The sequence below is a fragment of the Alcanivorax sp. 24 genome (assembly GCF_004360225.1).
GTDB classification, from domain to species: Bacteria; Pseudomonadota; Gammaproteobacteria; order Pseudomonadales; family Alcanivoracaceae; genus Alloalcanivorax; species Alloalcanivorax xiamenensis.
The window spans coordinates 57,672-115,342 of sequence record NZ_SNUA01000001.1 but is presented as its reverse complement, the minus strand read 5'-3'; the positions used below and the strand labels follow the sequence as shown (position 1 = coordinate 115,342).

The 57,671-nt window shown below is 61.4% G+C and carries 52 protein-coding genes (2 of these 52 cut by a window edge); 10 read left to right on the top strand and 42 right to left on the bottom strand.

What is annotated here, in order from left to right:
* From E0L37_RS00495 to E0L37_RS00450, 10 genes are all read right to left on the bottom strand, one after another.
* Positions 1-1,183 carry the 5' portion of an acyl-CoA dehydrogenase family protein gene (locus E0L37_RS00495; RefSeq protein ID WP_133489873.1) on the bottom strand. 23 nt of this gene lie to the left of the window's left edge, so only the first 1,183 of its 1,206 coding nucleotides appear in the window; its start codon is at positions 1,181-1,183; the stop codon falls past the left edge of the window.
* 47 nt (positions 1,184-1,230) lie between these two features.
* Entirely contained in the window at positions 1,231-2,385 is a 1,155-nt protein-coding gene (locus E0L37_RS00490) for a C4-dicarboxylate TRAP transporter substrate-binding protein (protein WP_133489872.1), read from the bottom strand.
* 105 nt (positions 2,386-2,490) lie between these two features.
* A complete protein-coding gene (locus E0L37_RS00485; RefSeq protein ID WP_133489871.1) occupies positions 2,491-3,648 on the bottom strand; it encodes a C4-dicarboxylate TRAP transporter substrate-binding protein in 1,158 nt (385 codons plus the stop codon).
* A 108-nt stretch (positions 3,649-3,756) separates the two neighbouring features.
* Positions 3,757-5,310 (bottom strand): long-chain-fatty-acid--CoA ligase, encoded by a 1,554-nt coding sequence (locus tag E0L37_RS00480; protein WP_133489870.1) that lies wholly within the window; start codon positions 5,308-5,310, stop codon positions 3,757-3,759.
* A gap of 100 nt (positions 5,311-5,410) precedes the next feature.
* Entirely contained in the window at positions 5,411-6,982 is a 1,572-nt protein-coding gene (locus E0L37_RS00475; protein WP_133489869.1) for a fatty acyl-CoA synthetase, read from the bottom strand.
* A 72-nt stretch (positions 6,983-7,054) separates the two neighbouring features.
* Positions 7,055-8,362, bottom strand: a complete 1,308-nt coding sequence (locus tag E0L37_RS00470; protein WP_133489868.1) for a TRAP transporter large permease — start codon at positions 8,360-8,362, stop codon at positions 7,055-7,057.
* Positions 8,363-8,372: 10 nt separating this feature from the next.
* Entirely contained in the window at positions 8,373-8,936 is a 564-nt protein-coding gene (locus E0L37_RS00465; protein WP_133489867.1) for a TRAP transporter small permease, read from the bottom strand.
* A gap of 520 nt (positions 8,937-9,456) precedes the next feature.
* Complete coding sequence (locus tag E0L37_RS00460; protein ID WP_133489866.1) at positions 9,457-11,109, bottom strand: long-chain-fatty-acid--CoA ligase; 1,653 nt, start codon at positions 11,107-11,109, stop codon at positions 9,457-9,459.
* 97 nt (positions 11,110-11,206) lie between these two features.
* A complete protein-coding gene (locus E0L37_RS00455; RefSeq protein ID WP_133489865.1) occupies positions 11,207-12,388 on the bottom strand; it encodes an acetyl-CoA C-acetyltransferase in 1,182 nt (393 codons plus the stop codon).
* A gap of 117 nt (positions 12,389-12,505) precedes the next feature.
* Positions 12,506-13,288, bottom strand: coding sequence for an SDR family NAD(P)-dependent oxidoreductase (locus tag E0L37_RS00450; RefSeq protein WP_133489864.1), 783 nt, complete (start codon positions 13,286-13,288; stop codon positions 12,506-12,508).
* A gap of 618 nt (positions 13,289-13,906) precedes the next feature.
* On the opposite strand from E0L37_RS00450, the gene E0L37_RS00445 reads away from it, so the two are divergent.
* The gene (locus E0L37_RS00445; RefSeq protein ID WP_133489863.1) at positions 13,907-16,639 is read left to right on the top strand and encodes a LuxR C-terminal-related transcriptional regulator; all 2,733 of its coding nucleotides are present in this window, start codon (positions 13,907-13,909) and stop codon (positions 16,637-16,639) included.
* A 199-nt stretch (positions 16,640-16,838) separates the two neighbouring features.
* Here E0L37_RS00445 and E0L37_RS00440 read toward each other — a convergent pair whose 3' ends face one another.
* From E0L37_RS00440 to E0L37_RS00390, 11 genes are all read right to left on the bottom strand, one after another.
* Positions 16,839-18,143 (bottom strand): glycerate kinase, encoded by a 1,305-nt coding sequence (locus tag E0L37_RS00440; protein ID WP_236564101.1) that lies wholly within the window; start codon positions 18,141-18,143, stop codon positions 16,839-16,841.
* Between the two features lie 238 nt (positions 18,144-18,381).
* The gene (locus tag E0L37_RS00435; protein WP_133489862.1) at positions 18,382-19,206 is read right to left on the bottom strand and encodes a crotonase/enoyl-CoA hydratase family protein; all 825 of its coding nucleotides are present in this window, start codon (positions 19,204-19,206) and stop codon (positions 18,382-18,384) included.
* Positions 19,207-19,247: 41 nt separating this feature from the next.
* Positions 19,248-20,132: an SDR family oxidoreductase gene (locus E0L37_RS00430; protein WP_133489861.1), complete on the bottom strand. Its 885-nt coding sequence runs from the start codon at positions 20,130-20,132 to the stop codon at positions 19,248-19,250.
* A 16-nt stretch (positions 20,133-20,148) separates the two neighbouring features.
* Positions 20,149-20,937, bottom strand: a complete 789-nt coding sequence (locus tag E0L37_RS00425; RefSeq protein WP_133489860.1) for an enoyl-CoA hydratase/isomerase family protein — start codon at positions 20,935-20,937, stop codon at positions 20,149-20,151.
* Between the two features lie 29 nt (positions 20,938-20,966).
* Positions 20,967-22,100, bottom strand: a complete 1,134-nt coding sequence (locus E0L37_RS00420; protein WP_133489859.1) for a CaiB/BaiF CoA-transferase family protein — start codon at positions 22,098-22,100, stop codon at positions 20,967-20,969.
* A gap of 208 nt (positions 22,101-22,308) precedes the next feature.
* Positions 22,309-23,184 (bottom strand): hypothetical protein, encoded by an 876-nt coding sequence (locus E0L37_RS00415; RefSeq protein ID WP_133489858.1) that lies wholly within the window; start codon positions 23,182-23,184, stop codon positions 22,309-22,311.
* 73 nt (positions 23,185-23,257) lie between these two features.
* The gene (locus E0L37_RS00410) at positions 23,258-24,049 is read right to left on the bottom strand and encodes an enoyl-CoA hydratase-related protein (protein ID WP_133489857.1); all 792 of its coding nucleotides are present in this window, start codon (positions 24,047-24,049) and stop codon (positions 23,258-23,260) included.
* A 10-nt stretch (positions 24,050-24,059) separates the two neighbouring features.
* Positions 24,060-25,346 carry an acyl-CoA dehydrogenase family protein gene (locus tag E0L37_RS00405; RefSeq protein WP_133489856.1) on the bottom strand — a complete coding sequence of 429 codons (1,287 nt, stop codon included), beginning with the start codon at positions 25,344-25,346 and terminating at the stop codon, positions 24,060-24,062.
* 75 nt (positions 25,347-25,421) lie between these two features.
* Complete coding sequence (locus tag E0L37_RS00400; protein WP_133489855.1) at positions 25,422-25,793, bottom strand: DUF6285 domain-containing protein; 372 nt, start codon at positions 25,791-25,793, stop codon at positions 25,422-25,424.
* 22 nt (positions 25,794-25,815) lie between these two features.
* Positions 25,816-26,808, bottom strand: a complete 993-nt coding sequence (locus E0L37_RS00395; RefSeq protein WP_133489854.1) for a phosphotransferase family protein — start codon at positions 26,806-26,808, stop codon at positions 25,816-25,818.
* A 178-nt stretch (positions 26,809-26,986) separates the two neighbouring features.
* Positions 26,987-27,754, bottom strand: a complete 768-nt coding sequence (locus tag E0L37_RS00390) for an enoyl-CoA hydratase/isomerase family protein (RefSeq protein ID WP_133489853.1) — start codon at positions 27,752-27,754, stop codon at positions 26,987-26,989.
* Between the two features lie 164 nt (positions 27,755-27,918).
* Here E0L37_RS00390 and E0L37_RS00385 point away from each other — a divergent pair, with 164 nt between their 5' ends.
* The 3 genes from E0L37_RS00385 to E0L37_RS00375 are packed head-to-tail and all read left to right on the top strand — an operon-like array spanning position 27,919 to position 30,326.
* Complete coding sequence (locus tag E0L37_RS00385) at positions 27,919-28,722, top strand: SDR family oxidoreductase (protein ID WP_133489852.1); 804 nt, start codon at positions 27,919-27,921, stop codon at positions 28,720-28,722.
* Positions 28,723-28,757: 35 nt separating this feature from the next.
* Positions 28,758-29,636, top strand: a complete 879-nt coding sequence (locus E0L37_RS00380) for a crotonase/enoyl-CoA hydratase family protein (RefSeq protein WP_133489851.1) — start codon at positions 28,758-28,760, stop codon at positions 29,634-29,636.
* Positions 29,637-29,642: 6 nt separating this feature from the next.
* Complete coding sequence (locus tag E0L37_RS00375; protein ID WP_133489850.1) at positions 29,643-30,326, top strand: nitroreductase; 684 nt, start codon at positions 29,643-29,645, stop codon at positions 30,324-30,326.
* A 29-nt stretch (positions 30,327-30,355) separates the two neighbouring features.
* Here the strand turns inward: E0L37_RS00375 and E0L37_RS00370 are convergent, their stop codons facing one another.
* Complete coding sequence (locus tag E0L37_RS00370) at positions 30,356-30,847, bottom strand: Lrp/AsnC family transcriptional regulator (protein ID WP_133489849.1); 492 nt, start codon at positions 30,845-30,847, stop codon at positions 30,356-30,358.
* Positions 30,848-30,982: 135 nt separating this feature from the next.
* On the opposite strand from E0L37_RS00370, the gene E0L37_RS00365 reads away from it, so the two are divergent.
* Positions 30,983-31,615: a LysE family translocator gene (locus E0L37_RS00365; protein WP_133489848.1), complete on the top strand. Its 633-nt coding sequence runs from the start codon at positions 30,983-30,985 to the stop codon at positions 31,613-31,615.
* Positions 31,616-31,660: 45 nt separating this feature from the next.
* On the opposite strand, the gene E0L37_RS00360 is transcribed toward E0L37_RS00365, so the two are convergent.
* The 4 genes from E0L37_RS00360 to E0L37_RS00345 form a co-directional block, all read right to left on the bottom strand.
* A complete protein-coding gene (locus E0L37_RS00360; protein WP_133489847.1) occupies positions 31,661-32,185 on the bottom strand; it encodes a TRAP transporter small permease in 525 nt (174 codons plus the stop codon).
* Between the two features lie 20 nt (positions 32,186-32,205).
* Positions 32,206-33,516 carry a TRAP transporter large permease gene (locus E0L37_RS00355; protein WP_133489846.1) on the bottom strand — a complete coding sequence of 437 codons (1,311 nt, stop codon included), beginning with the start codon at positions 33,514-33,516 and terminating at the stop codon, positions 32,206-32,208.
* A gap of 9 nt (positions 33,517-33,525) precedes the next feature.
* Entirely contained in the window at positions 33,526-34,605 is a 1,080-nt protein-coding gene (gene dctP, locus E0L37_RS00350) for a TRAP transporter substrate-binding protein DctP (RefSeq protein WP_133489845.1), read from the bottom strand.
* A 94-nt stretch (positions 34,606-34,699) separates the two neighbouring features.
* On the bottom strand, positions 34,700-36,313 hold the full coding sequence (locus E0L37_RS00345; RefSeq protein WP_133489844.1) for a class I adenylate-forming enzyme family protein: 1,614 nt from the start codon (positions 36,311-36,313) through the stop codon (positions 34,700-34,702).
* Between the two features lie 834 nt (positions 36,314-37,147).
* On the opposite strand from E0L37_RS00345, the gene E0L37_RS00340 reads away from it, so the two are divergent.
* The 3 genes from E0L37_RS00340 to E0L37_RS00330 all read left to right on the top strand — a co-directional run bounded on the left by E0L37_RS00340 (position 37,148) and on the right by E0L37_RS00330 (position 41,783).
* Positions 37,148-38,515 (top strand): hypothetical protein, encoded by a 1,368-nt coding sequence (locus tag E0L37_RS00340; protein ID WP_133489843.1) that lies wholly within the window; start codon positions 37,148-37,150, stop codon positions 38,513-38,515.
* A 737-nt stretch (positions 38,516-39,252) separates the two neighbouring features.
* Positions 39,253-40,635 (top strand): hypothetical protein, encoded by a 1,383-nt coding sequence (locus E0L37_RS00335; protein ID WP_055100379.1) that lies wholly within the window; start codon positions 39,253-39,255, stop codon positions 40,633-40,635.
* Positions 40,636-40,922: 287 nt separating this feature from the next.
* A complete protein-coding gene (locus E0L37_RS00330) occupies positions 40,923-41,783 on the top strand; it encodes a hypothetical protein (RefSeq protein WP_133489842.1) in 861 nt (286 codons plus the stop codon).
* 251 nt (positions 41,784-42,034) lie between these two features.
* Here the strand turns inward: E0L37_RS00330 and E0L37_RS00325 are convergent, their stop codons facing one another.
* The 10 genes from E0L37_RS00325 to E0L37_RS00280 all read right to left on the bottom strand — a co-directional run bounded on the left by E0L37_RS00325 (position 42,035) and on the right by E0L37_RS00280 (position 50,619).
* Positions 42,035-43,666 (bottom strand): SMP-30/gluconolactonase/LRE family protein, encoded by a 1,632-nt coding sequence (locus E0L37_RS00325; protein ID WP_166642972.1) that lies wholly within the window; start codon positions 43,664-43,666, stop codon positions 42,035-42,037.
* Between the two features lie 70 nt (positions 43,667-43,736).
* A complete protein-coding gene (gene nfi / locus E0L37_RS00320; protein ID WP_133489840.1) occupies positions 43,737-44,420 on the bottom strand; it encodes a deoxyribonuclease V in 684 nt (227 codons plus the stop codon).
* A 76-nt stretch (positions 44,421-44,496) separates the two neighbouring features.
* Entirely contained in the window at positions 44,497-46,053 is a 1,557-nt protein-coding gene (locus tag E0L37_RS00315) for a PepSY domain-containing protein (RefSeq protein WP_133489839.1), read from the bottom strand.
* A complete protein-coding gene (locus E0L37_RS00310; protein ID WP_133489838.1) occupies positions 46,050-46,307 on the bottom strand; it encodes a hypothetical protein in 258 nt (85 codons plus the stop codon). The genes E0L37_RS00315 and E0L37_RS00310 overlap by 4 nt, the downstream gene beginning before the upstream one ends.
* Positions 46,304-46,582: a hypothetical protein gene (locus E0L37_RS00305; protein WP_133489837.1), complete on the bottom strand. Its 279-nt coding sequence runs from the start codon at positions 46,580-46,582 to the stop codon at positions 46,304-46,306. Before E0L37_RS00305 ends, E0L37_RS00310 begins: the two co-directional genes overlap by 4 nt.
* Before the next feature lie 94 nt (positions 46,583-46,676).
* Complete coding sequence (locus tag E0L37_RS00300) at positions 46,677-47,225, bottom strand: hypothetical protein (protein WP_133489836.1); 549 nt, start codon at positions 47,223-47,225, stop codon at positions 46,677-46,679.
* On the bottom strand, positions 47,222-47,818 hold the full coding sequence (locus E0L37_RS00295) for a hypothetical protein (protein WP_133489835.1): 597 nt from the start codon (positions 47,816-47,818) through the stop codon (positions 47,222-47,224). The genes E0L37_RS00300 and E0L37_RS00295 overlap by 4 nt, the downstream gene beginning before the upstream one ends.
* 262 nt (positions 47,819-48,080) lie before the next feature.
* Positions 48,081-48,389, bottom strand: coding sequence for a hypothetical protein (locus tag E0L37_RS00290; RefSeq protein WP_133489834.1), 309 nt, complete (start codon positions 48,387-48,389; stop codon positions 48,081-48,083).
* Between the two features lie 113 nt (positions 48,390-48,502).
* A complete protein-coding gene (locus E0L37_RS00285) occupies positions 48,503-49,534 on the bottom strand; it encodes a DUF2955 domain-containing protein (protein ID WP_133489833.1) in 1,032 nt (343 codons plus the stop codon).
* An 11-nt stretch (positions 49,535-49,545) separates the two neighbouring features.
* Positions 49,546-50,619, bottom strand: a complete 1,074-nt coding sequence (locus E0L37_RS00280) for an HlyD family secretion protein (protein WP_133489832.1) — start codon at positions 50,617-50,619, stop codon at positions 49,546-49,548.
* 130 nt (positions 50,620-50,749) lie between these two features.
* On the opposite strand from E0L37_RS00280, the gene E0L37_RS00275 reads away from it, so the two are divergent.
* Together E0L37_RS00275 and E0L37_RS00270 are read left to right on the top strand one after the other, a co-directional pair.
* Positions 50,750-51,841, top strand: coding sequence for an alpha/beta fold hydrolase (locus E0L37_RS00275; protein ID WP_133489831.1), 1,092 nt, complete (start codon positions 50,750-50,752; stop codon positions 51,839-51,841).
* Positions 51,838-52,476 (top strand): class I SAM-dependent methyltransferase, encoded by a 639-nt coding sequence (locus tag E0L37_RS00270; RefSeq protein ID WP_166642971.1) that lies wholly within the window; start codon positions 51,838-51,840, stop codon positions 52,474-52,476. The genes E0L37_RS00275 and E0L37_RS00270 overlap by 4 nt, the downstream gene beginning before the upstream one ends.
* A gap of 575 nt (positions 52,477-53,051) precedes the next feature.
* Here the strand turns inward: E0L37_RS00270 and E0L37_RS00265 are convergent.
* The 6 genes from E0L37_RS00265 to E0L37_RS00240 all read right to left on the bottom strand — a co-directional run.
* Positions 53,052-53,648, bottom strand: a complete 597-nt coding sequence (locus E0L37_RS00265; protein ID WP_201303858.1) for a YceI family protein — start codon at positions 53,646-53,648, stop codon at positions 53,052-53,054.
* Positions 53,649-53,677: 29 nt separating this feature from the next.
* The gene (locus E0L37_RS00260) at positions 53,678-54,238 is read right to left on the bottom strand and encodes a cytochrome b (protein ID WP_133489830.1); all 561 of its coding nucleotides are present in this window, start codon (positions 54,236-54,238) and stop codon (positions 53,678-53,680) included.
* 389 nt (positions 54,239-54,627) lie between these two features.
* A complete protein-coding gene (locus E0L37_RS00255) occupies positions 54,628-55,281 on the bottom strand; it encodes a GNAT family N-acetyltransferase (protein WP_370450493.1) in 654 nt (217 codons plus the stop codon).
* Positions 55,282-55,391: 110 nt separating this feature from the next.
* Entirely contained in the window at positions 55,392-56,198 is an 807-nt protein-coding gene (locus E0L37_RS00250) for an SDR family oxidoreductase (RefSeq protein ID WP_133489829.1), read from the bottom strand.
* Positions 56,195-57,130 (bottom strand): SDR family oxidoreductase, encoded by a 936-nt coding sequence (locus E0L37_RS00245; protein ID WP_133489828.1) that lies wholly within the window; start codon positions 57,128-57,130, stop codon positions 56,195-56,197. The genes E0L37_RS00250 and E0L37_RS00245 overlap by 4 nt, the downstream gene beginning before the upstream one ends.
* A protein-coding gene (locus E0L37_RS00240; RefSeq protein WP_133489827.1) for a bile acid:sodium symporter family protein crosses the window boundary here: on the bottom strand, positions 57,127-57,671 show its 3' portion. Its footprint extends 373 nt past the window's final position; only the last 545 of its 918 coding nucleotides appear in the window; its start codon lies beyond the right edge, outside the window; it ends in the stop codon at positions 57,127-57,129. The genes E0L37_RS00245 and E0L37_RS00240 overlap by 4 nt, the downstream gene beginning before the upstream one ends.

Here is a 57,671-nt window from a genome sequence, read left to right as displayed (position 1 = left end):
TGATGTTGCGTTGAATTTCGTTACTACCGCCAAAAATGGTGGCGGCCCGGTTGTTGAGATACTTGGGCATCACGGTGAGCGCCTGTTCCGGCCCTTCCGGCGCCACCCCGGCACCGACGGTCAGTGCCGCCAGTTGCAAAGTCAGCGTCGGGCTCCCCTCCATCTCCACCGCCAGCTCGGTGATGCGTTGCAGCGTTTCCATTGCGGTGATCTTGATCATCGAACTCATCGGCCCCGACTCCGGCGACCCTTTTTCCATGGCGGCGAAGCGGCTCTCGGTGGCATCCAGAGCGGCGACCTCCAGATAAAGACGGGTGAAACGCTGCCGAAACACCGGATCGTCACTCAGCACGCCACCGAAGCCGTCACCGAGTTCAGCGGCCCGTTCGCGGATCCGGTTCAGTTCCATGTCAAACTGGGCGGCAAAAGACGCACTGCCACCGCGCTCGTGTTCCAGCAGATACTTGGCCACCGTCCAGCCCTGGTTCTCCTCTCCGAGACAGCAATCCAGTGGCACCTCGACGTTATCGAAGAACACGTCGCACTGTTCGGGGAAGCCGTCCAAACCAATGATCGGCCGGATTTCCAAGCCCGGGCGATCGAGACGATCAATCAGAAAGAAGCTGATGCCTTGTTGCGGCTTTCCTTCGTTGCTGGTGCGCACCAACAGAAACATGCGATTGGCATGGTGGGCATAGGTGGTCCAGGTCTTGCTGCCGTTGATGACGTAGTGATCGCCGTGGCGCTCCGCACGACAGGCCAACGAGGCCAGATCCGAGCCCGCATTGGGTTCGGAGTAGCCCTGGGCCCAGAAGTCCTCCCCCGAGGCGATACCCGGCAAAAAACGGCTCTTCTGTTCGTCGGTGCCGAACTTCATGATCGCCGGGCCGACCATACCCAGCCCCTGAGGCAGCAGTCTCGGCACACCGGCGACCCGGCACTCCTCCTCGAAAATTCGTTTCTGTTCGCGGCTCCATCCGGGACCGCCGTACTGCTCCGGCCAGGACGCCGCCGACCAACCACGCGCGTGCAGCTTGCGATGCCAGCGCATGCACTGGTCGAACGGCGGAAAGAAACTGGTCATCTTGCGTCCGGCTTCCCGAATCGATTCATCCGCCTCCTGTTCCATGAAGGCACGGACCTCCTGGCGAAAGACCTGAAGATCCACTGAATTGGTTTCCATGGTTTGCTCCGGCAAGGGGCGCCACCCGCGAGCGCGCCCCGGCTTGATCAAAGACCGTAGGTGCTGACGTCCACCTTGGAGAAGGTCTCCCGCCAGTACAAATCGGCCAGCGCCTCCGCGTTATCCACGCCTTCCACCAGCTTGACCCACTTGGTCAGCAGCGGCCGGAATTCATCGACCATTTTCCCGGCGTCGTCGATACCGTGACGTTCCACGTAGTTCTTGACGATGGTATCGACGTCCTTACGCACGAAGGCACGGGTGGCCGCCACCAGCGCCTCGTTCGGCTGGTGTACGGTTATGCCGTTGCCGCTCGCGTCCCGCACCTCCTTCGCCGCGCCGAGCTGGTAGTCCCAGCTGCCCTTGGCGGAAATAACCGTGGACGCTTTCAGAACCTGTGCTCGCTGTTCTTCACTGAGCGATTTCCAAACGGCTTTGTTGACGTTGTTCACCCCCACCGCCGCGTACATGCCGCCGGGCACGCCCACGGTCACATCTTTCACCACCTCGCGCAGATTGAAGATGTCCATTTCCACGGTGGAGCTCATGGTGCAGTCGATCACGCCCTGACTGAGCCCCTCATAGGCGTCGCTGATGGACAACGTCACGGGGGTGGCATTCATGGCCTCCGCCCAACGGGCCCACAGGGCACCCGCGCTGCGCAGGCGCGCGCCCTTCAGCTGCTCCTCGGTGGCGATCGGCTTGGTGCACAGCAGAGCATAGGGCGGCGTCGACATGCTGCCATTGAAGACCTGGTTCTGCTCCGCCATTTCCTTCTGGCAACCCTCACAATGATGGAAGACATACTCGGACATGGCGCCCACGTAGGCCGGCCCCACGTGGCTGTCGGGAACGCCCTGCAGCTCGTCCAGCATGGTCAGCTCGGTAATCAGATTGGTATAGGGAAACTCAGAAGGGAAATAGGAAATCAGAAGGAACCCCGAGTCCGCCATGCCATCACGGACCCCGGCGGACGTTTCCTTGAAACTGAGCAATGACATGGGAAACACTCGCGCCTTGAGATCACCGCCGGACAGTTCTTCAAGCCGCTTGGCGTAGGCTTCACCGGCGTTGGCACCGATCGACTTGGGAGGATACCCCATGGCGTAGGTCAAGGTTCGGGCTTCGGCGACGCCGAAGGTGATAGCTCCCGCGCACAGGGTCAGCGCGGCCATGGCCGCACGTCGTGGCTGTATCATCATTATTATTCTCCTAGCATTTTCAAATCCGAAGCAGGCCAGCTCCGGTCATGGTGGCCTGGCCAACAGACCAGACCGATGCGGCTTGGAACCTGATTAAACAGGTTCTTACAAGCCGTATTCACTCACGTCCACTTTGGAATAAGTCTCCCGCCAGTAGATTTCCGCCAGCTCTTCCGGGCTGCTGACGTCTTTTACCAGCTTGACCCATTTCGACAGGATCGTCTGGAACGCCTTGATGCTTTGCTCGGCGTTATTCACCCCTGAACGGGACTGATAATTGCGGGCAATGGTCTTCATGTCCTCGACAATGAAACGCTGCGATGCCTGTTGCAGGCCCTCGGCAGGCTCATGCACTTTGATCCCTTGCTCCGGCGCGGCCTCGAGTTCCTTGGTGGCGCCCACCTGATAGTCCCAACTGATAATGGAGCCGAAGGTGGCGGAAGCACGCAGCACCTGTTCACGCTCCCTTTCAGTCAGTTCCCGCCAGACTTCGCGGTTGAAGTTGTTGACACCAGTGCCACCAAAAACACCACCCGGCACACCTGCGGTGACGTCACTGACCACTTCGGAAAGGCGGAAGATATCCAGATCCACGCTGGAGCTTATCGAACAATCCAGAACACCCTGATTGAGCGCTTCATAGGCATCGCTGACGGATATGGTCACTGGCGTTCCACCCACCGCCTGTGCCCAGCGTGCCCATTGTGGGCCGGCACTGCGTAACCGCTTGCCTTTGATATCGGCCAGACTGGTCACCTTCTCGTTGCACAGCATCATGTAGGGCGCGCTGGCGGAAGCACCGGTGAACACCTGATTCTGCGCGGCGAATTCCGTGACACACTCAGGGCAATGATGGAACAGATACTCTGACATGGCGCCGACATAGGCGAGCCCCGCATGACTCGGCGCCACGTCATCCAGTTCCAGCAACATGGTGAGTTCCGAGATCAGATTGGTGTTGGGAAACTCAGAGGGAAAGTAGGAAAACAAGACAAACCCCGAGTCCGCCATACCGTCACGGATCCCCGGCGCGGCCTCACTGAAACTCAACAAGGACATTGGAAATACTTTAACGCTGAGGTCACCGTTGGAAAGCGCTTTGAGTGCCTCGGCATAAGCCAACGCCGAATTGGAGCCGATGGAGTTCGGCGGATAGCCGGTGGCGTAGCTGATGGTACGAGCGAATGTCGGCGTCGCAGCGGTCGCGCCGATCACAAAAAGCGTGGCGATAAAGAAACGTTGTGCATAAGCGCGTATTGGCATGATGTCACTCTCCCTAATCGCGGCCAGCCAGAAGCCAATCCGCCGCCGATGTTCTTGTTGGTTTGGCCAGCCGCTACAAAATCACTCATCTCTGACGGGCTCACCGGATCAACCGATACGGCGCCCACGGTCACCCCAGTGGGCCTCCTTGAGCTTGTATTTGAGAATCTTGCCGGCACCGGAAAGTGGCATCTGATCAACAAATTCAAAGCTTCGGGGGCACTTATAATTGGCGATCAGTGTTTTGCAGTGAGCCACGATATCCGCCTCGGAAATCTCCGCCCCTCCGGCTGGAACGATGACCGCGTGCACCCGCTCGCCCCACTTTTCATCCGGCACGCCGATCACCGCGCATTGCGCGATGGCTGGCATGCGCAGCAAGGCGTCTTCCACCTCCACCGAGTAAACGTTTTCGCCGCCGGTCACCACCATGTCCTTGATCCGGTCCACCAGGAAAACGTATCCGGCGTCATCCATGTAGCCGGCATCGCCGGTATGCATCCATCCTCGGCGTAATGCCTCCTCGGTCTGCTCCGGCTTATTCCAGTAGCCCCGCATCACCATCGGGCCACGGGCGACGATCTCGCCCACCTGGCCGCGTGGGACCTCGTTATCTTCACCGTCGACCACGCGCACCTCCGCCATATGCGCCGGCAACCCGGCCGCCATTAACTTATCGGCGTAAGCGGCGTCGCTATGGCAATAATCCGGGAGAATGCAGACCACCGGTGAGAGTTCGGTCATACCGTAGAGCTGTAGGAAGGACGCCTCCGGCCAGGCGGTCATGGCCTTCTTCAACAGCGTGCTGTCGATGGGTGACGCGCCATACATCATGCAGCGCAGCGAAGAGAGATCGAATTCCGGAAAGCGCGGGTGCGCTAGCACCGCGCGCATCATGGTCGGCACCAGGAAGGTTTCCACCACTCGTTCCCGCTGAATGGCGCTCATGACCGCCACCTCTTCGAACCGGGGCACGATCACGTGGGTGCCCAGCCGCAGCGTCAACTGCAGGATCAGCCCCACTCCGGCCACATGGAAGAAGGGGGCCGAATGTAATCCCACCACACCGTCCCCACGGCATGCGGGCATCACCGCTCCGATCGAGCAGGTGTAAAGATTGGCGTGGCTGAGCATCACGCCCTTCGGTGCTCCGGTGGTGCCGCCGGTGTACAGAATGCAGGCCAACTGATCGCCGCTGCGTCCGGCGTCGTCCACGGGATCGGTCCCGGCCATCAGCCCGGCAAGACTCAACATGCCCTCGGGACAGGTTTTTTCTCCGACGTACACCACCGTCTCAAGCGATTTTGACCGAGCCCGCACTTCGTCGATCAACGGCACGAACTCGTCGTCGACAAACAGAATCCGGGTGTCGCAGTCGTCCAGTGAGTAGGCGATCTCAACCGGACTCCATCGAATATTGACGGTATTGAAGACACCGCCTGCCCAGAGCACGCCAAACACAAACGTCACATAATGATCCGAATTCAGGGCCAGAATGCCGGCACGATCGCCGTCCTCCAGACCCAGGTCTTTCAATACCGACGCCAGCGTCGCTACCTGGCGTACCAGATCCCGATAGGTTGAGCGGCGATCGGCGAATACCAGGGCTTCCCGCTCGGGACACTCGCGCAAAGCCTTGTGTAGCGGCTGTGTCAAATACATGGAAATCTCCACCCAGAAAGGGAACAGCAGGCGCGCATTATTGAGGTAGCGGAGCAAAGATTGCTTCGTCCGAACCGACTATTCCAACGCACTGCCTTTCTCAGCGTGCGTACTGCTCACGGAGCGTGCGTTTGAGCAGTTTTCCCGCGGTATTCTTCGGCAGAGCCTCAACAAAATGCACCGCCTTGGGCACTTTGAACGGAGCCAGATGCTGCCGCGCGTGATCGATCAGAGCGGCGGCATCGGCGGCTTTGCCTTCTTTTACCACAACGACGGCGACAATCGATTCAATCCACTTCTCGTGGGGCACCCCGATCACCGCCACCTCCGCCACCGATTCATGGCCATACAGGGCTTCCTCGACGTCGCGGCTGGCCACCAGCACGCCGCCGGTATTCACCACATCCTTGATGCGATCGACGATGTACAGGTAGCCCTGCTCGTCCTGGTAGGCGAGATCGCCGGAATGAAACCAACCGCCCTTGAAGGCTTCCTCGGTTTCCTCGGGCTTGTCCCAGTACGCCACCATCAGATGCGGCGAGCGATGCACGATCTCTCCTTGTTCGCCCGGCGCGCAATCCTCCAGAGTGCCAGGTTTGACCACCCGGGTTTCCACAGAGGTCAGAGGGCGGCCGCAAGAGCTCGGTCGGTCGGCATGCTCATGGGGTTCCAGCACCGTCGCCATGGGAGCGATTTCGCTTTGCCCATAGCAGTTGAACAGACGCCCTTGCGGCAGACGTTCCGCCAGTTCATGGACAATCGGCTCCGGCATAATGGAAGCGCCGTAGTACAGGTTTTCCAGCGTACTCAGGTCACGGCGGTCAAAATCCGGGTGACGCAACAGGCCGATCCATACCGTTGGCGGGGAGAAGAATGACGTGATCTTCTGCTCTTCGATCAGAGCCAGAACCTGGTCCGGAACCGGTGCGTCAATAAGGTAATTGAATGCTCCACATAGCAGGCTGGGCATCAGAAAAACGTGCATCTGCGCCGAGTGATACAGAGGAAGCGCCGCCAGACCGCGATCTTTTCCGCTAATGTCCAGATGCAGCAGGCAAGACTGATATTCCGCCATGAGAGACCGATGCGTATGCATGGCTCCTTTGGGATCGGAGGTGGTACCCGAGGTATAAAGAATCTGTACCACATCGTCATCGCTGAGTGCGATATCCGGCGCCGTCGCTTCGCCACGTCCCTGGGCCAACGCCAGAATATCCACACCTTCAGCCAAGGCGCCACGGCGTAGGGAACCGTACAGCTCGACACCGAGATCATTGCGCACCGCTTCCACGTTGGCCGCCAGGCTGTCGTCGCAAAACAGGGCACGGGCGCCGGACTGATTGCAGATGTAGGTCAGTTCACGCTGGACCAGCCCGTAGTTCACCGGCACATGAATCAGGCCGGCCCGGGCGCAAGCCAGCCAAAGCAGAACATAGGCGTCGGAATTCTTGCCATAGGCGGCGACGCGATCCCCTTTTTGTAATCCCCGCGCCAGCAAACCATTGGCCACCCGGTTGGCGGCAAGATCCAGCTCTTGATAAGACCAGATACGGTCCTCGAATTGCAGCGCCGGCGCCGCGGGTTGCCGGCCGGCGGATCGGCGCAGGGCGTCGCCAATGGTGTTGCGAATGGCCACCTGAACAGAGTCAGAAAGGTCGTATTGTTTTGTCATCGGGTTCTTCCCTGTTGTTATCCGTCATCAGTAAGTAGCGGCGCGCCCGGGCATGGCGCGCCGCGCGCAGGCCTACCCCATAATACGAGGCAGAAACAAAATAAAGTCCGGCACGCTCATCAGGAAGATCAGCACAAAAAGATCCATGATCAGGAACCAGAAAATGCCTTTGAAGATCGAGGTGGTGGAGGCCAGATTACCCACCACCCCTTTTATCACGAACACGTTCATGCCAATCGGCGGCGTGATCATGCCGATTTCCAGCAACTTGGTGAGCACCACGCCAAACCAAAGAAGACTCAAGTCGGCGGCACCGATAATCGGCAGAACGATGGGCAGGGTCAGCAGCATGGCGCCAATCGGCTCCAGGAACATGCCCAGCAGCAGATAGATCAGCACGATCATCACCAACACCATGAAAGTACTGGCACCGCCACCAATAACCAGAGAGGACAGATAATCACCGGCGCCGGACAGCGCCAGGAAACGGGTCAGCAGGCTCGCGCCCACGGCGATCACCATCAAGGCGCCGGTGGTAAGCAGCGTTTCCAGAATTGCGTTGCGAAACCGCTCCCAGGTCAGGGCCTTGCGCATCCAGGCAACGATACAGGCGAGGAACGCACCGACGGCACCGGCTTCGGTGGGCGTGAAAATGCCGCCGAACAGACCGCCGAAAATACCGACCATGATCAGGATCACCGGCCAGGTTTCCTTCAGCGCCGCGACCTTTTCCTTTTTGGAAACCTCTTCCCTGACATCCGGAGCCAAGGAGGGGTTCAGCTTCACCCTTATCATCACCACCAGAATGTAGCCCACGGTGGTCAGAATACCGGCACTGATGCCGCCCAGAAACAACCCGGTGATTGGCACCTGCGCGATGATACCGTAGAGAATCATGATGATGGACGGCGGGATCAGCGCACCGATGGTACCTGCCACCGCCACCGTGCCGGTGGCCAGCTCCGGGTGATATTTATGGCGGATCATTTCCGGCACCGCGATACGTCCCATGGCCGCGGAGCACGCCACGGAAGAGCCTGACACCGCGGCGAAGCCGGCGGAACCGAAAATCGATGCCACCGCCAAACCACCGGGGATCGACGCCAGCCATAGTCGTGCCGCCCGGAACAGTCCCTGGGTCAACTGGGCGTGGAAACAGATGAATCCCAATAGCAAGAACATCGGAACGGAGCTGAGCACCCAGTTGGCGGCGAACTGGTAGGGGATCAGCCCCAGGGAACCCCAGGCCACACCCCATCCCATCAGATACCACAGACCACCGAAGGACACGCCAATCAGCGCCATGCCTATCGGCACTCGCAACCCGATCAAGACCAATAGCAGGGCCAGACCGGTCAAACCAATTTGTACGTCACTCATCGCCGGTCTCCTAATTCGCGTCAGAATGATGGCTCGACGCTAGCGGCATCTCGTCTGGCTGCACGCGCTCGTCATCCAATCCGGATTTCAAGCCGAACAAATAGACAATGAATTTGTAAAAAAGAACCAGGGTCATCAGACCAATGCCCACCGGCAGGACAAAGTAGGTTTGCCAGACGGCGATACTGGCGTCGCCCTGCACCACCGAAGCGTTGATGGCGTGCTTGGAAAGCGCCTCACTCCAGGTCCGCACCGTGAGGAAGGCGAACACCACGCCGGAAAAGGCCAGCGCCCATCCTTCCAGGTGTTTCTGAACGATTTTCGGCAACCGTTCAGTAACCACTTCCACGGTAATATGGGCGTTCTTCTGTTCGGCATAAGCCAACGGCACGAAAGCCGCGACGATCATGTAGTAGTGAGAGACGATGGTGATGGTTCCCGGTATCGGTGTACCGAAAACATAGCGACCGATAACGTCAAAGGTGACATGCAACATCATCAATGCGATGGCGAGGCCACCGATAACGGTCATGAGATTGGTAATTTTGGATAACCAACGACCCAATGCATACATAGGACAACTCCTCACTGGATCGGCAGATCGTTTTTTGCTGTTGTTGTTATCCAGGCCATACCGCGACTCCTGTATTTTCCGGCGCCGTTCTGACAAGACACCACATAATTATTATTACGCTTTTGTACCATGCCGGCCCTCTGGGTAAGATGGCGGCAATTGACAGAAGCTTGACAAAGTTGCTGCCCACGAAAAGGCACCTCCTCTTCTGCGCCATGCCTGTTCCATGAGCCACTCGGGCCGGATTGAAATGACCCGGGTTCAAACGCCAATTGGATAAAGTTTATTGATTTAATTTCTCTTTTTTGCACGCAAAGAGAAAAACACCAAAGGCTTATCGATTGGTGCTTCGAGTGTAAGAGGCGGTTTGTCAGGGGATCATCGTCGGTTCCGACGAAGTCACAAAGTTGCGGACATCCAGAGAGAGGGGATAAAAAGGAACCCCGCGCCCGGTCTCCTGAGAGACACCGATGGGACGGTTGGCCTGCATACGGACGCGGAATTCAAGGTAAACGTTAAATCAGGATCTCACCGCTTCACGCCGGGGACGATAACCGGTGAATTGCTCACGTAGCTTGGTCTTCAGAAGCTTCCCGGTGGCGGTATGCGGCAGTTCGTCGACGAACACGATATCGTCCGGCAGCCACCACTTCACCACTCGTTCCGCCAGATGCGCCATGATCTCGTCTTCATCAACCCGCGCACCCGCGCGCTTCACCACTACCATCAGCGGACGTTCCTGCCATTTCTCATGGGGAATGGCGATCACCGCGGCTTCCGCCACGCCGGGATGGGAAAAGGCGGCGTTTTCCAAATCCATGGAGGAAATCCACTCTCCTCCGGACTTGATAACGTCCTTGGCCCGGTCCACCAATTGCAAATAGCCGTCCGGATCCATGGTGGCGATATCACCGGTAGGGAAATAGCCCTCACCATCAAGCGCCCCACCCCCTTCGGCCCGGAAGTAGCCACTGGCGATCCAGGGGCCGCGAATATAGAGATGGCCGGAATGCACGCCATCCCAGGGCTGCGGCTCGCCCTCATCGTTGACGATCTTGATGTGCACGCCCCAGATGCCGCGCCCCTGCTTCACCTTGAGCTCATCCAGGCCATCGCGATCCAGATCATCGTGTTTGGGCAAGGGCCGGTTGACCACGCCCAGCGGACTGGTTTCAGTCATGCCCCAGCCCTGAATCACCTGAGCTCCGAGCTGCGTCTCCAGCCGCCGCACCATGGCCCGGGGCGGCGCGCTGCCACCAATGCCGATGGTGTCGAGACACAGTTCCTTCTCCAGATCCAGTTCCGGATGGGCATCAAGGTACTGGAAGAACATCAACCACACTGTCGGCACCGCCTGGGAAAACGTCACGCGCTCGTCACGCATCAACGGATAGAGATGCTCACCGTCCAGATGTTCGCCGGGCAGAACCATTTTCGCGCCGACCATGGCCGCCACGTAGGGCATGCCCCAGGCGTTGGCGTGAAACATCGGCACCACCAACAGCAAGGTCGATCGGGCGCTGACATTGAAGGCATCCGGCGCCATCGCCATCAGCGAGTGCAATACGGTGGAACGATGGGAGTACAGCACGCCTTTCGGATTGCCGGTAGTGCCGGAGGTATAGCACAGACTGGAAGCGGTACGCTCGTCGAACTCCGGCCATTCAAATTCAGCGCTGGCGGCTTCCACCAGGTCTTCGTAACAGAGCAGGCCGGGAATATCGGCGTCGGGCATGTTGTCGCGATCAGTAAGCGCCACGAAATGCTCGATACTTTTGAGTTTCGGTACCAGTTTCTCCACCAGCGGCGCGAAGCTGATATCAAAAAACAGCACCTTGTCCCCGGCGTGGTTGAGAATGTACTCCACTTGTTCGGGGAACAGACGGGGGTTCACCGTATGCAGCACCGCACCGGACCCGGAAACCCCGAAATAAAGCTCCATGTGACGCCAGGTGTTCCATGCCAGGGTACCAATCCGATCACCGAATTCGGCGCCCAGCTCGTTCAGAACGTTGGCGACCTGTTTGGCGCGATGGGCGATCCGCCGGTAATTGGTACGATGAATAGGCCCCTCGATGCTGCGCGAGACAATTTCCTGATCAGGATGGAAAGTGGCCGCGTGCTCGATGAGCGAGGAAATCAATAGCGGCTTGTCTTGCATCAGACCCTGCATGGATACCTCCTTTTGTTATTCGTTATACCGTTCGTCCACCGAACGGACCCCGCAAGCCGGTATACCCCGGCCCGCGGGGAGATCAGCGCGTCCGGAATCAGAGGCGCTCGACGATGGTCACGTTGGCCAGACCGCCGCCTTCACACATGGTCTGCAGACCATAGCGTTTGTCGCGCTTTTTCAGAGCATGCAACAGCGTGGTCATCAGCTTGGTGCCGGAACCGCCCAGCGGGTGCCCCAGGGAAATGGCGCCGCCGTTCACGTTCAGGCGGTCGGCGTCGGCGCCCAGTGTTTTCAGCCAGGCCAGCGGTACCGGCGCGAAGGCTTCGTTGACTTCGAAAAGATCGATGTCATCAATGCTCATGCCCGCTTTCTTCAGCGCCCGCTCGGTGGCTGGAATCGGCGCTTCCAGCATGATCACCGGATCGTGACCGATCACGGTCAAATGGTGAATGCGGGCCATGGGCTCCAGCCCAAGGGCTTTCAGGCCACGCTCGTTGACCACCATGACACCGGACGCACCGTCACAGATCTGGCTGGCGGTGGCGGCGGTGATACGCCCGCCTTCCTTCAGCAATTTGACGTTCTGAATGCCTTCCAGAGTGGCGTCGAAGCGAATGCCTTCATCCACATCATGGGTTTCGCCGTCACCGGCACCATCGACGCTGCGAACCGGCAGCGGCACGATTTCGTCCTTGAAGTCACCAGCCTCGGTGGCACGCCTGGCACGCTCATGGCTAAGCAGGGCAAAGCGATCCAGCTCGTCCTTGGCCAGGTCGTACTTCTCGGCCATCATCTCAGCGCCCATGAACTGGCTGAAATCCGGAATATCCGGGTAGCGTTCCTTCATCGCCGGGCTGAAGTAGTGCCCGAGCCCCTGCTGACGCGCCAGAGAGGACGGCGACCCCATGGGAACCCGGCTCATGGATTCCACGCCGGCGGCGATAACGATGTCCTGGGTGCCGGACATCACCGCCTGGGCAGCGAAATGCAATGCTTGTTGGGAGGACCCGCACTGACGGTCCACCGAGGTGGCCGGCACCGATTCCGGCAGGCGCGAGGCCAGCACCGCGTTACGGGCCACGTTGTTGGACTGTTCACCAGCCTGGCCGACGCAGCCCATGATCACATCCTCGATCAGAGCCGGGTCCGCATCGGCGCGATCCAGCAGGGCATTGAGCACCTGGCCGGCCAGATCGGCGGGGTGCCAGCCGGAGAGACGGCCGCCGCGGCGGCCACCCGCGGTGCGGGCCGCGGCAACGATATAGGCTTCACTCATGTTTTGATCCTTCCTGCGGCGTGCCGCCCGATACGAACGGCACCGATTGATTGAATTCTCAAAGCGTGGCCGGGCGGGAGCACCGTCCGAAGCGACGATTTTCCCGCCCTTGCCGGCTCACCGTGGCGCCATGCGGATGGCACCGTCCAGGCGCACACTCTCACCGTTGAAGTAACCATTGACGATCATGGTTTCCGCCAACTGGGCGAATTCATCGGGGCTGCCCAGCCGTTTCGGGAACGGCACCGAGGCGGACAGGGACTGTTTCACGTTTTCCGGCAAACGGGCCAGCAGCGGGGTTTCGAAGATTCCCGGCATGATGGTGTTGACACGGATGCCCTCGCTCATCAGATCACGGGCCATGGGCAGCGTCATGCCCACCAGGGCGGCCTTCGAGGCGGAATAGGCGGTCTGCCCGATCTGACCATCCTGAGCGGCCACCGAGGCCGTGTTGATCATCACTCCTCGCTCGCCATGCTCCAGCGGATCCAGGGACAACATGCCCTTGGCCGCCTTGGCGGAACAGCGGAACGAACCGACCAGGTTGATCTGGACAATGCGATTGAACTGGTCGATCGGATAATGATTGGTGGAGCCGTCTTTCTTGTCCCGGCCGGCGGTCTTGGCGGAACCCCCGATGCCGGCGCAGTTCACCAGGATGCGCTCCTGGCCAATGGCGGCACGGGCCTTTTCGAAGCCCTGGTCCACGGACGCGTCATCGGTGACGTCCACCTTGCAGAACACGCCGCCCAGTTCGGCCGCCAGGGCCTCGCCTTGCTCTTCGTTAACGTCGAACAGCGCCACCCGCACCCCATGGGCGGCCAGACGCCGGGCAGTGGCCGCCCCCAGGCCGGAAGCCCCACCGGTAATCACTGCGCTCACGGAAGAATCCAGTTTCATAGGAAATCCTTCAATTAACTCATATAAGGAATGGCAACGGCGCCGGAGCGGTTCCGAGAACACTGCATCGCAATGACCACTGAAATTCCAGGAAGTATTCAGGCTCTGACGGTGTACGTTCGTTCTCTTTTCGATACCACGGCATGACCGCGCCGCTGCCTGCCTGTTCAGGCTCTAAAAGGCTAGGAGAGTGCACCGACACTGGATATCGTCTAAATGGACGAAACAGTGCAAGGCCTTTGATATTTATGGAATAAACAGAAATAAGGCCCTGGCTTTCCCGTCTGATCCCTGGCGAAAACTGCCGGTTCAGGTTGGCAAAATCTCGCCACCTGACCCGGTTCATTGACAACCCCTTGCCACCCCCCTACAAGTAACCGCACTGGCTTGAACATAAGCTCCCACGGCTGTAGGTTTCAGGATACCCTTTGGTAGGTGCGGAAATTGGCAAGAATCAGCCGGAAGGTAGCAGGTACCAGAGAGCGGCAAGATCGGCTCGGGAGCCGCTCGACTCTCTGCTCACCGCGTTTCACCCGCACTGTGCCCTGGCAGCAATAAAGCCATAACAACAAGAACCGATGGTTGCATCGGCTCGGTTCACCCTTGAGGTAGGCTTCCATGAAGACGTCGAGCTATCTGCTTTCCACGAGGACGTTGCTCAATAGCAAGCTGAGCCCGCCCACGTCGCATTCTTCACAGGTTACCCGTACCCGCATCCGTGACTCCGTGGTGGGCGCCAGCGCCGCCAAGCTGGTGTTATTCCAGGCGCCGGCGGGCTTCGGTAAATCCACACTGATGGCGCAATGCCTGGAACGGTTTGAATCCGAGGGTGTGGCCACCGCATGGCTGACCCTGGACGATGCCGACAACGACATCCAGCGCTTTCTCTCCTGTGTCGAAGCGGCGATCTCTTCGATGATGGCGTTGCCCCAGGAGCCGGAGCGCGGCCTGCATTCGAGCAAGTCGCCCGGCGACACCGCTCTGGAACTGGTAACCAGTCTGGCCGCCGAACATGCGGCCTTCGCCTTGTTCCTGGATGATTTCGAACGGATTCACGAGCCCACCGTGCTGGGGTTGGTGCGCGAAATCATTGATCACCTGCCCCATAATTGTCGTCTGGTGATCGGCTCCCGCAGCGTGCCGGAACTGGGCCTGGGCCGACTGCGCGCCCGTGGACGGTTGCTGGAAATCGACTCCGAGCTGATGCGTTTCTCCAAGGAGGAAACCCATCATTTTCTCAATGGCTGCCGCCAACTGTCGCTGTCACTGGACGACCTCGGCCATATCCACGACAAAACCGAAGGCTGGGTGGCGGCGCTCTGGCTCGCCTCCCTGGCATTGGAGCACCATCCGGCACCGGCGGAGTTCATTGCCGGCTTCTCCGGCGAGAATCGCGCGGTGGCCCACTATCTGGCCGAGGACGTGCTCTCTCAGCAACCACCGCGGGTCAGGAATTTCCTGTTGCGCACCAGCATTCTGCGCTACATGAGCGTGCCATTGTGCAACGCCCTGTTGCCGGACACCGACAGCGAATCACTGATCAACCTGCTCAACGAGGCCAACATTTTCCTGGTGCCGATTGAAGGCCAGGAACGGTTGTACCGCTATCACAGCCTGTTCGCCGATTTCCTGCGCGCGCAATTGGAGCAACACCTGCCTCAGGAAGTCCCTTATCTGCACCGTGCCGCCTCACACTGGTTCGAGGACCAGCACCGCCCGGTGCCGGCCATTGATCATGCCCTGGAGGGCAAGGATTACCGCCGCGCTCTGGAACTGCTGGCGGTGCACGGTGAAGAGCTGCTGGCCCAGGGACGCATGCGTCTATTGGCGCGCTGGTTCGACACCATCCCGGCGGAGCGCCTGGATGGCTTTCCGCTGCTGCAGGCGATCCATGTCTGGGCTCTGTGTTTCACATCCAGCCCGCGCAAGGCCATGGATTTGCTGCAGCGTACCGGCCTGGAAAACTCCCGCGATCCGCAAATCCGCCCCCATGTGCTGGCGCTGCGCCCGTCCATTCTGGCGATCATGGACGACTTCGAGGAAGCCTACCGGATCGGCCGCGAAGCCTTGAAGCAACTGCCCAATGGCGACCCTTTCGCCGACACCGCGCTGGTCAATACCGTGGCCAATGCCTATTCGGTGATGGGCGAGTATCAGGAAGCCCGGCAGTTACTGGACGGTGCCCGCGACGTCCAGGGTGTCTACGAAAGCGCCTTCAACGCCATGTATTCCGAATCCGTGGAAGGCATCATCGATCTGCAGGAAGGCCGCCAGCGCCAGGCCGCCGCCCGCTTCCGTCTCGCGGTGGGCATGACCCGGGCGCGTGGCGCCTTTTCCTTCAGCGGCACCACCGGCAATGCCTGGGCCGGCGTACTGCATGCCAGCGCCGTCTACGAATCCAATGATCTGCCACAGGCGGCTCGGTTGCTCAACGTCTATGTGCCGCTGGTGCGCGATATTGGTTTGCCGGATCACATGATCCTTGGCGACGTGATGCTCTCCCGTATCGCCTTTCATGAGGGGGACCTGGATAAGGCGTTCCAGATTCTGGCCTCCCTGGAACTGACCGGACACCGACGCCAACAGCCCCGCATGGTCGCCACGGCGCGCCTGGAACGGGCCCACCTGATGTTGCTGCAGGGCGACGAAGAGGCTTCCCTGGCCGAGCTGGAGCGGGCCGACGACCCGCAGGTATGGGACCGGGTGAAGGGACTGCGGCTGCTGGCCAACGATCTGGAAACCGCGCAAATCGGCCGGTTACGTTGGGAAAGCCTGGTCGGCGACGCCAGTATCGCGGTGGAGAAGCTGCGCCAGGCGATCGCCGAAGCGGTGAACGACTCCCGTTACCGCCGCGCCTGCAAGCTGCGCCTGTTCCTGGCGGTGGCGCTGCAGCGCAAAGGACAGTTGCGCGGCGCCCTGGAAGAAATGGAAAAAGTACTCAAGGAAGCCTGCCGCGAAGGTTATTTCCGTCTGATTCTGGACGAAGGCCCACGGGTGGGCGCGCTGGTGGTGCATCTGCAGTCCGATACGCTCGAACGGAAACAGGATCGCCGCGAGCCTCTGTTCGCCGAATACCTGCAGCAGCTGCTGCAAGGGTTTGGTCCCACCGTCTTCAACGCTTACCCACCGGTGGAAGACGCACAGGCATTGCTGCTGCCCGAACCACTGACACGCAAGGAAATCCGCGTGCTCAAGCTGCTCGCGGAAGGGCATTCCAACAGCGCCATGGCGGAAAAGCTGTTTGTTTCCGACAGCACCATCCGTACTCATTTGCGCAACATCAATGCCAAGCTCAACGCCAGCAACCGCACCGAGGCGGTGGCCATCGCCCGCAAGGCCGGGGTGGTTTAGAGCCACCGTCGGTTGAATCGAGGGCGGTGAGCCACGGGGGCTCCGCAAATTCGGGAGGCCGGACCATCACAGCTGTATTCGCTGGCAAGCCAGCTTCCCACAGAAGAGACTATTGAGCCGCTGTGGGAAGCTGGCTTGCCAGCGAATGAGCATTGTAAACGGGCAGGTCCAAAGCTGCGGGGCAACAGTGGACCGCCAGCTACCCCAGTACCAGAAAGGCGCGGAAGTCATTCACGTTGGTATGGGTGGGGCCGGTGACCACCAGGCCGCCCAGGGCCTGAAAAAAGCCGTAGGCGTCATGGTCGGCCAGCGCCTGGTGACCATCCAGCTGGCGTGTCCGGGCTTCGGCCATCAAACCGGGGTGGTACACCGCGCCGGCGTTATCCTCGGTACCGTCGATACCATCGGTATCACCAGCCAGAGCGTGAATGCCGGGCACGTCGTCCAGATTCAAAGCCGCCCCGAGCAGAAACTCCGCATTGCGACCGCCCCGCCCCTTGCCGGTCACGGTGACCGTGGTTTCGCCGCCCGATAACAACACCAGGGGCAGTCGCAAACCGCCGAACCCGCCGCCACGCCGGGCCTGATGAGCCAACTCCGCGTGCAGGACGCCAATGTCCCGCGCCTCACCTTCGATACGGTCGGACAGCACCGCCGCCGCCACCCCTTGCTCCCGCGCCCGCCGGGCAGCGGCGCGCAGACTCAGCGCCGGTGTGGCGATGCAGTTGAGGCGAGCGGATTGAAAGCAGGTGGCACCAGGTTTCGGGGTTTCCGATGCCGGGCTGTTCAGGTGACGGCGAACCGCCTCCGGAACCTCGATACCGTAGCGTTCCAGCACCGCCAGCGCTTCCGCCGAGGTGGAAGCATCCGCCACGGTAGGGCCGGAGGCGATGACACTGGGGTCATCGCCAGGCACATCGGAGATCACCAGGGTATGAGACTCGGCGGGCGCCAGCGCCTCGGCCAGGCGCCCGCCCTTGATCGCCGACAGATGCTTGCGCACCGTGTTGATTTCATCGATGGCGGCGCCGCAGCGTAGCAGCTCACCAGTAAGCGCTTGCTTGCAAGACAGGGACAGCCCCGCGGCGGGCAGACTCAGCAGTGCCGAACCACCACCGGAGATCAGGCACAGCACCCGGTCTCCAGGTCCCGCCGCCCGTGCCAACTCCAGAATACGCCGGGCGGCCCGTTCCCCGGCTTCGTCCGGCACCGGATGCGCGGCCTCCACCACTTCGATGTGGCGGGTGGGCAAACCGTGGCCATAGCGGGTCACCACCAGACCAGTGAGTGGGCCGGACCAATGCGCTTCCACCGCCCGCGCCATGGCCGCCGCCGCCTTACCGGCACCGAGCACCAGCAACGGACCACCATCGTCTTCCGGCAGCCAGGGCGGAACACAGTGTTCCGGTTGCGCGGCGAGGACCGCCGCGTCGAACAGTTCACGCAGAAAGCGCCGGGGCGCCTCCGGATCCTCGAACAGGTTCACCGGTCTTTCCTCACCCAATTATCGTGCTCCGTGGAGCATTAGTGTCCCACAATCCGCTGGCACGCTGACACGCCGGCACGCCAAACCCAAGGCCCGCTTGCCGGCCTTGGGGACACGAATTCAAAGCAACCCCGGGATGCCCGAGTGTTTTCAACGCGTGTTGGCGTGCCAGCGTGTTGCGTGTTAGCGGCCCGTTCCACAACGGTGGGACAGCAATGGCCCGTGGAGCGCCCAAGCTGGCGTCGCCTGTCAGCGACTACTCCGGATCACGGAACACCGGCGCGCGCTTCTCCATTCTGGCATAAACCGCTTCAACCTGGTTGGGCTGGCCGATGATCGCATCCTGTTCCACCGATTCCGCCAGCAGCACCCGGGCGGTCTGCTCCTGTGGCATGGCGGATTGATTGAGCAGGCGTTTCATGGCACGCACCGCATGAGGGTTACGGCCGGCGATGTCCCGGGCCATGGCCAGAGCTTCCTCGCGGGGAGACTCACAGACCCGCGTCACCAATCCCAGGTCCGCCGCCTCTTCACCATCGAAAATACGGCCGGAATAGCACAGTTCGCGCACCCGATCCGGCCGTACCAGCTCACTGATCAACACCATGCCGGCCATGTCCGGCACCAACCCCCACTGAATTTCCATCACCGACCAGCGGGAATCGGCGCGGGCCAGGCGCAGGTCCGCGCCCAGGGCCACTTGCAGGCCACCGCCAAAGGCCACGCCTTGGACCGCGGCGATCACCGGCACCGGCACATCGCGCCAGACCATGGCGGCGTACTGGGCCAGATTGCTGTCACCGTGGGTGCGTTCGGCCAGGGTTTTGCGGCCGCCGACACCGGCGCCACTGCCTTGCGCCATGCGCGAGAAATTTTCCATATCCAGCCCGGCGCAAAAACTCTTGCCCTCACCGCTGAGCACCACGGCGCGCAGCCCCCGCCAGGCGGAAAGCCGTTCCGCCATCCCGGCCAGGGCGGCAAACAGCTCGCTGTTCAACGCATTGTGCTTGTCCGGCCGGTTGAGGCGAACCTCCACCACCCCGGGCGTCTCGGTTTCGATCACACGGATCACGTCACTCATGGTCTCTCCTTGGAATCTGTTCAGGGCTGTGGCGCCAACGCCTAGGAACGCTGTTTTTTATCCTTTTCGTTCTGGCGGGTAATGGCTTCGCGAGCCTGTTGCCATTCCTCATCACCCCAGGCCGCGAGTTCGGCAAAGTTACCACCGTCCGCCTGATAACGCCCGCCATCGATGGCGATGGTTTGGCCGTTCACGTACTCGGAACCCGGCGCCAGCAAGTACGCCGCCAGATTGGCCAGTTCCGGCATCCTGCCCGGACGTCCCATGGGACACCCCCGCACCTGCATGCCTCCGAGCGGCCCCAGCCGCTTGCTCATGCCCTCGGTGGGAAACAGACCCGGTGCGATGGCGTTGAAACGCAACCCGCGGTTGCCCCATTCCACCGCCAGCGACTGGGTCATGGCGTGAAGGCCGGCCTTGGACATGGCGGAAGGCACCACGAACGGGGAGCCGTTCCACACCCAGGTGGTAAGGATGGACACCACCGACGCACTGACGCCTTCCGCCAGCCAGCGCTTGCCACAGGCCCGGGTGACCAGGAAGCTGCCACGAAACACGATACTGGAAATGGCATCGAAACCGCGACTGGACAGGTCCTCGGTGCGGCTGATGAAGTTGCCGGCGGCATTGTTGAGCAATCCGGTCAGAGCGCCACCGTCCTTCCAGATGGTATCGACCATCGCCTCGATGGCGTCGGCGTCACGAATATCACAGGTCGCCGGCACCACGGTGCCGCCATGGGCGTCCATCAATGCTTTCGCGGTCTCTTCCAGGACCGTGCCACGGCGGCCGCAGATATAGACGCGGGCACCGAGGATCAGCAAAGCCTCGGCCATTTCCCGGCCCAGGCCGGTACCCCCACCGGTCACCAGAATGCGGTGGCCTTTGAGCAGATCGGGGCGAAACATCAAATCACTGGCTTGCACGGTTATTTCCTCCGGATCAGGCATACCGGGGCGGACGTTTTTCCAGAAACGCCGCCACCCCTTCTGCGAAATTGTCGTCTTTCACGCACAGGACCTGATTGCGATCCTCCAGCGCCACCACCGCTTCCAGGCTGGGCAGATCCACCGCCAGCCCCAGGGCGTCCTTGGTCAAACGCAGGCCCAGCGGCGTGGTGGCGAGCATGTCATCGATCAGCGAACGGGCTTCCGACTCAAGTGCCGGCAGGTCGTCCACACGGCTGGCGAGCCCCAGTTGGTAAGCACGGTCAGCGTCCATGAAACGGCCGGTGAGCAGGTATTCAGCGGCCACCGAGCTGCCCACCATGCGTGGCAGAAAATAGCTGACACCGACATCGCAGCCGCCCAGACCGATGCGAATGAAAGCGGCATTGAAACGGGCGTCCGGCGTGATCAACCGGATGTCGCTGGCCAGCGCCAGGGCGAAACCGCCACCGCTGGCGCTGCCCTGCACCAGGGCAATGATCGGCTGCGGGCAGCGGCGCATGTTGACCATGATGTCGCGCACTTCACGCTGCCCGTTGAGCACCTCCCGCACCTGACGCTCGGTGGGGCCATCGTGGCGTTCCTTCAGGTCCAGGCCGGCGCAAAACGCACGGCCGGCGCCGCGCAGCACCACCACGCGAATTTCGTCGCGGTGGTACAGCTCAATGAAGTAACGGTTAAGGGAACGGATCAGTTCACGACTGAGCGCGTTCAATCGCTCGGGACGATTGAGCGTCACCCAGGCGACGCCATCCCGTTCCTCGATAATCAGGGACTCACTCATAAACGCCTCTGCTTGGAACCCGCACGGTCTTAAAGAATGCCGCTTTCGCGCAGCCCGGTCTGACGGGCCTCGTCGATGCCCCAATCCGACAGTATCGCTTCACTGTCCTGTCCACGGGCGGAAGGGGCCCGTGGCGCCGGTGGCGGAGTACGGCTGAAACGCGGCGCCGGCGCTGGCTGCACCACACCGTCCACGGTGATGAAGGTATGGCGGGCGCGGTTGTGCGGATGCTGCGGCGCCTCCTCCCAATCCAACACCGGCGCGAAACAGGCATCGCTGCCTTCCAGCCGTTCGCACCAGTAGTCCCGGGGCTGGCTGGCGAACAGCCGGGTCAGCTTGCTCTTCAGAGACGGCCAGCGCTCACGATCGTTCTGTGCTTCGAATTCCGCATCGTCGATTTCCGCGCGTTTCAACAACTCGGCATAGAACCGCGGCTCGATGGCGCCCACCGCCACGAACTTGCCGTCGGCGCATTGATAGGTGTCGTAGTAAGGCGCGGCGCCGTCCAGCAGGTTGGCGCTGCGTTCGTTGCGCCAGGCACCGGCGGCTTTCATGCCGTACATCATCGCCGAGAGCAACGCGGCGCCATCGGTCATGGCGGCGTCCACCACCTGCCCCTGGCCGGAAGCACGGGATTCGTAAACGGCGGCGAGAACACCGAAGGCCAGCATCATGGCGCCGCCACCAAAGTCACCGACGTAATTGAGCGGCGGCGGCGGCGGGCCATCGGCACGACCAATGCCGTGCAATGCTCCGGTCAGCGCGATGTAATTCAGATCATGGCCGGCGGCACTGGAAAGCGGACCGAACTGACCCCACCCGGTCATGCGGCCGAATACCAGGGACGGCTTTCGGCTCAGGCAGACTTCCGGTCCCAGCCCCATTTTTTCCATGACCCCGGGGCGGAAGCCCTCGATCAGCACGTCGGCCTGTTCCACCAGGTCCAGCACCAGATCGGCGGCGCCGGGTTTCTTCAAATCCAGTGCCAGGGAACGCCGCCCCCGGGCCAGCACATCGAACCGGGCGGAGCCGGGTTCGCCGCGTCCGGGGCGGTCGATACGAATCACCTCCGCGCCCATGTCCGCGAACATCATCGAGCAAAACGGGCCCGGCCCGATGCCCACCATCTCGATGATTTTCAAACCTTTCAGGGGTCCCGACATGCTGTCCTCCTCACCAACCACCATTATCAAAGGACATTCATGGTGCGACTGGTTGAACAGGCGCGCATCGTCGAAAAGGACGACTGATTGGCACGCCGGCACGCCTTATTCGCGAGCAAGCGTGCTTCCCACAGGAGCTACGAAGCCGCTGTGGGAAGCGCGCTTGCTCGCGAATAGGCGTGTTGCATGTACGTGGAATATCCGGGCTTCAACCCTGCACGAGCGACCCCGCCATCGCTTCCCGCATGGCCTCATCAATCTGAGTGGGCCGCCGCTGTTCGCGGTTCATCAACACCATCACGCTTTCGCAGGCACCGACCAGAACATCGTTGACACGGGCACCGCTGTGTACCCGGAAGGAACTGTTGCCGAAACCGGCAATCCCGGTGGCCAGTGAAGCGCTGTGCAGGGGCGCCGGCCAGTCCAGATAGTGAATATCAATGCGCGCCACCAGCAAGCCCAGGCCAGGCAGACGCATGGCGTCCAGAGAGCTGACCCGGGACTGTTCCAGATAACGGGCGATGGTCAGCTCCCCCAGCCGGCGGTCGGTGTCCTGATCGATAAAGCGCGGCTCCAGCGGCATCCGGCACGGGTACCCCCGATCCGTCTCCGGGCCGGCGTCGAAATCCGGCCAGGGCGCCAGTTCCGGCACGTCTCCGAGCCGGGCACTCAAGGTATCGAACAGCGCCGCTGGCAAAGCTTGCCACTGACCGTCACGCCAGGCGCCCATCAGGCAGTCCTGCACACTGGTGCACTCTCCATTCTGGAACAGGGCGATGGCGAAACGGCAGGCGTCCTTGTCCACCGCCACCAGTTTCACCGCGCACCGCACGTCGGTGAGGTAGTGGGTTTCCTCGATAAACTGGGTCACGGTACGGCGCGGGCGCAGCAGCACCTGGTCGGAACACCAGATGCCATCGGCACCTGACAGTTCCATCAGGTAACGCAGTCGCCCCTCGGTGTGGAAGCTCTGTACCGCCACATTGTTGACATGCCGCTCCACATCCAAATGAAAGAACAGCGGCGTGAAGGTGAATTGAAAATCGTAGGCTTCGGGGTCCCGTTGCCAGGGTTGTGTTTTCACGTGGTGTGACTCCAACCGGAGAAAGGGATAGAGGAACGATGCCGACCGTGCCGACATCGTCACCGGCGGCGAATCAATCGAAGTTCGGCCTGCGCTTTTCCAGAAAGGCCTGGACGCCTTCCTGGAAGGCATCGCTATCGATCAATCGTTGTTGCCCCTGGGTTTCCAGCTCCATTTGCTGATCCAGGGTGTTGTGCTGGGCGGAGTCCAGGGCGCGGCGGGCCTCCAAAGCAGCGCCCCGGGGCAAGGCCGCCAGGCGTGTGGCCAGCTCGCGGCTGGTTTTCTCCAGCGCCTCGTCCTCACAGCAGGCCCAGATCATACCCCACCGCTCCGCCTGCTCCGAAGGAATACGCTCCCCCAGCAGGGTTGCCCCCATGGCACGGGCGGAACCGGCCAGACGCGGCAGGTGCCAGGTGGCACCCAGGTCCGGCAGGATGCCCAGGGTGGGAATGAAAGGGAACAGAAAATAAGCGGATCGCGCCGCCACCACCACGTCTCCGGCCAGCGCGAGGCTGGCTCCCGCCCCCGCCGCGGCGCCATTCACCGCGCACACCACCGGCACCCGGCAGCGGCGCAGCGCCTGGATCAGGGGCACCGAGGTTTCCCGCATCATGCGCGCCACTCGCGTGCCCACCGACTCGTCGCTGGCCGGCGCCATGGTGCCCAGATCAGCGCCGGAGCAGAAGGCACGGCCGCTGCCGGTGACAATCAGCGCACGCACGCCATCGTCCTGTTCAATCGCCGCCAGGGCGTGGAGCATTTCCTTTTGCAGCTCCGTCGCCAACGCGTTCATGGTTTTAGGGCGATGCAGGCTCAGCACCGCGATGGCACCGTCCCGTTGCAATTGGATCGAGTTGTAATCCATGACCGTTTCCTTATTCATCACGCCAGCGGTTGGGCCCCAGATAACCGAACAGATAAGCCGCCACCTTGCGCATCTGGATTTCCTCCGCCCCTTCGGTGATCCGATAGCGGCGGTGGTGCCGATAAATGTGTTCGAACGGCTTATGCCGGGAGTAACCCATACCACCGTGGACCTGCATGGCACGATCCGCCGCCTCGCAGCACAGCCGATTGGCCCAGAAATTACACATCGCCACTTTGTCGGAGAGTTGTTTCTCCACTTCCACTTTGGGCAACTGGTCCATCTGCCAGGCAGTGTGGCGAATCAGCAGCCGCAGCATTTCCGTCTGGGTATGCAATTCCACCATCGGAAACTGAATGCCCTGATTCTTCGCCAGCGCTTCGCCGAACGGTTTACGCTCGCGAGCATAACGCACACTTTCCTGAATGCAGAATACCGCCGCGCCAAGACTGGAAGCGGCCTGCCGGATACGGTTCTCATGAACGAAATGCTGAGCCAGCGCCAGACCATTGTCCTCTTCGCCGAACAGCGTGTCCGCCGGCACCCAGACATCAGTGAAGCTGATGCGCGGATGATCGGTGGGCATGTTGAAGGTCCACAGGTATTCCTCCACCTTCAACCCTGGCGTGTCCGAGGGCACCAGCAGAGCGGTGATGCCTTTGGCGTCACCGTCCTTGCCGCTGGTGCGGGCAAACGTGAGGCAGTGGGTGGACGTGTGCATGCCGGTGATCCACATCTTTTCGCCGTTGATCAGCCAACCATCGACACCGTCCCGTTGCTGTTTCACCGCGCGGGTTTCCATGTGGGTGGCATCGGAACCGTGATTGGGCTCGGTGAGACCAAAGGATAGCTTCAGTTCACCATTGAGCATGCCATGGATAAAGGTGTCGCTTTGCTCGGCGGTGCCGAAGTCCCGGAACATCAAGACGAAGGGGTTGTTGGCGACGATGGAGTGTTCGTTCTGCAGATCGTTGTGCAGACCGAGGCCTTTCGCCGCCAGGTGCTCGCGGATCACCGTCATCGCCAGGTGGGAGCCGTCCTTGCCGCCATATTGCTTCGGTAAGGGGAAACGCCAATGACCGGCTTGGTCCGCGCGGCGGCGTGCCTCCATCAACAACGCTTCCCACTCCTCCCGGGGGAGACCACCGTTATCGAAATCGGTGCGCGCCCATTCCCGGCGATGATCGAAGAAGCGAATGTTGTCGTCCTGATTTTCCAGCGGTTTGATTTCCGCCTCGATGAAGGCGTCCAGCTCTTCCAGGTAGGCGGTCAACTCCGCCGGCAGATTGAAATCCATCACACCCTCCTTCGTGGGTTTTGTGGGCGGGCTCCTCTCGGGCCGCCATCGCCGGCGCGCCGGGGCCCGTACACCCTATTTGTCCAGCGCGTTGAGGTAGCCGGAATAACGGGGCTGGTCCACCGCCACCTTGTTCATGGTGACAAACCAGAGAAAGTCGGCCAGTCCCGGGGTATCCAGAGTGAATTCGCCCCTGGCGATACCGTCGCAAAGACGTTCGGTCAACAGCCGGACCTCACCGTCCTCACCAAGCAGGTCACGCAGCCGTTGTTGTTCCTCCTCGGCCACACTCTCCGGCCGGGTCAATTGCCGCTGGACCATATCCACCACATTGGCGGCCACCCGCACGCGGAACGCCAGACCATTACTGACCGCCGGCATCACTTCACGGCGCAGGAACTCCGCCACCACCGCCAGCAGGTCAGGATCCTTGGGCAAATCTTGCATCGGTCGCTCCTTGGACAGGCGCTCAGCGCGCCAACAGGGTCAACAAATCTATTTCGGTTTCCGAAGCACGACGGCCGATGGCGCCCCGCTCCACCGTGCGGTCGGTGCCACTGATGAAGGCCTGGGCCATCTTCTGGCAGATCACGCCCCATTTGAGAACACCGAACACTTCCCAGAACGCCACCCGGCCCGGATCCACCCGGCGGCCACTGGCTTCCTGATACCCCTGGAACAGTTCCTCCCGGGTGCCGAAGCCACCCACCGGCAGCGCACTGTTGCCAAAGCGCCAGGAGTTGACGCAAATCCAGCCCAGGTCGGCCATCGGGTCACCGAGATAAGACAGCTCCCAATCCAGCACCACACGCAAGCCGTTGCGATCCACCATCAGATTGCCGTTCCGAAAATCGCCATGAACCAGACAGGGTTCAGACGGCTCGGAGGGCGGATTGTCGCGCAACCAGCGAAACGCCAGCTCGAAGACCGGGCGCGGCTCGCCGCAGGCCTGGTAACGTTGGTAGTAGGTGTCAATCAATTGTTCGGCGGTGCGCTGGCGCAGGAATGACACTTTGTCCAAGGGCACCTGATGAATGCCCGCCATTACTTGTCCGCATTGGCGTGCCAACACCGAGCGGGCGTTGCTATACGCCTCGTCGCGCAGAATTCGTTGCGGCAAGGTTTCCCCGTCGACCCGACGCATGATATAGCCCACACCCAGGTCATCCTCCGCCTTCAGTTCGTAACGCACGATGGGAACCGGCACATCATGGCGCAATACTTCCCGCAGCAGACGCGCTTCCTGGTCCATGGTCAGCGTGGTGGAATCCGAGCCGTTCATGGGGCTTGCGATTCTCAGAATCAGCGGCTCCACATCATCGTCACTGACCAGATTGAAGGACCACATCTGCTGGCTGGCGCCACCAGTCAGCCGGGTCAGTTTGTCAATCGCGGCACCGGGCAGCAGACGCGAGGACAATGCCTGCAGCGCCTTACCCACGTTTTCTTGGTTTAACTCCATGAGTTCCCCATGCTGGCTGCTCATTGGGTCCGCGACCCCGGTTCAACCGCCACCGGGACTCAGATTCCGGCGGCGGACATTAAAAATCGCGGGGAGCAATTTTTAATGTTGCGTAAAAATTCTAGGAACCCGCCAACCGGATTAACGTCGTCGAATCAGACGATTTGCTGAGTGGCACCTATTTCTTCGACTTCGCTTTAAAGGCTTCCACCGCCGCCTTCGACTCCGGACTGGCGATGCAACGGTGTTGCGCCACCGCTTCCTGCTGATAGGTTTCCGCGTAGCTACTGGTGGCCGCCGCGCGCAGCAGACGCTTGGCTTCGGCGGTGGCCAAAGGAGAGCGTTGCGCCAGTTGGCCACCCCATTCCAGCGCCCGGGCTTCGAGCTGATCCACCGGCAGAACCTGATTGGCGATACCCAGCGCCAGACAGCGTTGAGCATCCAGACTGCCGCCCTCGACGATCAACTGGAAAGCACGCTGGTAACCCAGGTGCTGATAGAGAAACCAGGTGGCACCGCCGTCGGGAACCAGCCCGATGTGGCTGAAAGCCATGTATATCCGGGCTTCCTCCGCCATCAGTACCAGATCACAGGCCATCAATACCGCCGCGCCGACGCCAGCGGCTACCCCGGGGGTCATGCCAATAACCGGCAGCGGCAGGGTGGAGATTTTCTCCAGCAAGGGCCGATAACCATCCAACAGGGTTTCAATCACGCTGGGCTTGTTTTCCGGCGACTCCATCAGATCGGCACCAGCGGAAAAGGCACGACCGGTGGAACCGAGCACCACCACTTTGACGCGGTCGTCCTGCTCCGCCTCGTTGAGTGCGGCCAACAGGGCCTCGCGCAGGGGGATATTGAAGGCGTTGAGGGCGTCCGGGCGGTTCATCTTGACGATCGCCACGGCCCCGTTCACCCGATAATCGACAAGCGCTTCGCTGGTCATGGTGACTCCTTGCAGGCCAAATGAAGTGGCTCCGCATCATCGTTGGGAAGCCCCCTGGCGGGCGTCGTCCGAAAAGACGATTCGTCCTAACCGACGATTGCCGCCTGTCACCGGGGTCGTGAATCTGTATCCCCCATGTCCAGCACAGCGGAGAAGGCCCTGCCATGAGCGAGCAGCCCGTACGTACCGTCCAAGCCCTTTTCGATCTCACCGGCAAAACCGCCCTGGTCACCGGCGGCTCGCGTGGTCTCGGCCTGCAGATGGCGGAGGCTCTCGGCGAAGCCGGGGCCCGCGTGGCGATCAGTGCCCGCAAGGTCAAAGAACTGGAGGAAGCCGCCGAACATCTGCGCCAACGGGGTGTCGAGGTGCTACTGCTGCCGGCCGATCTCTCCCAGGAGGCGCATGTGCTGAGTCTGGCGGAGCAGGCGGTCAAGGAACTCGGCCATGTGGACATTCTGGTCAACAACGCCGGCGCCACCTGGGGGGCTCCGGCGGAGGACTATCCCATGGACGGCTGGGACAAGGTGATGACCCTCAACGTTCGCAACCTGTTTCTGCTAACCCGGGAGATCGGCCGCCTGAGCATGATCCCGCGCCGCTACGGCCGCATCGTCAACATTGCCTCCAACGCCGCGCTCGGTGGCAACCGTGATCTGATGCAGGCGGTGGGCTACAGCACCAGTAAGGGCGCGGTGGTCACCTTCACCCGGGCCCTGGCGGCGGAATGGGGTGCTTACAATATTACCGTCAATGCCATCGGCCCGGGGGTGTTCCCCAGCAAGATGTCCCGCTACCTTAGTGAGCGGCACGGCGACGAAGGCCTGGCACGGCGGGTCCCCCTCAACCAGATCGGTGACGAGGAAGGGCTCAAGGGCGTGGCGCTTCTGTTTGCTTCGGACGCCGGCAAGCACACCACTGGCCAGTTTTTGCTGGTGGACGGCGGCGCTTCCGCGATGATCGCGGGCTGACCGTCCTTTACCTTTTTTTGTACTCGGGAGCCACCATGGAAATTCCTTCCTTTCAAACTCTGGAACTGACCGTCGATGACGGTATCGCCACCCTTTATCTCAATCGCCCGGACCGCATGAACGCCTTTACCCGGGAGATGAAGGACGAACTGATCGCCGCCTTTGATTTCACCGACACCACCGACGAGGTGCGCGCGGTGATCGTCACCGGCAAGGGCCGTGCCTTCTGCGCCGGCGCCGACCTGGCCTCCGGCGGCGACACCTTCGACTACAAGAAACGCGGCGGCGAAGGCGCCAACCCGGACGACGCTCACCGTGACGGCGGCGGCCAGGTCGCCCTGCGTATCTACCGCAGCCTCAAGCCGGTGATCGCCGCCGTCAACGGCGCCGCGGTAGGTGTCGGGATCACCATGCAGTTGCCCATGGACGTACGGCTTGCCGCCGACAACGCCCGTTTCGGCTTTGTTTTCTCCAAGCGGGGCATCGTCAACGAGGCGGCGTCTTCCTGGTTCCTGAGCCGGGTGGTGGGCATTTCCTCGGCGCTGGAATGGTGCTTCACCGGCCGCGTCTTCAACGCTCAGGAAGCGAAGGAGCGTGGCCTGGTGCGTTCCGTGCATCCCGCCGATGAGCTGTACGGCGAGGCCGTGAAACTGGCTCGCGAGTTCGCCGATCAGACCTCCGCCGTGTCCATTGCCGCCATGCGGCAGATGATCTGGCGCATGGCCGGCGCCTCCCACCCCATGGAAGCCCACCGGTTGGACAGCGCGACCATGAAATCCCGGGGCGGCTCCGAGGACGTGCGGGAGGGAGTCAATTCCTTCCTGGAAAAACGCCCGGCGAACTTCCCCGACCGTGTTTCCACCGACATGCCCGACTGCTTCGAATGGCAGAGCGAACCGCCGTTTAAGGAGTGATGCCCGATGACCGATGCCAAAACCGTCAGTGAGGCACTGGAATCCCGGCGCTCGATCCGCGCTTTTCAGGATCGTCCGGTGGACGGCGCCCTGCTGCGCGCCGTTCTGGAAAAAGCCACCCGGGCCCCGTCCGGAGGCAATCTGCAGCCCTGGCACCTTTATGTGGTGGGGGGCGAGCGCCTGGACCAGTTCAAGGCAATCATGCGTGAGCGCCTGCAAGACTCACCTGGTGGGGAAAACAGGGAGTACGACGTCTATCCGCCGAACCTGACCGCCCCCTACCGGGACCGGCGTTTTCAGGTCGGCGAGGACATGTATGGCCTGCTTGGCATTCCCCGCGAGGACAAGGCGGCACGGTTACGCTGGTTCGCCAACAACTTCCAGTTCTTTGGAGCACCGGTGGCCCTGTTTTGCTATGTGCACCGCACCATGGGGCCGCCGCAATGGTCGGACCTGGGCATGTACCTGCAATCGGTGATGCTGCTGCTGCGTGAAGCCGGTCTGGACAGCTGCCCGCAGGAATGCTGGTCGCTGTATCCGCAAACCCTGGGCGAATTCCTGCAGACGCCGGATGAGTGGATGCTGTTCACCGGTATGGCCATTGGTTACCGGGACGAGAGCGCGGAGGTGAATCAGCTGCGCGCCAAACGGGCGCCACTGGATGAGATCGCCGAGTTCCAAGGACTATGATCAGGAGGGGCTCCGGCCCCTCCGTCCCATCATCCCGCCGCCCCCGGCAGATGCGCCAGCGACAAAGCGGTTTCCCGCTTGACCGTGGAAATGGCGAAGTTGCTGCGGATATCGATGACACCAGGAAGTTTCAGCAAAGTGCCGCGCAAAAACCGTTCGTAGGCGGGCAGATCCGGCACCACCACTTGCAGCAGAAAGTCCGACTCTCCGGAAAGCAGATAACAGGCCACCACCTCCGGCAGATCCGCCACGGCGCCGCGGAAGGCGCTGTCCGCCTCGTCATCGTGCTGCCCCACTTTGATGCCGACGAAAACCGTCAACCCCAGCCCCACCCCGGCGCGGTCCAGCTCGGCGCGGTAGCCGCGAATGATCCCGCTTCGCTCCAGTAGGCGAACCCGGCGTAAACAGGGTGACGGCGATAGCCCCACCTCCTCGGACAGCTGAACGTTGCTCAACCTGCCGTCCCGCTGCAACGCGGTCAGAATCCGCCGGTCCAGATTGTCCAATTTCATTTCTGGCATAAATAGCTCCTTTCAGGTTGGCCATTAGCATTATATGCCACCATACGGCGCCATCACCCACCAAAACGCAATCCGGCCCATCCACGGAGCCCGTACCCTTTAGTGCCATGGAAAAGCACTCGGACCCTACTGAGCATGGCCCATCTTGAAATGTTTATCGGCGCCCTGGTGGTGGCTTATCTGATACCCGGTCCGGACCTGGTTCTGGTACTGGAGACCGCCAGTGTCAGGGGACGCGCCCAGGGTCTGGCGACTGCGGCGGGGCTGGCGGTGGCCCGTGGGACCCATGTGGTCATGGCGGCCGCCGGTCTGGCCGCGTTGCTGAAAACCTCACCGTGGCTATTCGAGCTGGTTCGCTGGATCGGGGTACTCTATCTGGTCTGGCTCGGCATCAAGATCGGCCGCGCCTCATCCTGGTCGCTGGAGGATTCGGCGGCGCTACTGGGGAGCCCGCCCCGAGCCTATCGCTCGGCGGCCTGGCGTGGCTTGCTGACCAATTTCACCAATCCCAAATCGCTGCTGTTCTGCTCCGTGTTGCTGCCCCAGTTCGTCGATATCGACAACGGCTCGGTGGGCACGCAGTTTCTAGTGCTGGGGACGATTCTGGTAGGCCTGGGCGTCTTGTTTGACCTGCTCTATATCGCCGGCGGCCGCGCACTCGGCCTGTGGATGCAACATCGCCCCTGGGCGCAGCGGCTTCAGCGCGGCCTGTTCGCCACTGTTCTGATCGGATTCGCCCTGCGCCTGGCCATGAGCCGCCCGTTCTGAGCGGCACGCGAATTGGCGGGCCCGCCGCGAAGCGGACCGCCTCCTCTAGCCACTGGTCTCAACATCACCGGCGCCGGCTTGGCGGCCGGCCAGGGCCTCCCACCATAGCCGCACCATCTCCAGCAACATCAGCGCGAACGCCAGCGGCATCATCAACATCACCGGCCATACCGGCCACAAGCGGGTACCGATCTGCATCTGCCGGGCGCTTTGCGCCGCATCCCAGGCGAATTGCCACAGATACCAGAGCAATACGGCGAAGATCACGATCTCCACGGTCAGCACCAGCACCGCCACCGCTCGCGCCCATCCCGGCGACAGCTTGTCAGCCAGAATATCGAAGCGGGGAAAGGTGCCCTGCCGATGCCCCAGCGGCACCGCCCAGAACACCAACAGGGGAAACAGCATACGTTCGATCATGTTGTAACCACCGGGAATCAGGTCCATCCCCAATAAGTAACGACCGAGCACGCCGATCACCGTGATCATCATGATCAGAAACAGGCAGAGGCCGGCGCCCACCGAGGCCAGACCACCTTCCAACCGGTCAATGGCTTTCCAGAACACCATGGTTTCTCCTCTCGCGCGGCTCAGCGAATTTGCTGTGGCAGCCAGGTAATCAGAGCGGGATAGCTGATCAGCAGAACAGTCAGCACCACGCCGGCCACCAGCGCGAACAGGCTGGCGGACCGGAATACCCGCGCCACCGGATAGTTGCCGGCGCTGGCGGCGGCGAAAGTGGCCAACCCCACCGGGGGCGTGAGCAGTCCCAGCGCGATCATCAACGACGCCACCACCCCGAACCACAACAGGTCGATGCCGGCACTTTGCAATAACGGCAAAATGATCGGCACCAACAGTACGATCACCGCCGCCGATTCCAGGAACATGCCACCGAGAAAAAACACCGCCATCAGGATCGCCGCCACCACATTGGGATGCCCCAGTATCGGATCCATCAGTGACAGCAGCTCATTGGGCAAGCGGGAAAAGGTCAGAAAGCGGGCGAAAATCTTGGCGCCAAGCACCAGCATCATCAACGTGGCGGTAACCTTCACGGACTCCGCCAGCGCCTCGAACAAACCGCGCACATTGACCCTTCTCATCAACATCATGCCGGCCATGGCGGTGAAGGCGCCGAGTGCGCCGGCCTCCGCCACCGTCACCACACCACCGTAGATGCCGCCAAACACAATCAGCATCAGTGCCACCACGAACAAAAAAGCGGTCATGCTGCGACGGGCTTCCCCGGAGGGCGGCGCCTGCTCCGGCGCCTGACCATCCACCGCGCCCTCGCGCAATTCGCCAAACAGTCGCAGACAGATGATATAGATCACGATGCACAACAGCCCCGGCCCGATCGCGCCGATGAACAGATGACCGATGGGCACCGACGCCAGCGAACCATAAATAATCATGATCAAACTCGGTGGAATGATCGCCGACAGCGAGCCGGCCACCGCCGAGAGGCTCAACGAGAAACGCCGGGTGTAACCCAGTTTTTCCAGCTCCGGCGAGGCCAGGGAGGCCAACGAAGCGGAGCTGGCGGCGCCGGAACCTGACACCGCGCCCAGTAACGAGCCGGTGACGATGGTCGCCACGCCCAATGGGAAGCGCCGATAACCCGACAACCTGTGGCCCACCGCGAACAGATCCCGTATCACGCCGCCGCGCAACAGCAACTGAGCCATCAGCAAATACAGCGGCACGATCGAGAGGGAGTAAATCGACGCGGTGTAGAAGGTATCGGAACCAAGAATCCCGCCGAGCACATCGACGCCGACCACCAGCACGATACCCAGCATGCCGGCGCCAAACAGCACCGTGGCCACGTTCTGACCAAGCACCAGAAAGGCGGCGAACCAGGCCAGCACCATCCAGATTATCTGCGTATTCGACATGGCACCGGCTCAATCCTTCTCAAGGTAATCCACGGCACTCCGCGGAATGGTGCCGCCCAGCTCTTCAATCAGCTCCGCCCACAGGCGCGCGGTGGCTTTACCCGGATGCCCGGCCTGCTCCATCTGCTCGATCCAGCGAATCCAGGTACGGCTGGCGGCATCCTGCAGATGCCGGGCCATGTCATCGGACAACTCGCTCAATTCCACGAAGGTGGCGCCCGCCTTCTGGGTTCTGGCCCGCACCGCCTCTTCCTGCTGGTCAATATGGGCCGCGTTATCCAGAGCTATTTGCCGCGCCACCCGGTCCCAGGTGGCGCGCTGTTGTTCGGTCAATCCGTTCCAGGTCTGGTCGGTGACCGCCAGGTAGCTTTCCCAATGTCCCATGGAAATGCCGGTGATGGTGTACTTGAGCAGGTCCTCGAACGAGTACGACGGCCAATCCGCCACCGACAGGATGGTGCCAATCACCGTCTTGCGGGACAGCGCCTCGTAGGAGTCGGCGCTGGTCATGGTCACTGGCGTCGCGCCCAGTTCCTGCAGCAGTATGGTGTGCAGCGCGGAACCGGCACGGATCGGCGCGCCTTTCAGGTCATCCGGAGAATCCAGCACCCTGCCGATGGTGGATAACGAATACGCGGAAGTGGCCCCCAGGGGCCAGCCGCGCAGCCCCTTGCTGGCCAACTCATACTGGTAAAAGGTCTTGCCGTCCGCCAGTTCCTGATCGGAGTCCATCAGCGTCTGAAGCGCCTTGGTGACCATCACCGAAGTGGTATTCAGCGTGGGCAACTGGGTCACATCGGACAGTGGGAAACTGCCTTCGTGGTAGGGCGCCAGCAGTGGCGCGGCCACCGAAATCGTGCCCGTCTTCAGTGCATCCCACTCCCGTCCCGGCGTCACCAGGGAACCGGAATAGAAACGTACGAAGGAAAGGTCCGTTTCCTTTTCCATGGCGTCCACGAACGGGTCCATGTGCTGGCCGACCCAGAAGTGCTGCTGCCCCATGCCGGCGGAAATTCTCAGCGGCGCGGCGGCGGACACCGCCGATATCGCCGTGAGTGCCATAACCAGAAGCAAACGTACCATGCGCATAAAGATGTCCTCCCCGGCAACGCAACCGGCTTATCCGTGTCGATGTTGGGAGCGCAGGAACCATCCTCCGGCGGTTGCGGTGAACCGCCGTGGCCTAGCCGGACGCCGTTTGGGTATCGCCGAGACGCTGCCTCAATTGCGCTTTCAACACCTTGCCATTGGCGTTACGGGGCAGCGGCTCTTCAAGAAAATCGATGAAATCAGGGATTTTGTAATCGGCCAGATGTTCCGCGCAGTAGGCCTTGAGCCGGGCGGCGCTGAGCGTCGGGTCGTCACTGACCACGAACAGCTGGATTTTCTCACCCAGCACCGGGTCGGGCCGAGCCACCGCGGCACTCTCGATCACCCCGTCGAGCCCTTGCAGCAGCCCTTCCAACTCGGCGCTGTAGACGTTGTAGCCAGCACGATTGATCATGTCCTTCTTGCGGTCCAGCACACGCACGTAACCTTCCTCGTCCACCGAACCGATGTCACCGGAACGCCAGTAGCCACCGGCGAATTCCGCGCGATCCGCCTCCGCATTGTTCCAATATCCCGGCGTCACCATGGGGCCGGCGATCCACAATTCGCCAGCTTCGCCCGGCGGCCGTTCGCGGCCATTGGAGTCCATCACCTTGATGTCACCGCACGTGACTACCCTGCCGACACTGTCGGCGCGCCGAGCAGCCTCACCCAATGGCAGGATGGTGGCCGGTGAGCAGGTTTCGGTGGCCCCGTATGCGTTAACCAACCGCAGGTTCGGCAAGCGGTCAGCCAACCGCCTGATGGTGGCCTCCGGCATGGGCGCGCCGCCGAAACCGCCCAGACGCCAGGCGGACAGATCAAATTGATCGAAGTCCGCCCTCAGCAGACAGAGGTTGTACATGGCGGGCACCATCACCGTGTGCGTGATCCGTTCCCGATCAGCCAGCGCCAGGAAACGCTGGGCGTCGAACTCCCGCTGGATCACCACGCACCCGCCCACATGGAACAGGGTCAGAATCACGGCCACCACACCGGTGACATGACTCGCCGGCACCACTAACAAGGAGCGCTCATCGTCACCAAGCGCCATGGACTGCTCGAAGTGGATCAGGCTGTGCAGCAGATTCAGATGGGTCAGGCGTACTCCCTTGGGGCGCCCGGTGGTGCCCGAGGTATACAGCAGAATGGCGGTATCATCTTCTTGCAGGGAGGGCAAAGGCAGACGCGGCGCCCCCTCTTTCAACAGAGCCTCGAAAGGCTCGGTGCCAGCGACCCGATCTCCCACCACGAAACGGAAAGCCAGCGCCGGCAAGGTCTCGCGGCCGCTGACCTTGTCGCTCTGGGCATGGTCGTGAATCAGCGCCTTGGCCTGACAATGATAAAGGATGTAGGCGAGCCCGGATTTCGATTCCCGGATATTGACCGGCACCACGATGGCGCCAAGCCGCAACGCTCCCAGCAGCGCCAACACGAACTCGTTGCTGTTGGCCATCAGCAAGGCGACCCGGTCACCGGCTACCACGCCACGCCGCGCCAACTGGGCCGCGATATGTTGCACACGCCGATTGGCCTCCCGATACGTGAACCGCTGGCCATCGCAGACCAGACACTCCTTGTTCGGCGCCTGACTCACGGCACGGCGAAAGGAAGCCAACAGATTGGCCGGTCTGGACGCGTAGCAGCGCACCAGACGATCGCCAAAGTGATACTCATGGCGAACGGCGAAAGGGGCCTTGTCACCCATATAGGTCACCCATTACTGATCTCTCCCGACTGCCGGGTCCATGTTGTTCTTCTCTTTCCATTGTTAGGGGGCGAACGGGAAAGACTCGTCGTCCGAAGCGACGATTTGCCTTCAAGGCGGGGAATCTATCCGCTTTCCAGAGGTCTTCTTTAAGTGTGCGTGCTTACTTACCGATTTTTTGGTTTTATTTTGAAATAATTCTTATCGGTATGGACGATTTTTTCTTCCCAACAATATGTTAGGCCCTTTTCTTTTTGCTCAATTTTCGACCAATTTCGTCCTGGCGTGACATATTTGGAAATTCTTTTCGTCGCCCCCTCCTCTTTTCATTTCGCCTTTTCCATGAAACTCATCAGCCAGTGAACACCCGCTCGCGACAACAGGCGACACCGTCAACAAACGGCGCAAAACACTTCAGTTCATAGCCACTCGCATGCAACCCCTTGTTTTGGAAGAATTATTCACATGAACATGCGACTTAAGGAGGGGTTCGCGAAGCCCACGAAAGCCGCTTAACATCGAAACGTCGCCCTTCTTCACGCGCGGGGGAAAAGCGCGAAGGCAAGGGGCTTCGGGCGCTCCAGGCATTTCGTCGAAACCGACGATTGTTACCATTCGGTCACAGAGACAACCATATCGTCGACAGGGAGTACGCCCGTTCCCCAATTAATGCCTGCGAAACGGGTATACTTGCACGTCTTCTAGGGTGCCTCCGGGATGGAGGTCCTCTCTCGGGAGAAACTGCCTTCGGAAGGGCGAAGGGAGGCCTGGGGTCATAAATCAAAACAGCGACCCCTCTATCAATAAACTTCGAAGAACACAGGACGAATAACAATGGCACTTAAGTGGACCAGCAATCACGAAGGGGGTCAGGCTAGTCCTGCCCGTTCCCAACTCCGCACCAGCATCAAAGCCGCCGCTATCGGCTCCGCCATCGGTCTCGGCACCCTGATGTCGGCTCCGGCCATGGCACTGAAAACCGATTTCGGTATGGAATACCGCGCTACCGCCTTCGCGGTACAATCAGACGCCTTCGATGGCGGCTCCGGCACCTCCGAGACGGATAACGGTATTGGCCACCTGATTCGCGTCAAAGCCAACTTCCTCGACGAAGACACCGGCATCTCCGTCTACACCAGCGTGGAGCTGGCCGGCGACCGCTGGACCGGTGACGACCGCAAATACGGCACCACCAATCCCCAGGGTTTCAATACCAGCAGCCGTGGCGACAATGTCCGTCTGGATCTGGGCTATGTGCAGATTCCGGTGGGCCACACCATCTTTCGCGTGGGCCGGCAGGCCACCAGTTACAACAACTGCTTCCTGACGTGTGACGATCGCCGTGACCGGGTGCTGATGATTCAGCCTCTGAACAAGACCACCACCATGGTGCTTGGCTACGACCGTCGCGCCGACACCAATACGTTCGCCAACCAGGACAACGGCGACATGGTCCTGCTGGGCGTTACCGGCAAGCTGAGCGAAAGCTGGAATGCCGGCCTGCTGTTCGTTAAGTGGATGGACAACTACGACGGCACCGTGGCTTATACGCCAACCCCCTACGCACTGAACGGCGTCAACCTGGTATCCGGTTACGTGACCGGCGGCCTGGGCGACGTGGCCAAGGCCACCCTGGGCTTCAACCACTTCAGCGACGGCAAAGTGGAAGGCGCGGCGGACGAGCAATACTTCACTGACCAGTCTCCGTCCGGCTACTTCCGTCTGGAAGGTGATGTTGGTCCGATGAACTGGGGTGTCCAGTACGTGACTGCACGCGACGGCGGCCTGATCGCACCCGGTTTTGATACCTACTCCAGCCTGATCAACAGCAACCCCGACGCAACCCAAAGCGCCACCAGCATGTACCGCATGGGCGGCACCTTGGGCGTGAAGGACTACGATGAGGATCTGGTGATCGGTAAGCTCACCTGGAACGTCACCGACAAGTTCGCCGTAACCGGCGCCGTGGGCCAACTGTCCGTGGATACCGGCACCGTGGACGACGACAGCATGGTCTATGACCTGCAATTCGCCTATCAGGTCAACAAGGCGCTGCGCACTTGGCTGTCCGTGGGCATGCTGGAGAAAAACAAGGCCGGAACCCTGTCCGGCAATGGCCTGATTGGCTCTCTGTCGGGAATGAACACCTTCGCCGACGACGACGTGAAAGCCGCCAGCCTGAACATGACCGTGAACTTCTGATTGTTTTCCCAATCAGTAACCCTCTGGAAAGGGGCGGCCTCAGCCGCCCCTTTTCTTTTGCCTTCTCTCCGCCCGCGCTGATATTGCCCCGCCGGCGATAGCCTCAGAGCCCCTTCCGGCTTCCATTTTCCTCTGCCGCTTCAGGATCCACAGAGCCCTCCTCCGCGCCAATCCTGACACCTCCAGGCCGCTTTCCACGGGGGATACCCGTGCGCCAGCACACGATCAGTCCTCTCCGGGAAGGATGAATATCCCCATTCCCGGTCGCTCCCAAAACATCCCTCACCTCATCATTATTGTTTAATTCAACTTGGTTTATATATCTAAGTATTTTCCTTTCTATTTTTATATCAATAGAACAATCGTTCCACATTTTAAATAATAATTTTATTAACCCGTAACTCAGTCTTTTTATCCCGACTAAAAATTAGAAACATCCCAATTAGTATAAATTTCACATCTCGTCGGAAACGACGATTGTTACCGTTTCTCCATGAAGGGAAAGATAAGCTGACCGGCGCGTATTAATACGTTTAACCAGAAATACGCTCTGGCAATTAAGAGCCCTCCAGAATAAGACGGGCTCACTCGGGAGAAACTGCCTTCGGAAGGGCGCGAGGGACATCGGGGATTGGCACACGGGTACAAATAAAAACCGGGTGTGGTCGCCATGGCGCATCGACGCCATCCGAAGTTCCCGGATACCAATAAACTTCGAACAATAAAGGGCAACAACAATGGCATTTAAGTGGACCGAAAAACAAAATACACCGCTGAGCACCAGCACCCCTTCAAATCAACTCCGAAAAAGTATTAAAGCCGCCGCGATCGGCTCCGCCATCGGCCTCGGCACCCTGATGTCGTCTTCCGCCATGGCACTGAAAACCGATTTCGGTATGGAATACCGCGCCACCGCGTTCGGCGTTACCTCCGACGCTTTTGACACCGGCACCCCTGGCACGTCGGACACGGATACCGGCTTCGGTCATCTGATCCGGGTAAAAGCCAACTTCCTGGATGAAGACACCGGCATCTCCGTCTACACCAGTGTGGAGCTGGCCGGTGACCGTTGGGTCGGTGACAGTCACGGCGCCGCCTCTCCCGCCAATGATCAGGCTTTCAACACCGGCAGCCGCGGCGACAATGTTCGCCTGGATCTCGGCTATGTGCAGATTCCAGTGGGTCACACCATCTTCCGCGTGGGCCGGCAGGCCACCAGTTACAATAACTGCTTCCTGGTGTGTGACGACCGCCGTGACCGGGTCCTGATGATTCAGCCCCTGAGCAAGAAGACCACGCTGGTGGCACTTTATGATCGCCGCCAGGACTCCACGCCTTTCGCCAACCAGGACAACGGTGATATGACCACGCTGGGTATCACCAGCAAGATCACCGACAACTGGACCGCTGGCCTGGTCTACGTGCAGTGGATGAACAACTACGAAGGGATGACCCCACACCCCGGCGGCGGAGCCGCGCCCTATGTACTCAACAACGTCACCCTGTTCTCCGGTTATGTCAGCGGCGGCCTCGGTGATGTCGCCAAGGCCACCTTGGGCTTCAACTACTTCACCAACGGCAACGTGGAAAATGGCGTGGACGACCAGTTCTTCACCGATCAGTCCCCGTCCGGCTATCTACGCCTTGAAGGCGACGCCGGTGTCGTGGACTGGGGACTGCAGTACATCATGTCCAAGGACGGCGGTTTGATTTCCCCCGGCTTCGACACCTACTCCAGCCTGATCAACAACAACCCTGATTCCACCCAAAGTCCCACCAGTATGTATCGCATGGGTGGCACACTCGGGGTCAAAGGCTACGATGAGGAAGTGATCGCCGGCAAACTGACCTGGAATCTCACCGACAAGTTCGCCGTTACCGGCGCCGTGGGCCAGCTATCGGTGGACAACAGCGTCGTCGACGACGACAGCATGTTCTATGACCTGCAATTCAGCTATCAGGTCAACAAAACCCTGAGAACCTGGCTGTCCGTGGGTATGCTGGAAGAGAACAAAGCCGGCGTGTTGTCCAGCAACGGCCTGGTCGGTCCTTTGCCCTCGGCGGCTTTCGCCGACGACGATGTGAAGGCCGCCAGCCTGAATATGACCGTCAATTTCTAAGCTCCCAGTTCCGTGTGGTTAGGGCAGTCCAGGATGGACCGCCCTCCTGGAATCCGCTTGGATTCGCTGCACCATACCGCGCGGCATGAGGGTCCCTTCGCCCTGTTGTCCGCCTCTCGTCGCGTCACCCGCGGATCGTGCCATTTCCGCTGGTACGCGGCGCTTTTTTCGTTCGGGTCGGAGAGTCTGACACTGGACACTCCCTCTTCAGTTGCGCAAACTCCAAGGGACGTCCGGGCCGGCCAGTTCCGACCCGCCCCCTCAATGCGGTAGAAACGGAAACATCCATGAATAACAGCCCCCGTCGAGCCCTGCTTGGTCTCCTGGCGGCCGCCTTTGTCAGCGGCTGCGCCAACCAGAACCTGGACACTGAAAACGCACTGGCAATGGTCGATTCTCCGACCGAGCTCAACACGCCCAAACCGGAATGGAAGACGCCGTTCTGGGAACGCGACGCCAGTGAACAGGGTGCCGTCACCGCATTCCAACATCGCGACGAACCCCTCAATAATGTCGGCGTGCTGGTACAGGGCCAGCTCGGCAGTGCCGATGCCTTCTGGAACACCCTCATCGAAGGCGCTCCGGAACATGGCTTCGTGATCGTACCCACCGGCACCCTGCGCGACGCTCTCAGTAATACCCAGGGTTGCGGCAATGCACCATTGCAAAGCGAAAGCTGCCTTGACGGTCTGACCAGCTACCCGGGCGTGCGCCTGTTGGTGGAAGTGATTCCCACGGGTCAGAATCAATTACAGGTTTCCCTGCGTGATACCACCCGTGACGGTGTCTCCACGGTGACCCTCGGAACGGATGGCAACGGCGGCGCCGACGCCCTGCTGGATGAGCTGGCCGCCCGCGCTGACAGCGCCCGCTGGTCAGTACGGGCTTTCGACGGCGGTGACGGCCATGTTTATATCCCCGCCGGCCGCCGCAACGGGCTGGCACTGGGCACCGAACTGGAGGTGCGGCAGCCGGGACAAGCCATCCAGGCGCCGTCCGGTCAGGTGATCGGTTGGCGGCCCGGCGCCGTTGCCGGCAAGGTGAAAGTGACTCAGTGGGTTGGTGAAGGTCTGTCCGTGGTTGAGACCACCTCGGGCAGCGCCCCCAGCCCCAATGACTGGCTCACCCTGCCCCGCAAGAAGAACTGATCCGCTTGTTTGAACAGGGACATCAATGGTCCGGGGGCCATTGATGTTCCGCAAGTTGCTGGCGTGCCACACCCAAAGCCTGTTTACCGGCCTTGGAAACATGAATTCAGTGGTTCCCACGAAGCCGCTGTGGGAAGCGGCCTTGGCCGCGAACGCCCCCGGGCCGTCGGCCGTTCGCTTGCAAGCAAGCTTTCCACAGCGGCTTTGTAGTCGAGGTTCATGGAAACGGCCAGGCGATGTAATCCTTGCCCTCAGCGCCGTTTCATACGATACAGGCCGCCCTTGCGGTCGGCACTGAAGTAGAGATCGCCGTTGGCGGCCTCCACCACATCATTGAACACGCCGGTGGGCGGCAAGCCCTGAAGCTGGGGCAACCCCACCGGCAGTTCCTCCGCCAACACTCGCTGGTCGCCCCGGACCGGGTCCACTTCCAGCAAACGGCGCTTGCCCACTTCCATCACCAGCAGCTTGCCCTCCCGGGTCAGATCGATGCCTTCCGGCAAGGTCAGGTCATCACGGATCAGGCGACGGGACCAGCCCTCGGTATTGAACGCCCACAGATTGCCGCCGGCATCGGCGACATACAGCGTCGAGCCGTCCTTGCTCAGGGACAAGCCGGCCGGCCCTTCCAGGTCCTCCACCACCACATCCCGTTTTTTACCTTCCTTGCCGGCCACCCGCACCAGATTGCCGTTGGCCAGTTCCGCCACCAGCAGGCTGCCATCGTTAAGACGCACCACATCGTGCGGCGCCTTGAACTCATGCAGGGAGCGCTTCAATTCACCACTGTGCCGGTCGAACTCCTGCACCACGCCGGCGGCCCAGCTGGCGGTGACCACGGTGTCCTGATCCGCCCAGATGTTCATCGGGTATTCCAGGTCCGAGCCCCATACCCGCGCCAGTTCGTGCACCTTGCCTTCACCCACCGCATAGCGGCGCAAGGCGAACACATCGGCGATGTAGATGTCGTCACCGACCACCGAAAGCCCTGCCGGGGCGGCCAGATCCGAACTCACCAGAGTGCGGACCTTGCCGCTTTCCGGATCCACTTCCTGGATCGAGTTGTCCGCCATATTGGAGACATAGATGCGCTTGCGTTTATCGTCCACGGCCAGGTTATCCAGGGCCGGCTTCAGCGTGGCCACCGTGGTTTTGGCGCCGCTGTCCACATCGACGCGCACCAGTTCACCGGTTTTGGTGTCCACTACGTAGAGCCCGCCGTCGGCATCGAAATTCACTGCCGCGGGAACCTGAAAATCCCGCGCCACGGTTTCCATCTTGCCGCTGTCCACGTCCACCCGAACCACTTTGCCCTTGAACCACAACGGCCCGTACAGCTTGCCGTCGGCGCCGAATTCAAAACCATTGAGGCCGCCCATGTCTTCCTTGATTTTACGGACCGGCGCTTCACCCTGGCGGTCGATTTCGTAGAGCGCATCGCCCATGAACACCTGGGTGGCGAATAACCGGCCTTCCTCGTTATAAGCCAGGGAGTTGATGCCGGGCAGCCCCAGGGCGGCGTCACGCACTTCGCCCTCGGCATCGCGAATGCGCAGAATACCGCTGAGGTAGGAGGTCCAGGCCATTTCGCCGTCGGGCCCGAAGGCGACATCGTCGGCCATGCCCTCATCCGCCCCTTCAAACACCGTCACCTTGCCGCTGTTGATGTCCACGCGATTCAGCGATTGTCCCACCACGCTGCCGGCGTACAAACGCCCTTCAGCGTCCACACCCAGCCCGTGCACACCCAAATAGGGCAAGGGACCGACCACGGCCTTGGGGGCGTCATAGCGCGCCTCCTGTGCCTGAACAACGGCACTCCCGAATGACAAACACAACACCAGCGTCATCCAGCGCCATTGAGTGCGGGGTCGACAATACATACAACTCTCCATTCCGTGTCCTGGTCATACCGGCACTTCGCCGGACAAAGGGGCAGATTAGCAGGCCAGGCTATTTCAGGCGATCCAGCCAGCGTTGGCCGCGATCGGAGGCCAGCCCGTCGGCCCAGCGGGTGGTTTCCGGCAGACGGTAGCGGGTGACACAGGCCATCACCCACTCCAGCGCCGTGGCCAGTGACAGACGATGGCCCGGTGAGATGAACAACGGCTTGACCCCTTGCCGTGTTCGCAGCACCGCGCCAATCACTTCGTCGCCGTCACGCAGCGGCACCCAGACGCCACGCCGGTCCGGCACCGGATCATGGGTACCGACCAGGCGGCTTTTCGCCACGCCAATACTGGGCAGGCCGGTCAATACGCCAAGGTGAGAGGCCACCCCAAGGCGGCGCGGGTGGGCGATGCCCTGACCATCGCACAGCAGCAGATCCGGCGTCACGCTCAGCGACGACAGCGCCCGCAGGACCACGGGACACTCGCGGAAGGACAACAAACCTGGCACATAGGGGAAGGAAACCGGCAAACGGGCCAGGGCGTGGTCCACCGGTTCCAGGGTAGCGGCATCCAACACCACCACCGCCGCCCGGGCGGTGTGTTTGTTCTCGAACCCCACATCCACGCCGGCCACGGTACGCACCACGGGCAGTTGATCCTCGGTGATCACGGCGGTGGCGGTATTCCGCTGCAAGGCGATGGCATCACGGGGCGTCAGGTTCGCCCACTCCCGTTCCAGATTCATCCGCTTTCGACCCTCGCTCGCCATCGGCAGAAGAGGCAGGATGCGCCAGCCCTGGCCTTGATGCCAGGCCCTTGTGTCAGGAACGGACCAGACCGGCCTCACCGGTTGGAGCCGGCGGAGCGGATTCCCACAGCGGATGGGGTCCGGCCCGGCGCAAGCGCCGCACTCGCAGCCACTCCACCGCCGCCAGACTGGCCGCCACCGCCCACAAGGCAATGTTGACCAGGTAGATATGAGGCTCACTCCAGGACGCAAAGCCTTCCAGACCGCCCTGCACCACGGGAACCAAAGCGTACAGAGCAATGCAGCCGCGCAATCCCCACCGGCACATGGCCAGTGGCGCCGCCCGCAGGGCAAGCAGCAGGGTCAGCAACAGCACCGCCAGGAAAGACCCTTTTTCCGACCAGGCCACGGCGCCGGCCCATGGCGAATGGCTGACCACCTTGTTGGCGATACAACTCACCGCGAGCCCCGCCATCACGCCAAAAGTCACCCCCAGTGTCACCCGCAACATAATGATGGCGGACCGGTTCGGCCCCTGGCGGTCGGTGCGCCGCTCGGCCCACATCACATTGCCGGAGAAGAACAACAAACACCCCAACAGGCCGAGAACGAAATACAGGCCACGAACCAGCAACCCGCCATAGTCACCGAAGTGCAGGGAATACACAGGTGACAAAGCGGCGTGATTGAACGGGCGGTTACCGGGGCTGGAGACAGTCAGGGTGCGGGCGTTATCACCGGCCAGCACCACATGGGCATGATGGGCGATCCAGCCTGGCACGGACCCGGCCACATCCACCACCGCATTGCGGTCCCCATACTGCTGAACCTCGATCCAATCCACCCGCAGATCCGGCAACTCAGCCCGGGCGGCGGCCACGTAGGCCGCCACGCCGGCCATCTCCACCATTTCGCCGCTGGCCCGTGGTGTTGGCCAGGCTTCGGTGGCTTCAGTGATGGCCCCTTGCAACTGTGGACCGAACACCAAGGTTCCCGCCACCAGCGCCAGCAATGCGAAACAGCCCATGGCCGCGCCGGTAATGGCGAAGATGGCGTGGAAAGGAAAGCTGATGACACCGACCAAATTGTGCAGATTCTTCCAATAGCGCCGCAGGTTGCCCTGATGCCGCAGAGCAAAGAATTCCTTCTTCATTTTCGGCCAGTGGATAACCAGCCCGCCGATCAGGGCGGCACCGTACAGCACCGAGATAATGCCCATCAGATAAAGGCCGACCACCGGCAGCGCCAGCTTGTAATGCAGCTCATTGATGAACTCGGCCAGTTCCGAACGCGGCGTCTTGACCCGTTCACCAGCGGCGCTGAAATCACTGGCATGGTCAAACCGCCATTCCTGATTGGCGTCCTGCCACAGGGCCACCGGGTCATCCCCCGGCACCAGATACATCAGTTTGGCCGCCTCCGGCGTGACCGCCAGCACCTGATCCAGCAGCGCCTGGAGGTCGCCCTCACCGCCACCGCTTTCGGCGACATAAGGCTCCTGCCAATGATGTAACTCTTCATGAAACATGTTCAGGGCGCCAGCGAAGAACGCCACGAACAGGGCCAGCCCGGCCAGCATGCCCAGCCAACCGTGCAGATCAATGTGTTTGCGCAGGGTCTCCGCTTTCATGCCGCCGCTCCGTAAAGTCCGGTGGTCTGCAGCAGTATCCAGGCGGCACCGTTGGTGGCCACCAGCCAGACCGCGGTGCGCCCGTGGGTGGCGGGCAGCGCGGCCAACATGATCAGTGCCGACCACAGGACCACGGATAACAGCAAATACAGCACCAGCCATTGCCGCCAGTCCACCGGCACTATCGCCGCCATCAGACCGCAGAGCATCAAGGCCAGCGGCAGTCCCAGCACGGTTCCAAGCAGCACCCTCATGATCGGGATCGCCCCTGAGCCCGGTAACCGTCCACCAGATGGCCCACTATCATCGGCAGCGCCATGCTCCCCAGGGCAAACACCCACAACCCTGTAAACAGCCCCACACCAGTGCCCCAATGCGCGGCCCAGCCGGCCAGTCCGCCCACCACCATCAGCAACCCGCCGAGGCGGGCCGCCGGCGGTAACGGCAAGGCCAGCAGCCGCTGCTGCCGATCGGAGAAATAAAGCAAGGCGGCGCCCAACAGGGTCACCACCACCAGAAGTAGCGTCATGGGGAAAGGCAATAAATCATGATAACGATTCGCATTTATAACCCTTCAGCTCGGGCAGGGTCAAGGTGGGCGAACCGGAGAGGAGGCGGATAGATTACCCGGACAAGGAACGCATAATGCTTTGGGCGGTGCTTATGGCTTCCGGATCGAGACTGTCCCAATCCACCGAGCCCTGATCAGGCACCCAGACATCAGTGAACGCGGCGGCATCCGCCACCGCCATCTCCGGCGACAACAGCGGTACCCGCAACCATTGTCCACGCAGGCCGCCGGCCTGGGATACTTCCCGCAGCCACTCGCTGGGCCGGCGATGCAAACGCACGGAAGAAAACACACAGCCGTCGGTCTCCTCGGAAACCGCGCAGTCGAGCCGGGCATCGCGCTCACGGCTGACCTGATGCCGCCATAATGCCGAGCCCCCGATGATCACCAGGGAAGGGAATGCCAACCGCAAGGCCGTGGCCAGATGCTCATCCGCCAGCACTTCGCCGACCGCGCAACGGACAAACACCGGTCTCGGCGGCGCCACCTGTCGCACCCGGCCGCTCTCCAACCAGCGCAACACCTGTGCCATCGCCTCATCGTCACTGCTGCCGCTCTGTTTGATGTCGGCCAGAGTGAACACCGGACCTGTTTCGATCATTGGCGCACCGTGAACACGGACTCTTCGCGCAACCCCAGCCAGTGGCGAATCCGCAGAGCCGGACTGACCACCGAGCAAACCAGGGCAACCCCGGCGGGATGGCGAGCCAGCACAGTCCTCATGGAGGTGAGCAGCTGGACGCGCTGCTCCATTTCATCAATTACGCCGACACGGTGTGATAATGGGTGGCGGGATTGCGCCAGACGCAGCGTCAGCAGCCGCCCCTGGTATTCCTCCTGCAAGGCGGCGTAGGCACGTTCCACCACGCTGAAGGCACTGAGGCGTTGCACGCCTCTTACCCCCAGCCCGCTGCGGCCGGTGCTCACCCTGCCCGCTGCAGGAGTGGTGCGGCGCGCGCACTGGCTCAGCCAGCGCCACCACCAGGGCTGCCGCCGCGATTCACTCAGATACAAAGCCCAGGCCCGCAACCGCCGAATGTCACGGCGCAGTTCCCTGGCACGACCATGCCGGTTGCGCCCCATGGAACGGGACACCGCCAGATATTCCCGCAAGGCTTGCACACGACCCTGAATCGCACACAGGGCGAGGTCGACGGGGTAACCCCCGGCATCGATCTGTTCCTGGCATCCCATGGGTCCACCTCACACTGGGGAAAACGGAGCGCTGTTCGCGGACCACCCACAAACACCGCAACCGGGTTGTAACTTTAGTCAGTCCGACCGGAATCACCAAAGAGGGAAACAGTGCCGTTTGCGTGAATGGATGTAGCCGATTGTATCGGTTGGGCATGACACCCACGGCGGTGGGAAAAGAAGATTGCCGACGGCGCGCGCGCCGCCGGAAAAACAACACACCGCCAGGGTGGCGGTGTGTTTTCAGACTGCAACGAAAAGATCAGTTTTGGTTTTCACCGGTAACCGCGTCTTTAACGTCTTCACCGGTTTCCTTGGTCTTGTTCCAGGCATCCTCACCGGCTTGCTTGGTCTTATCCAGGGCTTCCTGACCAGCTTCCTTGGTATCCTGCCAGGTTTCGTCGGCGCTCTCGCCGGCTTTTTCCATGGTCCCTTCGTTGGTCATATCGTCCACGGCCTGATCCACTTTCTCACCCGCTTCCTCCATTGGGCCTTCCTGTTGATCACAGGCAGCCAGACCCAGCAGAGCACCAAACAACACAACGACAAAACCTTTGCTGAACGTACGCATAATTGCTCCTTGCACGTATCCATGAACGTTGCGGCAAATCTAGGCTTTTCCCCGTTTTATGTCAGCTAAATGTCCGGCGTTTTCCGGGGATTTTACGAATATCCGCGATGATTTTACGAAACGGTATAACGGGTGGCAGGCAATAAATTGAGCATTTTATGAACTATATATATGACCGTCAGCGCCACCACCACTGCCACGGTAATGGAGCTGAATCGATACAACGTCTGATAAATCGCGTCCTGCTCTGGTAATAAATACTGCCCGAAAATCACCGCGATGGTGGTTGCACCGGCAAACCCCACGCCACTGACACCTTCCCGCACATGCTGTCGGGCAAAAAACATCAGCGCCACCCAGTAGAGTGGGCCGACCAGCAGCCAGTTTGAATACCAGTCGTATAACAGCAACTGAATCAACAACGCGGCATTGCAACCAAGCAGCACACCCATCGCCCGTGCACGACCATACTGCACCGCGCCGGCATAGGTCATCGGGAATAACATCAACAAGGTGGTGACCTGAGCGGATAGAGAGTCGCGCAAATCAAAAATCTGGAAGACCAGGAAACTGACGGTGGCCACGGTCGAGCCGAGCAATACCTGGTGCCGCAACTGCTCCGGGCTCTTTTGCGGTGGCGAAGGGGGCGCGGCGTCCTGCTTCGGCGGAAACAGACCGCACAACAACCAGGCCACCGCCACCGTCAGCAGCGAGGCCGCCACATTGGCCTTGGCCATGCCACCGAAATCCATGTCCGGATAACTGGCGAAATGGAACAGCACGCTGGAAGAGACCAAGCCATTGGCGCCGAACAGGAAAAAGCGCCCGCTGGCCATGCAATAAAAACGGATCGCGAACAGAGACCAGGCCAGAGGCGTCATCAACAGCGGCTGATCACCGAACATTCCCGCCAGCACATAGACTTCCAGCACGTTGACCAGCGACGCGGCCACGAACTGCAAACTGGCATGGGCGCTGAAGCGCGGCACCATCCCCAGCAACAGCACCGGATAAACGCAAAAAAACAGACCGGTGCTCCACTCGGTCAGGTGGGCGAAGCCAAATCCGATCAGGGACCCCAGGCTGATACGCAGACATTGCCGGAATTGATCCGGAGTCAGGCTGTGAGCATCACGTGCCGTCATACCGGCCCCGCTCAGTACAGGTAGTGCAGCAGGGAGAGAACGCGGATCTGCAACCAGCCAAAGCCGTGACTGAGCCACGACAACCGGTCCCTCGGATAGAGCTGCACGGTGGTGCGCGCGCCAACCCGCAATGGCGGTTCCTCGTCACCGCCCTCCAGTACCAGCCGCACCCGGACCCGTTGCGCATCGCGCACCCAGCGATCGGTGTTTTCCACCTGAGCCAGCTGGCCGTCCGGCACGCCCTGGCCGTCGCGCACCCCTTTGCCCATGGATTGCACGCGGGCATCGAAGACCCGCCCCGGCCAGGCATCGAAAACAATCTCGGCACGATCACCAGGATGTACGTCGCGCAGGCTCTTTTCTCGGAAATCCGCCGCCACCCACACTGGCGCGTCGGCGATCAGACTGACCAGCGGTTCGCGGGCACTGGCGTAGGTCCCCGATTCCAGTTGCAGGTTGTCCACGACTCCGGCCACCGGCGCGGTGATGCGGGTCCGCGACCAATCCAGCCGTGCCTTTTCCAGCTCGTTCATGGCCTGCGCCAGAGCCAGGTTGTGTTCCTTGTCCTCGCCCAGACGGGTTTCCAAACTGCGGATGGTGGCGCGGGCCGATTCCAGCTCGGACTCGGCGTTATCCACCGCCAGTTCGCCCTGCTCCCATTCCTGGCGCGACACCGCCCCGCCCTCGAACAGATTCTTCAGTCTCTGCCGCTGCCGCCGGGCCTCCTCCAGCGTCGCCCGGGCGCTGGTCTCACGTGCCCGGGCACCAGCCAGATCCGCCAATAACACGGCGTTGTCCTGCCCGGCTTCCGCCACCCGCAGTTCCGCGCCATCCATGATCAGCCGGTAATCCTGCTCCGCCACGGTGAACAGCAGATCCCCTTGATTCACATGGTCGCCGTTAGTCACCGCCACGCCGGTCACCTCTCCGGCCACCTGTGGCGCCACCTGCACCACGTAACGCTGCACCCGCGACAAGGTCGTCAAAGGCGCATGCAGGTCCATCCAGACCACATAAGCGAATACCAGGGCGAACACCACCAGGGCACGGCGCACCCAGCGGCTGAACTGCTGTTCAGGGGTCATCAAAGGCTCCGTTGGACAGGGAGGCCGCGCATTGTATAGCAAAGAGAAAGGGCATCATGACCAAACGGTCACTGATGTGCGCTGGGAGGCCCGCGATGCCCTTGCTATGCTTCCTGGCGGAGGACCAGGAATGAAGCGCATCGGACGGCAACTGGGCGGCCTGACCCAGTTGATCACCGCCATGGGGAGTGAAATCACCCAGGTGGTACAAGACATGCACGGCGCCATCGCCAACCCGTTGGGCTGGCGCGGTGCTGACTACGCGCCGGCGCCGCGCGTCTACGGCGCGGTGCGCCGGGGCCTGCGCCACGCCGGCGAGGTGGCCGCCCTCGGTGCCCTGGCCGCGGATCCTCATCGCCGGGTCAGTTATCTCGATCTGCAAAGTGTCCTCAATGGCGTCTTTGGCCAGCTGCTCAGCGCCCAGCGCAGCCACTACGCTCTGCCAATGACCCTGCATCCGCCACGGCCGGAACCGGGGCGCGATACTCTGGTCTTGTATCTGCACGGCCTTTGCATGAATGAAAGCTGCTGGCAGCACACCGCGCAGCAGCGTTTCAATCAGCGTCTCGAAAGTGTCTTGAATGCGGATATCGCCTATTTGCGCTACAACACCGGACGTCATATTTCCGACAATGGCGCCCGCCTGTCCCGGCTGCTTGAGCACACTCCCCTGCCGCCACGGCTGATCCTGATCGGACACAGCATGGGGGGCCTGCTGGCCCGCAGCGCCGTGCACCACGCCCGCCAGCATGGCCACCGCTGGGTGGAACGGGTATCGCACCTGGCTTGCCTCGGTTCGCCCCACCAGGGGGCCTTGCTGGAACAGATGGGTAATCAGGCCAACCGGCTGCTGGCGGTCACCCCCTACTCCCGCCCGCTGATGCGGCTGGGTAATCTGCGCTCCGACGGTATCCGCGACTTGCGCTTCGGCTACGTGGTCGAGGAACAGTGGCAAGGTCTGCCGGAAGACGCGCCCCGCCCACGCAGCAAAGTACCGCTGGACGAGCACATCCAGCATCTGTTTCTGGCCGGCACCCTGAGCGAGCATCGCACTCCGGCTCCCCTGGGCGACTGGCTGGTGGGTGTCGACAGCGCTCTCGCCCGCCGCCTGTACCCGGACGCGCCGCAACTGACCCGGGCTCTGTTTCATGGCATGGGCCACATGGCCATGCTCTCCGATGCCCGCACCTACCGTGCTCTGAGCGACTGGCTGGCGCTGTGAAGGTAAGCTGCCGCCTGTGCCAAGCCAGCGATAGCCGAGCCTTCGCCAGCGTCGATGGCCGCGATTATTGGCGCTGCTCCCGTTGCCAGCTGACGTTTCTGGATCAGGGCCAGTTGCCCGACCGGGATCAGGAGAAAGCGCAGTACGATCTGCACCAGAACAACCCGGGAGACGCCGGCTATCGCCGCTTTCTGGATCAACTGGCGGCACCACTGGCCGAACGGCTACCGGACGGCGCCGAAGGATTGGATTATGGCTGCGGCCCGGGCCCCGCGCTGGCCCGCCTGATGGGCGAACGGGGTTTCCCCATGGCGGTGTACGACCCCCTCTACCGTCCGGAAACCGATGTGCTGGCGGGACAGTATGACTTCATCACCTGCACCGAGGTGATCGAGCATCTGCACTGGCCCCATCTTGAGTGGCGTCGCTTCGCCCAGCTGGTGCGCCCCGGTGGATGGCTGGGACTGATGACCCGCTGGCTTACCGACGACGCTCACTTTCCTCGCTGGCACTACCGGCGGGATCCCACCCACGTCTGTTTCTGGAAACCAGAGACCTTCGCCTGGCTGGCACGGCGGGACGGTTGGCAAGTGGTGTACGCGGAAAATCCGGCTGTGATTTTGAGGAAGGTCTGACGCCGGACGCCGGACGCCGGACGCCGGACGCCGGACGCCGGACGCCGGACGCCGGACGCCGGACGCCGGTAATGCAAAACCAGACCCAACGCCCTGGCAAGCACTAAAACGCTTTTTTATGGTTCATCGCGGTTTGGCGGGCCACGGCGCTTCAATCATGGACACGGGTCTGTAACCGGAAGGGGCTACCAACCGCTGTATTCGCCAGCAAGCTGGTCTCCCACGGATCATGCCACGAAGCCGCTGTGGGAAGCTTGCTGGCAAGCGAATATCCCAACACCAGAGGGCCGGAACTCGCCAGCAAGCTGACCTCCCACGGATCTGCCACCAAGCCGCTGTGGGAAGCGGCCCGGGCGGCGCTCCGCTTGGCCGCGAATGCCCTGAGCCGTTGGCGATTCGCTTGCCAGCAAGCTTCCCACAGCGGCGCTGTAGCCACCTCTGAAGGGAGGTCTTCGAGGTCACCGGGCAATACGGGAGTCCCCGCCGAAGCGACGTTAAAAATTGCTCCCGGCAATTTTTTATTGCCGCAACGCCCGCAGCGCCAGGTTTTGACTTTAGCGTCTGGCGTCCGGCGATTACTGCCGCACCCCTTCCACGGAAATAATGATCTCCACCGTTTCCGAGGCCGGCCCCAGGTTCTTGGTGATGCCGAAGTCCGCCAGTTTCAGCGTGGTGGACGCTTCCAGACCCATGCGGTAGCCACCCCAGGGATCATCCCCGTAACCGATCAGCCGGGCATCCAGAGTGACTGGTTTGGTCACCCCGTGCAGAGTGAAATCACCGGTGATCCTGGCCGTTTCGTCGCCGGTCTTTTCGATCCCGGTGCTTTTGAAAGTGGCGGTGGGGTATTCGCTCACGTCGAGGAAATCATCGCTGCGCAAATGTTTGTCGCGCTCGGCATGATTGCTGTCCAGACTGGCGGTCTTGATGGTGGCTTCCACGGTGCTGTTTTCCGGGTTGTCCGCGTCCACGGTGAAAGTGCCATCGAAATCATTGAAGCGGCCATACAACCAGCTGTAACCCAGATGGGAAATCTTGAACATGATGAACTGGTGCTGCCCTTCGGTATCGAAGTGGTAGGTCCCGGCGGGTTTGTCCGCGGCCATGGCCGCGGAACTCAACATCAGTGCCGACATCAGAGCCAACACGGGAGTAGTGAACAGCTTGTACATGGGTCGTTCTCCTTGGATTAGCGGTGGGATCAAGGCCGGCGGGGCGCCAGGCCAAAAATACGGCGCAGGGTATCGTCGCGATCAATGAAGTGATGTTTCAGTGCCGCCAGCGCATGCAGCGCGGCGAGCACGATCACCGCCCAGGTAGCCCAGTAATGCACGGCCCCGGCGGTATCCTCGAGGCCGCCGCGGTGGCCTGTCAGTGAGGGCACCGCGAACCAATTGAACACCTGGATCGACGCACCATCAGCGGTACTGATCAGATAACCGCTGATCATCGCCACCAGCAGCAGCACATAAAGCGCCCAGTGGGCCAGTCTGGCACCGGCTTTCTCCCAGGCACGGTGTTGTTCGGGAGCCGGCGGTGGCGGCGACAACACCCGCCAGATCAGGCGCGCCAGCACCACCGCCAATAACAACAATCCGATACTGCGATGCCAGTTTGGCGCGCTGCGATACCAGGGGTGGTAATAGTCCAGCTCCACCATGTACAACCCAAGGCCGAACAAGGTGAACACCACCACCGCCACCAGCCAATGCAGCCCCACGGTGACAACACCGTAACGCTGACCGTCATTGCGCCATTTCATCCTCGATCCCCGGGCGTTTTCATTAATCGACAAGCGGTCCGAAATGTGGACACGCAAAACCCGCTTAAAGTTTCCCGGTCATCTTGGCCCAGCGGGTGGGCGAACAGGAATCCAATCAATGACGCATTTGCATCAGAAATTTAGATTGGTGTGATGATGATGGCCGGAACCCGGCCGGCGAATGAATCGAGAGAAAAGAAGTCACCCGGCCACCACCATGGCGATGAACAAGGCGATAAGCGCAAGGGCGATAATGATAGCCAGACGTTTGAACGTTCCGGCTCCCCGGTTAAACCAATCCATAGCGGCTCCTCCGTTGCCACCAGGACTATAGACAGCCTCGAGACACGAGCACGAGAAGGACATCCTACACCTGGGAAGTTTTACATTTATTCCACGGCATCTCGCAGCCAGAACTGCATGGCTTTCCGCGTCTCCTCCTGCTCTCCCTGATCACGCCAGAAAAAACCGGTGGTCAATCCCGTCGCCGGACGGTAACCGCGGCTGCGCCAGAACGGCTCCAGGCCGGTATACCCATCCGGCCGGCGCGGATCATCAACGGGCCGGACCACGCTACAGAAAGCAGTGGTGGAGAAACCGAAATCACTGGCGTACAACTCACGCAAATCAAAAAAACGATGCCCTATCCCCTGGCCACGATATTCGGGCAACAACACCGACTCACCGAAATAATAGACCCGCTCCGGCGCCAGGCCCCGTTGCTGGAACGGCGCCAGCAATTCCTGGTCCGCGTCTTCCAGCGGCAGCGCCGACGCCACGCCCACTACCTGATTGTACTCCAGCGCCAACACGAACAGGCTGCGATCGGATCTGGCATAGCGGTCCAGATAACGGCGCTCATAGCTCTCATCCCCGTCATAGAGATAAGGGTAATCGCGAAAGATCCGGATGCGTAATCCGGCCAACTCATCCAACCAGGGTTCCACCGCGATCCCGCTCACCGGACGAATTTCCACACTGGACATACTGCTGATCTCCTGACTGCTGCCGTCGATGCTGGGGCCTGTCCATACTACTTGCATCCTGCCTGTCGGGTGCAAGTAGTATGAACAGGCCCACACCAGAGCCGAAGAGGCCGGCGGCGACAGTTGGGCAGGCAACAGAGGAAGCGGAGCTTGTACCGCCCCAGCGGTCAGGAATCCAGCTCCATGGCAAAGCGACGACGCATCAGCCGATGATAAAGATCGGGCGCCAGCCGCCACAGCAAACTGGCCAGGAAAGTGAAACGATCCGGGAACAGGCGTTTGTCGCCCCTCTCAAAGGCATCCCAAACGCGCTCGGCCATCCATTCCGCGCTGCGCACCCGGCCCACCGAGGAACGGGCGTGGGCGGCGGGTCCACCGTCGTGACCCAGGGCGTTACGTTCGATCGGTGTGGCCAGAAAGCTCGGATACACCATCAGTACATCGATCCCCTGATCCGCCACTTCGCCGCGCAGCACCTCGAAGAACTGCGCCAGGGCGGCCTTGGCGCTGCAATAGCCGGCCCGCCCCAGCACCGGCATCCAGCCGGCCATGGAACCGATGTTGATCACGCAACCGCCACTGTCGCGCAGCAGCGGCAAGCATCCCAAAGTCAGGGCCACCGGCGCTTCCCAGTCCACCGCCATGACCTGGTGAAAGACCTTCGGATCGGTGCGCGCCGCCAGCGAGCGATGCGTGATGCCAGCGTTGTTGATCAACACGTCCAGCCGCCCCCGGGCCGCGATCCGGTCGACCAGACGATCCCGCGCCGGCCCATCGGTGAGGTCCAGGGTGTGATAGGTCACCCGCTGGGGGTCGGTGGCGGCCAGGCGAGCGCTCTTGTCGGCGAGCGCTTCAGCGTCACGGTCCACCAGAATAAGCCGATGGCCACGCTGAAACGCCACTTGCGCCAACGCCCAGCCCAGGCCGGAGGCGGCGCCGGTAATCAGCGTGACGGTATCAGCGTTGCCGCTCATGATGGCTCCCGGGCACGGGCCTGTTCAACGAAAAACCGGAATGTTTGCTCGGAGGTTTTTTGTGGGCAATAACCCAGCTCCTCCTTCAAACGGCGATTGCTCAATACCGGCCGATAGCGGAGAAAATTGATTTTTTCCGGCGAATGGGCGGTCAACCCCAACCGGTGCCCCAGCCACAGCGCCACGCGCAATACACCGACCGGCAGAACCAGCAGCGGTTTGTCCAGTATCGAGGCCACCTGGCGGACGCCAAGGGCGCCATCACCGGCCAGGTTGTAGATCCCTTCGGCACCCGTCTCCACGCCATGGGCAATGGCGCCCACCACGTCCTGATCCCAGATGAACACGAACGGCGACTCGGAACCGGCGATGGCGAGAACCCGCTTGCGCTCAAACAAGGCGGTGATCTGATTGCGGGTACCCGCTCCCAACACCGTTCCCGGCCTCAGGATCAGTTGGCGCAGATCAGGGTGGCGCCGACGATAATCCGCCAGCATCTCTTCCACCAGGCGCTTGTGGTCCGAATAGGCGAACTCCGGATTACCACGCAGGGGATCCCGCTCATCCAGCCAGGCCGGATTGTCCGGATGATATCCGTAAGCGGCGCCGGAGCTGGTGACGATCAACTGGCCGACACCAGCGATCAAACAGGCGTCGAGCACATTGCGGGTACCGTTGACGTCGATGTCGTGATCGCGGGCCCGGTCGCCGGAATCCTCCAGTACCGCCGCCAGGTGCACCACGGTATCGGCGCGCCACTCCCGCATCAGTTCGGCCAGATCAGGATCACGGATATCTCCCTGCCGACACTCGAACGGCAAATCCGCCGGTACCCGCAGATCCAGCCCCAGCACGGCATGCCCGGACGCCAACCGCTCGCCGAGCAGGCGACCGATATAGCCGCCGGCTCCGGTGATCAGCACCCGACTCATGATGCCTCCCACCCGGCCCGCGCGGGTGCGGCGCCGCGCGACCAGATCAATGCCAGAATCAAGCCACTGACCAGGTGCCACACCCCCCAGAAACCGGCGATCAGAATCATGCCCGCCGCCTGCGGGAAGAACGTGAACAGGATCGCCAGCCCCAGCCCGGAGTTCTGAATACCCACTTCCAGGGTCACCGCCCGCCGGTCGGCCCGATCGAGCCGCATCATCATGCCGGCGCCGGCCCCCAACGCCAGTGCCAGGGCATTCTGCCCAATCACCAGAGCGACAATGCGGTGGGCGTTTTGCAGGAACACATCCAGGTTCTTGGCGAAAGCCAGACCGACAAAGGCCAGTAACACCAGCAAGGTGAACACACGCATGGGTTTCTGCGCCCTGACCGCGAAGCGTGGAAAATGGCGGCCGGTGAGCATGCCCAGCAGTAACGGGACCGCCAGGACCAGAACCACCAGCATCAGGATGTTCCAGGGGTTCAAGGCGATCTCGGTGACCAGATCACGGGTGTGGGGATTGAGCCAGCCATAAAAGG

Excerpts from the sequence above, each read along its gene's own strand:
- E0L37_RS00295 (WP_133489835.1), bottom strand. The coding sequence starts at position 47,818 with ATGGGATGCCAGGAACAGATCGATGCCGGGGGTTACCCCGTCGACCTC.
- E0L37_RS00245 (WP_133489828.1), bottom strand. The coding sequence starts at position 57,130 with ATGAGTCGGGTGCTGATCACCGGAGCCGGCGGCTATATCGGTCGCCTG.
- E0L37_RS00435 (WP_133489862.1), bottom strand. The coding sequence starts at position 19,206 with ATGAGTGACGTGATCCGTGTGATCGAAACCGAGACGCCCGGGGTGGTG.
- E0L37_RS00340 (WP_133489843.1), top strand. The coding sequence starts at position 37,148 with ATGGCACTTAAGTGGACCAGCAATCACGAAGGGGGTCAGGCTAGTCCT.
- E0L37_RS00485 (WP_133489871.1), bottom strand. The coding sequence starts at position 3,648 with ATGCCAATACGCGCTTATGCACAACGTTTCTTTATCGCCACGCTTTTT.
- E0L37_RS00255 (WP_370450493.1), bottom strand. The coding sequence starts at position 55,281 with ATGCAAGTAGTATGGACAGGCCCCAGCATCGACGGCAGCAGTCAGGAG.
- E0L37_RS00375 (WP_133489850.1), top strand. The coding sequence starts at position 29,643 with ATGACCGATGCCAAAACCGTCAGTGAGGCACTGGAATCCCGGCGCTCG.
- E0L37_RS00460 (WP_133489866.1), bottom strand. The coding sequence starts at position 11,109 with ATGCAGGGTCTGATGCAAGACAAGCCGCTATTGATTTCCTCGCTCATC.
- E0L37_RS00465 (WP_133489867.1), bottom strand. The coding sequence starts at position 8,936 with ATGTATGCATTGGGTCGTTGGTTATCCAAAATTACCAATCTCATGACC.
- E0L37_RS00365 (WP_133489848.1), top strand. The coding sequence starts at position 30,983 with ATGGCCCATCTTGAAATGTTTATCGGCGCCCTGGTGGTGGCTTATCTG.
- E0L37_RS00260 (WP_133489830.1), bottom strand. The coding sequence starts at position 54,238 with ATGAAATGGCGCAATGACGGTCAGCGTTACGGTGTTGTCACCGTGGGG.
- nfi (WP_133489840.1), bottom strand. The coding sequence starts at position 44,420 with ATGAATCTGGAACGGGAGTGGGCGAACCTGACGCCCCGTGATGCCATC.
- E0L37_RS00480 (WP_133489870.1), bottom strand. The coding sequence starts at position 5,310 with ATGTATTTGACACAGCCGCTACACAAGGCTTTGCGCGAGTGTCCCGAG.
- dctP (WP_133489845.1), bottom strand. The coding sequence starts at position 34,605 with ATGCGCATGGTACGTTTGCTTCTGGTTATGGCACTCACGGCGATATCG.
- E0L37_RS00370 (WP_133489849.1), bottom strand. The coding sequence starts at position 30,847 with ATGCCAGAAATGAAATTGGACAATCTGGACCGGCGGATTCTGACCGCG.
- E0L37_RS00345 (WP_133489844.1), bottom strand. The coding sequence starts at position 36,313 with ATGGGTGACAAGGCCCCTTTCGCCGTTCGCCATGAGTATCACTTTGGC.
- E0L37_RS00265 (WP_201303858.1), bottom strand. The coding sequence starts at position 53,648 with ATGTACAAGCTGTTCACTACTCCCGTGTTGGCTCTGATGTCGGCACTG.
- E0L37_RS00420 (WP_133489859.1), bottom strand. The coding sequence starts at position 22,100 with ATGTCGGGACCCCTGAAAGGTTTGAAAATCATCGAGATGGTGGGCATC.
- E0L37_RS00335 (WP_055100379.1), top strand. The coding sequence starts at position 39,253 with ATGGCATTTAAGTGGACCGAAAAACAAAATACACCGCTGAGCACCAGC.
- E0L37_RS00410 (WP_133489857.1), bottom strand. The coding sequence starts at position 24,049 with ATGGATTACAACTCGATCCAATTGCAACGGGACGGTGCCATCGCGGTG.
- E0L37_RS00300 (WP_133489836.1), bottom strand. The coding sequence starts at position 47,225 with ATGATCGAAACAGGTCCGGTGTTCACTCTGGCCGACATCAAACAGAGC.
- E0L37_RS00490 (WP_133489872.1), bottom strand. The coding sequence starts at position 2,385 with ATGATGATACAGCCACGACGTGCGGCCATGGCCGCGCTGACCCTGTGC.
- E0L37_RS00275 (WP_133489831.1), top strand. The coding sequence starts at position 50,750 with ATGAAGCGCATCGGACGGCAACTGGGCGGCCTGACCCAGTTGATCACC.
- E0L37_RS00390 (WP_133489853.1), bottom strand. The coding sequence starts at position 27,754 with ATGACCAGCGAAGCGCTTGTCGATTATCGGGTGAACGGGGCCGTGGCG.
- E0L37_RS00380 (WP_133489851.1), top strand. The coding sequence starts at position 28,758 with ATGGAAATTCCTTCCTTTCAAACTCTGGAACTGACCGTCGATGACGGT.
- E0L37_RS00385 (WP_133489852.1), top strand. The coding sequence starts at position 27,919 with ATGAGCGAGCAGCCCGTACGTACCGTCCAAGCCCTTTTCGATCTCACC.
- E0L37_RS00290 (WP_133489834.1), bottom strand. The coding sequence starts at position 48,389 with ATGCGTACGTTCAGCAAAGGTTTTGTCGTTGTGTTGTTTGGTGCTCTG.
- E0L37_RS00305 (WP_133489837.1), bottom strand. The coding sequence starts at position 46,582 with ATGACGCTACTTCTGGTGGTGGTGACCCTGTTGGGCGCCGCCTTGCTT.
- E0L37_RS00405 (WP_133489856.1), bottom strand. The coding sequence starts at position 25,346 with ATGGATTTCAATCTGCCGGCGGAGTTGACCGCCTACCTGGAAGAGCTG.
- E0L37_RS00360 (WP_133489847.1), bottom strand. The coding sequence starts at position 32,185 with ATGGTGTTCTGGAAAGCCATTGACCGGTTGGAAGGTGGTCTGGCCTCG.
- E0L37_RS00395 (WP_133489854.1), bottom strand. The coding sequence starts at position 26,808 with ATGGAGTTAAACCAAGAAAACGTGGGTAAGGCGCTGCAGGCATTGTCC.
- E0L37_RS00445 (WP_133489863.1), top strand. The coding sequence starts at position 13,907 with ATGAAGACGTCGAGCTATCTGCTTTCCACGAGGACGTTGCTCAATAGC.
- E0L37_RS00355 (WP_133489846.1), bottom strand. The coding sequence starts at position 33,516 with ATGTCGAATACGCAGATAATCTGGATGGTGCTGGCCTGGTTCGCCGCC.
- E0L37_RS00325 (WP_166642972.1), bottom strand. The coding sequence starts at position 43,666 with ATGTATTGTCGACCCCGCACTCAATGGCGCTGGATGACGCTGGTGTTG.
- E0L37_RS00330 (WP_133489842.1), top strand. The coding sequence starts at position 40,923 with ATGAATAACAGCCCCCGTCGAGCCCTGCTTGGTCTCCTGGCGGCCGCC.
- E0L37_RS00455 (WP_133489865.1), bottom strand. The coding sequence starts at position 12,388 with ATGAGTGAAGCCTATATCGTTGCCGCGGCCCGCACCGCGGGTGGCCGC.
- E0L37_RS00450 (WP_133489864.1), bottom strand. The coding sequence starts at position 13,288 with ATGAAACTGGATTCTTCCGTGAGCGCAGTGATTACCGGTGGGGCTTCC.
- E0L37_RS00470 (WP_133489868.1), bottom strand. The coding sequence starts at position 8,362 with ATGAGTGACGTACAAATTGGTTTGACCGGTCTGGCCCTGCTATTGGTC.
- E0L37_RS00315 (WP_133489839.1), bottom strand. The coding sequence starts at position 46,053 with ATGAAAGCGGAGACCCTGCGCAAACACATTGATCTGCACGGTTGGCTG.
- E0L37_RS00280 (WP_133489832.1), bottom strand. The coding sequence starts at position 50,619 with ATGACCCCTGAACAGCAGTTCAGCCGCTGGGTGCGCCGTGCCCTGGTG.
- E0L37_RS00425 (WP_133489860.1), bottom strand. The coding sequence starts at position 20,937 with ATGAGTGAGTCCCTGATTATCGAGGAACGGGATGGCGTCGCCTGGGTG.
- E0L37_RS00310 (WP_133489838.1), bottom strand. The coding sequence starts at position 46,307 with ATGAGGGTGCTGCTTGGAACCGTGCTGGGACTGCCGCTGGCCTTGATG.
- E0L37_RS00250 (WP_133489829.1), bottom strand. The coding sequence starts at position 56,198 with ATGAGCGGCAACGCTGATACCGTCACGCTGATTACCGGCGCCGCCTCC.
- E0L37_RS00400 (WP_133489855.1), bottom strand. The coding sequence starts at position 25,793 with ATGCAAGATTTGCCCAAGGATCCTGACCTGCTGGCGGTGGTGGCGGAG.
- E0L37_RS00285 (WP_133489833.1), bottom strand. The coding sequence starts at position 49,534 with ATGACGGCACGTGATGCTCACAGCCTGACTCCGGATCAATTCCGGCAA.
- E0L37_RS00475 (WP_133489869.1), bottom strand. The coding sequence starts at position 6,982 with ATGACAAAACAATACGACCTTTCTGACTCTGTTCAGGTGGCCATTCGC.